Source organism: Gloeocapsopsis crepidinum LEGE 06123 (assembly GCF_015207655.1).
Classification (GTDB): Bacteria; Cyanobacteriota; Cyanobacteriia; order Cyanobacteriales; family Chroococcidiopsidaceae; genus Gloeocapsopsis; species Gloeocapsopsis crepidinum.
Genome location: NZ_JADEWN010000055.1, coordinates 1 through 42,357 on the forward strand (window position 1 = coordinate 1; position 42,357 = coordinate 42,357).

Consider the following 42,357-nt stretch of genomic DNA (forward strand, 5'->3'; position numbering starts at 1 on the left):
CCTATGCCACTGAGGTTCAAAATATGTGCAAAAATCATCGACCTCACAAAACAATGCTTCTAAACTAGACATAGGACGGGGCGCTGAATGGTTTAACTTAATTTCAGCTTACTTGCCCCCTCCTTTTCTTATCCCGAACTGACGTTAACTGAGAACTCAACACTCAACGTTCATAACTTTCTTAAACTCATAACTTCTCTGCACTTTTGCTTTGAGCTAATCAGCAATAATTTGAAGTAAATAATCAATTGGTACTGACGCAGTTGAGACAATAACAAATTCATAATAACCAGTTTCTGGTAGTTTACCTGACCAAGTGCGATCGCTTGTATCTTGCAGTAGAACTGTGCTACCTGTGGGAGAGTATGCAGAAATTAGTACTTGGGGATTTGCTTCAAGATGAAGTTGCATGAGTTGATCTTTTGTCAAGCGAGCAATGTAAGCTTTTCCCTCACCTGGTTGTAAATTTCCCCGAACTTGTTGAAGTGTATTTCCTTGCACAAATGCAACTTTTTCATAACCACTACCTGCAACAAGGCGCTGTAATTTATCTGCTGCTACACCGTGCCATACTTGCCCAATCGGCTGATTAATAAAATTTTTGCCTTTATATTGTGGAAATAATTGAAAAAAGGTAGCATCTGCAAGATCGTATAAGGCACGACTACTAAGATTAAGCTTGTTAATAGCGACTTTCCACTGTTCGCGATCTGCAGTACGATATTTTCCAAGTTGCTGCCTTGCTTCTGGACTTAATGCTTGCAGTTTGTTAAGAGTTTCTGCGGCTAGACTATCCCACTCACTACGCAATTGTTCATCAGCAGAACCAGGACTAAGTGTTTTACCTTGTTGTTCGGGATGTTTTTCCCAAAACAACTGATTAACTAAAGCATTATAAAAACTGTCATTAACTCCGAGTTGCTGACGGCGATCGCGTAATTGATTTTTGCGATTTTGTTCCGCTGCAGAGTACTGTGGTATTGGCGTCGCTACTGGAATATCAGGTGTTGATGGTATCGTTATGTGATCGCGAGACTGTAACCAAATTGCTCCCCACCAACTTAATCCAGTTGCTGCAAATAACAGAAATCCTACCATGACAATTCCTAAACCGAAGGCATGACTACGAGCGTAGCTGACATTTGCAGGCTGTAATTGCCATTCTGGTGTAATGTTCGTTGTCGGAGGCTTTGTGACTATTGTTGTTGGTATTTGCGGTGCGGGTTGCTTGTAAGTGTAACGATTTAGTACCTGCAAAACTTGGCGTGCAGATTGGTAGCGATCGCTTGCTCTGGGCATGAGCATTTTATCTAATATTTTGCCTAAATTAGGACTTAAATTAATTTCCTGCCGCCAATTCCACTGCCGAGTTTGAGGATCGATTAAATCTTGTGATTCCTTACCTGTGAGTAATATCAGTGCGGTTGCTGCTAAAGCATATAAATCGATTTGAGGAGAACCACCCAAGATTTGTTCTTGGGGCACATACCCTATTTTGCCTAAATGGGTTGCTGGCAACAGCGTTGCATCAGGATCAGTAGGGCTAAACTGGGAAACAATCGTTGCTGCTACCTGCTTGACACTACCAAAGTCTATGAGTACAGGTAGATTATCTACATCACGCAAAATAATATTGTCTGGCGAAATATCGCGATGAATGACTCCTAAGGAGTGAATATATTCTAAAACTGGCAATATTTGCAGTAATAACTGGGTCACTTCAGCTTCACTGAAGTCTAAACCTTGTTGTTTGCGAGTATTCAATAATTTGCGATAGCTAGGACCTTCTACATAGTCTTGTACTAGCAATAAATGTTGCTTACCATCTAAGTGTGCTTGAAAGAGTTCTCGAAATTTAGGAATCTGCGGATGTTTTAATTTGTAAAGGACTCCAGCTTCGCGTTGAAATAGTTGTTGTCCTTTTTGTAAAGCATATGTACCTTGCACTTGAGGTGCAAATTCTTTTAAAACACACAGTTCGTTGAAGCGATTGATATCTTCTGCTAAATAAGTCCGCCCAAAGCTACCCTGTCCCAATTTGCGGATAATACGATAGCGATCGCCTAAAATTATTCCTGGCTGAGTGTTGTTTGCTCCCGCTAGCATTTCGCCACATTGAAGACAATAGCAACTCCGATCTGGATTTTCGTGTCCTTGAGAGCAATACATGAATAACTACACACTGCAAAAGTTAAACCACACCATTGAGTTTTCTTGGGCTTGCGGAGGCGAGACGCCTACACTACTTTGAATCTAGTTTTTATCTAGCCTTTTTAAGTCGATTAACTCGATCAGCGGCGATCGCATACCATATTTGACCTGTTGTATTGAGTTTAAGTTGCTTTCCACGCTCTTCAGGAAAGAGTCGATAAAACTTTTGGTTAGTTTCTTTTGTTAATCTATCAGATGTATAGTTACCTAGTTGCCTTTGATCTGCCTGCTGCTGCCAAGCTACAAAATTTTGTTGAGTGTAACTGCCTAAGCGACGCCGAACATCGAGACTAAGTTCTGCTTGCTCTAATTTATCTAACATCTGCTCAGCAATCGCAAACCAATTACTACGTAATGCTGCATCTTTAGGATCGGATTTCAAGCTACGACCGTTTAATTCAGGGTGTTGGCGATGAAAAGAATCATCTACTAAGCCAACAAAGAAAGCTTCTCTAATTTGTAAAGCTTGGCGACGACTGACGATTTCTTGCAGCCTGGTTGCTAAATCAGCAGTGTTTGTTGGTGATTCTTGTGCTGTGGGAGTTAACAATGGCGTACGCATAACAGAATTGGCAAGAACCCACGCACTTGTTCCTGCTACTGCAACTAATCCCACCGTAGTTGCTTTGACGAGTAAAGAACGCAGCCAACCAAAATGCCAATTAGTAATAGGATTGTTTGCTGGTGGAGTAATAACTTGAGTTTGCTGGTGTTGTAATTGGCTATTATGTGTTTTGTCAGGTTTGCGTCCTAAGACATTGATCGTTCGTAGCTGGGAAATGTTCAGGGCTGGTGTTTTCTGTGGCATTGATGCTTGTAGGGCTTGCAAGACTTCTTGGGCTTGGGAGAAGCGATCGCCTGGCTTGTAAGCCAACATTTTTTGTAATACTGCTTCTAGCTGTGAACTGACTTTTATTTCTTTACGCCACTGCCACGTACCGTTGTAGCTATCATATAACTCCTGTGGTTCTTTAGCTGTTAACAACACTAATGCTGTTACTGCAAGTGCATACAAATCGCTACTAGGGTAAACTTTTCCTTGTCGCATTTGTTCTTCTGGGGCATAACCTTGTTTGCCTAACAAAGTTGGCATTCCCAACCCAGTAAATTTTGAAACCACGGTTGCTGCTACTTGCTTGACTCCGCCAAAGTCAATTAACACAGGCATTTGATCGACATTCCGCAGAATAATGTTATCTGGGGCAATGTCACGATGGATCACTCCTTGCGTATGAACGTAAGATAAAACAGGTAACAACTTACACAAAAATTCTCGTACTTCACTTTCTGAAAATGAACCGCGCGATCGCAGTAAGTCGTAGTAAGTTTCCCCTTCAATATAGTCTTGTGCCAAAAACAAACAATTGACACCGTCTTTTGTCTCTGCCTGAAAAAACTCTAAAAAACGCGGTAGTTGCGGATGAGTTAAGTTATACAGTGCCCCAGCCTCGCGCTCAAATAATTCTTTTGCTTTTTCAAGTTCGCGATCGCCGCGTACCTGTGGGGCAAATTCTTTAAGTACACAGCATTCATTAAATCGATGCAGATTTTCTGCTAAGTATGTACGACCAAAGCCACCAGATGCTAACTGACGCACGAGGCGATAGCGCTTTTCTAAAACTTCTCCCGCCGATAGCCACAGCATCTCGCCACATTCGGTACAAAAGCGGCTGCCGTTTCGGTTTTTGTGTCCTTGATTGCAGTATAGAGACATCATAATTAGAGCATAAATTAACTCTATTTGGCAGTAATAGCAATACCTAGCAACAGGATATTAGTTATTTTTAATACAATTAATCTTGAGGTTTCATCAGTAAAAGATATCTTTGTTGCTTTTCTTATGCTGAGAAAAGCTTACTCTTAGCAAGATTTAGCATCATATGTGCAGCAATGAATTTCCTCAGCGTTAAGTTAGAATCAACTAGTATAAGATGTTTTTATCAAATAATGGCAGAAGTATAGGCAAAAGTCAGCAAGCTTTACAAGCATTTCAAGAGTTTCTGACAACACCACTAGAAACACGACTCAAACGGCATCAGAATACATCTCCAGAGGCAATTGCCACAGCACTATTTCAAGAAGTTGCGGCAAATGTACCAGCCTACAAAGCATTTTTAAGCACGCACAAAATTAATCCGGCATCAATTCAAACTTTGGCAGATTACCAAACACTACCACTACAGACCAAAGAAAACTATCTGCGACAGCATTCCTTAGCAGATTTGTGCCGGAATGGACAACTTGAAACGTGTGACATGATTGCCGTCTCCTCTGGTTCAACTGGTAAACCAACATTTTGGGCGCGGTTTATGGCGGATGAGTTGCAGATTGCTACTCGTTTTGAACAAATCTTCTACGATGGCTTTTTTGCAGACACTCGCCGTACTCTAGCCGTCGTTTGTTTTACATTGGGAACTTGGGTAGGTGGAATGTATACTACAAATTGTTGCCGTTATGTAGCACAAAAAGGTTATCAAATTACTGTTGTGACTCCAGGGAACAACAAAGAAGAAATTTTCCGCGTTGTTCAAGAGTTGGGTGAGGCTTTTGACCAAGTTGTTTTATTAGGATATCCGCCTTTTATTAAAGATGTTATCGATACAGGAATTAGCCGTAGTATAGACTGGCAGCAATATCAGACAAAGCTAGTATTTGCAGGTGAGGTGTTTAGTGAAGAATGGCGTAGTTTAGTTGGAGAACGTATCAAAGTAAAAAACCTTTGCTATGACACCGCAGCACTTTATGGCACAGCAGATGCAGGCGTTTTAGGAAACGAAACACCACTTAGTATTTGTATTCGCCGTTTTTTAGCAGATCATCCGGCGATCGCCCGCGAGTTATTTGGTGAATCGCGTCTGCCGACACTTGTACAATACGATCCGTGCGATCGCTTTTTTGAAGTTCAAGATGGCACGCTATTGTTTTCTGGCAATAATGGTATTCCCCTGATCCGCTATCATATTGCCGATACTGGTGGGTTAATTCCATACAACACGATGCTAGATTTTTTAGCTGCTGCGGGTTTTGATCCAGTGGAGGCTTTACAACAATATGGAGTCAGAGGAAACTGTTCGCTACCGTTTGTCTATGTTTTTGGACGTTCTGACTTTACAGTATCTTACTTTGGTGCAAACATTTACCCTGAGAATGTCACAGTAGGACTGGAACAACCCGAAATTCGAGAATGGATAACAGGTAAGTTTGTGTTGCAGGTGAAAGAAGATGCAGATCGCAATCGCTACTTATCGGTTGTTGTGGAGTTAGCACCAGAGATCGACGATAGTGAAGACAGAAGACAAGCGATCGCAGCCTCAATTCGCGTGCAACTACTTCGTCTCAATAGCGAGTTTGCCAACTATGTTCCAACAGAATACCAAACGCCACAAATCATGTTAGCTGCGATGGGCGATCCTGAATACTTCCCTAGTGGAGTGAAGCATCGCTATACTCGCAAAAATTAGGCTTGTGCCTGCAAATGAAAAATGTGTTGTGCATTACCTTACAGAGCAACGAAAATAGAATTTGGAGAGCGTTTTCGAGGTACAAAGTGTTAGCGTTACTCTGGATCATTGCTTTAGGTTTTATTCCGCCCCTGCTTTCAGTATTGATCGTCCGTCGTACTCAAAAAAGAATGCAAGCCGAGTTGAGACGGGCAATGACAATGCCAACAAGGGTGAGGGCTAGGCGATCGCCCATTTCCTTACCTCCAGATAGCTATTACCTAGAAGGAGTAGGATATCTTATTGGTGATATTAGTTGTAGATTTAATGCGAGATCTCGCTATATTCGCTGCGCAGTCAATCCTGAAGGTCCTTGTCAGGGATGTCGCCACTATGAAGAAAAAGCATGAATCACAGACGCCCTCCGACTTCAGTCGGGGCTACCGAAACAAAGTGTGCGGAAGCACACTAAGATATAAGTTTATCAGTAAGTCCACGCAGCATCTGGACTTCGTTTGTTGAGCACTCGCATTCTATGCAAGTTGTCTAATGCTGTCTTTAGGGAAAGTCAATGCCGACAAGAAAAGGTGTCTGGTTTGTATTAGACCGAGACATAGTTACTTGAAAGTAGTACAGTCTATTCGCACCGAACTGATGATTGCAGGGAACAACCCTAGATGTGAATAATGTTGCGTTAGAAGCGTTGGAACTCGATGCTGGACACACTGTGACCACGTTTCCATTAGTAGTAATATAGCGGAGTTCTGTCCTAATTTCGGCAGCAGTCCCTGTGCCATCGGGGTCTTGATAGTACACTCTGTATGAGCTGATGTTGTTATTGTTTAAGTTATTAAATACGGTTCTGTTGTTGATCGGTAAATGGCAGTTTAAGTTTGCTACTCCGGTACTAGAAGATCTAAAGGCATAGGCAGGACCTGACACGCGCAGCCTATTTTCTGCTGTTGCTATCGGTCCTAGAGGGGTTTCAGCACAGTTAATAGCAAGGATCGTCGTAGCGCGAACGTCGGGAGTGTTAGCTATAGCAGTGCTAGGTAAAACAAGTAGTCCGAATGTTGTTAGAGCAATTAAATGTTTTAAGTTCAACATAAGATATCTCCGTTTATTAAATCAATCGAGTATGTTTGCATGAAAATACTCTGGCGGTAATGGAACACAACAGGCGACCTCAAAAAACCAACTCTTGATTACCTAACTACTCATTACCAAATTGAGAAAATATGTGTTTTAGTTGCAAACACCTACTTTAGGTAAGAGATTCATTAATGTCATAACAAAGTAAAAAATAGAATCCAATAAGGAAATTCCCGTACTAAACTATTAAGAAACTGATACATAAATTCGGAAATATCCCTTTACTCGGTGAAGCTATTCTTTAGCCACTTAGGAGGGAAAAATGGCATTAACACAGCAAGATCTGCAAGGTATTCTTAAGTGTCTTCAAGAAGTTTACTGTGCTTGCAATCTTGAAGCATTTCCAACACGTGCGCTTTCAGCCTTGTCTTGGGTAGTTTCCTCTGATTTTCTCAATTGGTGTCCAACAAATTTTCATCAACACAGAGTTTTAACTACGTTAAGCGCAATGTCGCATCGCCCTGCGATTACTTCTCAAGAAGCAGATCAGATTGCCCACAGCCGTTTTCTTGAACATCCATTTGCGCGTTATTACCTAGCAACTAACGATGGTAAAGCGCACAAAATTTCAGACTTTATCAACGCACAGCAACTGCATCGTTTAGAAGGGTTGTATCAAGGAATGATGCATCAAATTGGTATGGAAGACCAAATGAGTTTAGTTCTTCCAGTTTCATCTGAAGTTAATAATACTCTGCTTAAAAAAAATACAGATGATATTGTAATTGCCCTATCGCGTCCTGAACGCAGTTTTTCTGAACGCGATCGCTTTGTTCTCAACTTATTGCGCCCCCACCTTTTTCAGGCATATCTCAATGCTCAAACACTTACTAAAATTCAGCAAGAGTCAATCCGATTGAACCGCACGATGGAACAATTGGGTGTAATTATTCTAGCGGGTGACGGAAAAATTCAATTGAAGACACAACGTGCTTGGGAGTTGCTAACACAATACTTTCAACTTACGCACCAGAAGAATTCTTTACCAGAAACGTTGCAGCGGTGGGTAAACTACCAATTATCTTTGATAGCTGGTAATGAAGGTCTTACTTTGCCTTGCCTGCCATTACAGATCGAACAAGAAAATAACCGCTTAATTATCCGCCTAATGTGCGATCGCCAACATCAACAATACATCCTATTGCTAGAAGAACAACGACTTCGTTCTTTTTCTCCACAGTTATTGACTGCAATCGGACTAACGAAGCGCGAAGCAGAAGTTTTGTTCTGGGCAACAAAAGATAAAAGTACAAAAGAAATTGCTTCAATTCTCAGTTGCAGTGATAAAACTATTGAAAAACACTTTGAGCATATTTATGAAAAGCTAGAAGTTCGGACACGTACTGCTGCTGTTGTCAAAGCTTTAGAATTATTGGGAATGCTGAGTTAAGCAGGTTAAACACATTCAAGATGAGTAGGATATGTATTGTACTTGATCGCAAGCGAGTTAACTGCAATCCTATTACCAATCGTAAGAGGTTTGCTGTATTATTACTCCTGAATACTTTCATCCAACAATTCTACTAATATGCATTCAGTTAACAGCTATCAGCAATAGTGAGAAAAATATCTCAATAAACCTAAAGAATCAAAATTTTTGGATTGAAATCACCTCAATAGTTGAATTTTGATGCAACCTTATCCAAGATTACACGTATTAACTCTATTAATATGGATAGCCATTGGTAGTGTTTTGCGCTTTGCTAACCTAGCAGCAAAACCTCCTTGGAATGATGAATTTGCTACTGTAGTTTTTAGTCTGGGAAATAGTTTTCGCACAGTACCAACTGACAAAATCATCAGCTTAGAAACTCTGTTACAACCACTACAACCTAATCCTGATGCTGGCATTAGTGATGTAATTCAGCATTTGATGGCAGAGAGTACTCACCCACCGATATATTTCGTCCTGACACATCTGTGGATGAAATTATTTCCTACTGTAGATGGTTTAGCTTCATTTTGGGCAGCGCGATCGCTCAGTGCGCTTTTTGGAGTTGCAGCGATTGTAGCAATATTTGGCTTAGCTTATGTAGCCTTTCGTTCGCTACCAGTAGCACAGATTGTAGCTGCTATGATGGCAGTTTCACCTTACGGTATTTATCAAGCACAAGAAGCTCGACACTACACCTTAGCGATCTTACTTGTTATTGCATCTTTGTGTTGTTTAGTTATAGCTATTCGTAACATTCAAAACTACAAATATTTATCTATTGGTCTAGCATTCTTTTGGATTTTTATTAATGCTTTGGGAATTGCTATTCACTATTTTTTCATTTTCAATATACTTGCTGTAGTACTTGTTCTTATTAGTTTTTGGCTTACAGATATTTATAAATGGCTACAACTCAAAACTGAAAATAAATACTCTCGATTGCCATTGAGAAACCAGTTAGTATATTGGTATCGCATTTATGCTGTAGTGATAAGTGCTTTTATAAGCAGTGTGGTTTGGCTCCCAATATGGCGGAGTGTGCCTGAGAACAAAGTGACACAATGGATTTTTGATGATAATTCTTTAAACTTACTCAAAAGCCTTTCACAATTTATAGCCTGGCTTATTACTATGTTCGTTTTATTACCTATTGAAGGTGTTAATGTACAATTGATGCTGTTATCCGGTAGTATACTAATTGGATTTACTGTTTGGTTAATACCTATTATTATAAAAGGAATAAAACTTCAGAACAAAAATCCCAAAATACAATTGGAATTTCAAGTTTTACTCAGATATCTTTGGGTAGCGATCGCACTTTTATTTACTATTACTTTTAGCTTTAATGCTGACTTAACAATTGCAGCTCGTTATCAATTTTTTTACTTTCCTACAGTACTACTCTTAATGGCAGCAGCACTGGCTACTACTTGGAATACCTATGAATATTTAGATTTTCAGGAATCAGTCGAGAGAACTCATCAAAGGAAATTAGTGTATCCTTTAAATCTTAAAGGTAAAACACCTGTTATTTTACTTTTATTGTTAGGTTTGTTAGGTAGTCTTACTGTTATATCTAACTTTGCTTATCAAAAGCCCGATCGCCCTGATTTGTTAGCACCAATTATCAATGAAATATCGCAGCCTTCTACTCTGATTGCAACAACCTACTTTACCCATGAGCAAATTGGTGAAATGATGGGATTAGCACTAGAGCTTAAACATCGTTACCATCTGACTCACAAATCTTCTGAAAATTTTCCTTCCTTTCTTTTAGCACACTTAGACTCTAATTCTCAACCTATCAACACTTTAAAAGAAACCCTAGCACAGCTACCAAAACCTCTTACTTTATGGGTTATTAATTTTTTCCCCACAGCAGAACCTAAAATAGAAGGCTGTCACATTGATCCTAAAACGAGAGATAAAATGAATGGCTACAAGTATCGGATTTACTACTGTTTGTAGCTGTACAATATCTACGAGCTTATGAAGCTGCTTTTTAACTGCTTTTATGTTCTTGTTTTTTACATTTGATATACTTCAAAATGCCTGGCTAATGGTATTTTGGCAAGAGTAAATTGCAGGTTACTATTAGAGTTATATAGACTTGTCATTGGTCAATAGCAAATACTGCATATTTATTCTAGCTTTTAACTTTGGGTAGTTCTTAATGATACAATATTTGTCTTGCTCTATTCGCGAACAAGATTGATGTAAAAAAATAATCATTGCTTAACAAGTAATGAATTCTTCTTATATTAGAGTCTATTTTATAAAGTAAATAGAAGTAGATATGATGAGTTTGGCAGAGGGTGCATTCTATCAGGTTTCTCATTTGAGTAATACAGACGAGTAATAAAAGTAAAACAGCTTCAGTAATTATACTTAGATTAATAAGGACAATCAAAGGCAACTTGCTAGGTGGTGTTAATGTACTCAAGCAATTACGCCACCTTTATTTACTACACGCAACTACTTACTTCACATAAACCAATGAATGTTCTTAAAAAATTTATATCTACCCACCCCTATTTAAATAGCTAAGTTATAAAATATACTTTGGTATCTTTATCTAAATATCTGTAACTTTTTAGCGATGCTTGAATAGGTTACTTAGCAATACAATCTTCATGATCCTAATAAATTCATTGTTACACTGAATTCTATTAACAAGATGAGTATACATACAACTCAAGTACATATAAAGCAAAAGCAACAAAATGAGGAAAAATTCGATCTATTAATAACAATGTAAAATTTATTTCAAAAATTAGAGACAGCTCTATATGTATGAGAAACTAGATTAATATACACAAAAGTACATAGTTTATGCTATTTTCTACATTTTACTAAGGGTAATAACTTAACCTTACACAGAAAATATCGAGACACTGTTTAATACAAGCAAAACATGGATTCTACATCATTTTTAATAGTTGACGAACAACCAATTAATCTTTCACAAGCACTTAAATACCTGCAAACATCTGGAAAACTTCAACCTTTCATTCTAGAAATTCTTAGACAAAGAATTTTAGAAACAGAATTACAAACACGAAAAGACCTTGAAATTAATCCTGGAGTTATCGAGCAAGCAATAATTGATTTTCGTTTACAGCAACAACTAACAGACCCAAACAATTTTCAAGAGTGGTTAATCAACAATGGTTTAGATTATCCAACATTCCACCAACAAGTTGTGTTTAACTTCAAGTTAGAAAAACTGAGAAATAATATTACCGAACCAAAAATTCAAGAGTATTTTATTGAGCAAAAGATTTTTTTGGATCGTGTAGTGCTTTCTCGAATTGTGGTGAAGGAGCAAGAGTTAGCCGAAGAGTTAAAAAGCCAAATTCTAGAAGGGGCTAGGTTTGAGCAGCTTGCTCAAGAATACTCAGTCACTGACGATCGCATTGTCAATGGTATGATGGGACCGATTAGTCGGGGTCAATTACCTGATGCACTGCGGGCTTTAATTGAATTAGTTAATCCTGGCGAAGTTGTCGGTCCAATAGAAATCGATGACTGGTATTGTCTATTCCGAGTAGAGCAATTCATCCCTGCTACTTTAGAAGGAGCAGTTAAGCAAGAACTAGAAAACCAGCTTTTTGAGCAATGGCTAGGCGAAAAAATGCAAAAGCTCAATATTAAGCTGCAAGTGAATTCATAATGAGAATATAGCATATGTATTTTGTAGTGCTTTTAATAGCGAGAAACAATTTGTAAGTTCAGTTAAAAATTATGAATACTTGATTTGCCATCAGAGTTGCAATTCATTTAAAAGTTAGCAAAGACTTGTGATTCAGTAGCTCCATTATCTGTTCAATATAGTCTGCCAAAGTTAATTGTATCAAGGTGTCCTTTCTCGACTGAGATCGGAGGGTTCGCAAGCTCTCGTGAGGTTTCTATGATTACGACAGATGAGATTAAAAACTTGATGTGGGATAAAGCTCCCTTGTCGTGTTTAAGCTCTGAAGAACAGGTTCAGTTTCAACACCAAGCCGAAACGCGTAGTTACATTCTTGGTGAGATTATATGGTCTACTGATGGTGAAAACAACATTAGAGGCTCCGGAAGTCAAATTCTAATTCTTTCTGGCAAGGTGCGCCTAGTTCCCGAACATGGAGAGTCGGTGATTCTGCAACGAGGAGACTGGGTAGGTGATTTATTAGAACTTTCAGGAGTATGGAAAGCGAGAGCATCAAGTCGAGATGTTGTTGTATTACACTGGAAGGCAGATTTCTGGACAACAGTTTCATCTCCACAGGTTCAGCAATTTTGGGCAGCAGTGCGATCGCGCTATCAACCTCAGCAAGAACCTCAGCCACAACCAGTATTAGGCTATCCTTTCATTTCAAGTTTAAATACAGCTGCTGCTTGTCTGACAATGGTGACACAACAGATGCAAAACCCAGCGCAGTTGGAATGGGTACAACGACAAGTACGAGGACAAAGCCCTAAATATGTTGCTGAAGCAGCAGAAAAAGTAGGACTGCAATTACAAAAAATTCAAGTCAGTTGGAGTGACTTACGCAAATTATCTTTTCCCACACTTTTGCATTGGCAACAAGAGTCATGGGTTGTAGTTTATGGCATTAAAGGCGATCGCCTCATTATTGCTAATCCACTTAATCCTAATCAAACGTGTGAAAGCATTCCGCGAGAAATAGTAGAAACCTCATGGAATGGACAACTCTGGCAAATTGAACTGATTCAAAAACGCGATAAGTTCAACCTGAGTTGGTTTTTGCCTGCAGTGTGGCGCTATCGCAAGTTATTAGGAGAAGTCCTTTTAGCTTCATTTACACTACAACTATTTGGCTTAGCCACCCCAGTCATCACTCAGGTGATTATTGATAAAGTTTTAGTGCAAGAAAGTTTATCTACCTTAGATGTTATGGCGATTGCCCTGTTAGCGATCGCACTATTTGAGGCAATTCTAGGTATTTTGCGGATCTTTATTTTTACTCACACCGCACGCAGACTAGATTTAAGTTTATCAGCTCAAGTGTTTCGTCATTTGATGCGCTTACCACTAGCGTATTTTGAGTCGCGACGCGTGGGAGATACCGCAGCACGAGTGCAAGAATTACAAAATATTCGCGAGTTTCTCACTGGTACAACTTTAACAGTGATTCTCGATAGCTTATTTGTAGTCATGTACTTGGCACTGATGTTTTACTACAGCGTTCCCCTCACCTGGGTAGCACTGGCAGTAATTCCACTTTTTGCTTTATTGATCTTACTATCTACTCCACTTTTACGGAAATGGCTTGATGAAGCTTTCAACCAAAGTGCTGATAGCCAATCTTTTTTAGTCGAAACGATTACAGGAATTCATTCAGTAAAAGCACATGGCGCAGAACGAACTTCTCGCGAACGTTGGGAAGGACTTTTTGCCCGTTATATTCGGACTAACTTCAAAGCCTCAACTGCTTCCAAAATCACCAGTAATATTGGAACTTTCCTCACAAGTTTTTCTTACCTCCTCATTCTGTGGTTTGGGGCAAAATTAGCTATAAATCAGCAACTTACTGTCGGTCAATTAGTCGCATTTCAGATGCTATCTGCCAGAGTCACAGGTCCATTATTACGCTTGGTACAACTGTGGCAAAATTTACAGCAAGTCTTGCTTTCAGTGGATCGTCTGGGAGATGTCCTGAATGTTGCCCCAGAAGCTGAAACAGGTTCTGGCTTAGTTTTACCAGCGCTGCAAGGGCAAGTCACTTTTGACCAAGTATTTTTCCGTTACCGCCCTAATCAAGAACCAATTTTGCGCGGGATTTCATTTAATGTCCAGCCAGGAATGTTTGTTGGTATTGTCGGGCGCAGCGGTTCAGGCAAAAGTACTCTTTCTAAATTGTTACAGCGACTTTATCTTCCTGAATCTGGTCGCATTCTCATTGATGGCTTTGATATTAAAAGTGCCGATATTGCTTCTTTACGTCAACAAATTAGTGTAGTTCTCCAAGAAGACTTTTTGTTTAACGGAACGATTTTGGAGAATATTACTTTAGGGAATCCTGAGATTAGTGCGGAAGAAGTCGTCAAAGCAGCACGGATGGCAGTCGCACACGATTTTGTCAGTGAATTATCGCAAGGATACGAAACTTCAATTGGCGAACGCGGTACAGGACTTTCTGGAGGACAAAGACAACGAATTGCTTTAGCACGGTTATTTTTATCGCAAGCCCCGCTCATGATTTTAGATGAAGCGACTACTGCGCTAGATAGTGAAACTGAACAGCAGGTTTTACACAATATTCAAAGTCTGGCAAAAAACCGTACGATCTTTATGATTGCTCACCGCTTTGAACCACTCAAAAAAGCTGATTTGATCTTGGTATTGGAAAAAGGCGTCTTAATGGAACAAGGAACACATACTGAATTGATGCAGAAAAAAGGATTGTACTGGTCTTTATACCAACGTCAACAAAATCACTAAACTTCTTGCATAAACCTAAGATACCCTTCGACTGAAGTCGTACCTTCTCAAAAATCCAGCAGTTGAACAAAGCCGCTGCCTATACTTTAATGCGATCGCATTCCAGTTCAACAATTACATAAAAAATCCCCCTCCAGGTTTTCTAGAGGGGAATTTGCATTAGTTCTAATTCAACAAGGATCTGAAGCAAGCATTTTACTTTAATTTCCTGATGCAATTAAGCTGAGCGAAAAACTTCGATTGCAGAAATAGCACCAAAGTCAGATTTTGCTTTGAGTTGAATATTTAACTGTCCGTCGTTAACTTGTATTCCTTCAATAGGTACTCTTACAGCAGTTAAAGCACCACCAGATGCTGGTGTAATATCAAAGTTATGCAATACAGTCTGATTCTCGACAATGACATCAAACACGCGCTTACCGACACCACCAGGACCGCGATTTGGTGCGCCCCAATAATTTTCAGAGAAGTGCAATCGCAGATCGACTTGACCTGGTTGAACAGGTAGTGCAAAAGATAGCACGCGAGACGATAGTGGAATAGAACCATTACCAATTTTGGCTCGGTAGGAGCGATACACTGGGTCAATTTGTGTATTTTTGATGTCAGGCGTGCCTAGTGTACTTTCAGGTACGGCATTTGATGGACTGAACAAGTTTGTATCTGGATTCCACACAAACCCATTAGGACTGGTATACGAGGAACTACTTCCTACATTGATTCGATGTAAAACTTGCCGTTGTGCTGTTGTTTCGTTTGATGAAATCAAGAAGTTATCAAAAGTTGCCGTAAATGGTACTGATCCTTTATTAGTAGTAATCAGTCCAGCTTTGCTTTGAGCAGCAAAATAGCTACCAATTTGACCACCTTTGAGCGATATGACACCAGGCAAGAGAACGATATTATTGTTGTTGCCAACACTATAGCCAGCGCGAACCGTTCCAGCTTGAGGATCGGTAAACAACTTTAGCTCTAAAGACTGCAAACTTCCACGATTGGGAATTACTGCTGTACCTATTGTTTGTCCTACTCCATTATTTTCTTGGTAAAACTGAATACCTAGTTGATTATTGTTACTGGCGATCGCAACTACCTTAATATAGTTGTCTTGATCGGGACCTAACATAATGCCTGCTTGTTGAAATCCTGCTTGAATGTTGTTAAATGGTCCCAGTAGTTTAGAACTGATTACTGATTTGCTAGCTCTACCATCAAAGACAGTTCGCAAACCGTTCATCAGTGTATTATCTTGACCGCCATTACTACCGCTGGTTGTCGTAACTTTTAGCGTACCTGAACCACTTGTATTAAGGTTAATCAGGTTTGGATTGTAGGAAGCAATCGACGTAAAAGTGTCATTTCTATTTAGTTGCGTACTTGTAAAGCCAATATTCTTGCCATTTTTGTCTTTTAAACCGTTCGGAAAGACATTCTCATAAGTTTTACCAAAGTAAAACTGCAAGTCTGGCGAACCAGGAAATCTACGACCGACTGATGGATCTAGCGCTGGGTTTTCGGGTCTAGCGTTTACCATCAAATAAACATCATCATTGTAGTCAAAGTTTTTCCCTGTACCAGTCAGGCTATTGCCAGGATCAGAAGCAGCTAACCAAGTATGCGGAATAAGCGTACCTTGAGCATCACGCACTGGATAGATCCGCCAGTTATGTGTCTGATCGGGAAGGTTTTGCGTGTAATCTGTCCAAGCACCTTGAGTACTTCCTGCATTCAAGCTGCGATTCAGAGCAAAGGGGCTATTTGGAGTAAAGCTAACATTATTAATGCTAGGAGTTGTGTTGACCCCGCCAGCTAAAACACTGGGGAGTAACTTCTGATTTTCGCCACCGCTAAGATCGTTACTTCCGAGTACGTTGTCATCTTGCAAGCGACCTGCGTGTTGATAAATCAAACCACTTCTACCGCCGCTACCAGGTTTTGCCTCAAATCGAATGGGATCGTGAGGACCATCTGTAGGACCACTGTAAATAGCTATAGGCCACAATTGAACAGGTTTAGTATTGTCAGCACGTACCCAGTAAGGAGAGAAAACTTCATCCCCAACTAGACTTTTTTGGCCACCTAAGATATTGCTTTCAGTACCTATGTTTGTTGTCCAGCCGAAGATCCGAGTGATTTCTGCAAGTGAAGGTTCTCTATTACCTTCGTAGTTAGCTGTGTTGAGTCCTGCAAGATTAACTGTTTTTACTGGTTGACCACTGGTATTAATTGTCAGTGATGCATAGTTCTCCCCATTAAAAGTATGAGTAATTGGGGTAGTACTCAGCCGCGCCATCCGCTGCGGAGCAAACTGCACCTGAATATTACGGGTTTCGTTCGCTCCAAGTGTAAATGGTTGTCCTGTGGGAGCATCAAGAATTTGAAAATCACCAGCCCGTTGATGATCTGGCAGTCTAACAGCGTTACTTTTTTCTTGTGAATCACCAAGGTTGAGCGTAATTGTTAGTGGATTACTGCCTGTATTACTCAGTGTTAGTGTTTTTGGCGATCGCACTTCCCCACCAACAGTACCAAATACCATTCGATTAGAGACAATATTGGCATCTGGGGTAAGAACTTGCAGGCTACTACTACTAACAGCGCTTTGATTTAAGCTGTTAAAGCCGTACGGATCTGCTGTACTTGCTTGCAAACTGGTGTAACCATTATTTTGACTGGTATTTAAGTTAGTGGTTGATTCAGTAGAAGGATTAAGAAGATCATTCGCCATTACATACTCAACTATAGAGATATCAACAAAAAGAAAGCTCTAACTTAGGTTGCTGCAAGAACCTCAATAGCGGAAATTGAGGCAAAGTCTTGTTCAGCTTTAAATTGCAAATTCAGCGTTCCATCATTCACTTGAATGCCATTAATCGGCACCACAACTGCTTTGAGTGCGTCACCACTCGCCGCAAAAATGTCAAAATTATTCAGTATTGTTTGACCCTCCGCAATCACATCAAAAACTCGTTTGCCTGCACCCCCCGCTGCTCGTCCTGGTGCACCATAGTACAATTCAGCAAAATGCAACTTAATATCCACACTTTGGGGTGTACCAATAGGTAAATCTAACGACAACACCCGCGATGACATGGCAATGGTGTTATCTCCCACTTTGCCGCGAAAACTTTGATAAAGTGTGCCATCGAGTGTATTAGCAATTGCCGGAGTAGGATTAACCGGACCACCATTGAGTGCGATCGCGCCCTGAGGATTGAATAGTCCCGTATCGCCTAACCAGACATTGCCTTGACTATCTATGTATGGTGTGCTGCTCCCTATATTTATTCGATACAGTGCTTGTGCATCATTCTGGACAACCTGGTTTTTAACTGGTACTCCTTTAAATGTAGTTGCCGAGAAGCCTGGCGAAGCACCAGTAGCAAAATATATGTTGTTGCCAATTCGCCCAGCAACTCCTGAAGATCTCGGTCCAGGAATAGGCGATAACACAGACCAAGAATCAGCCAGTGGGTCGTAAGCTTTTACTTCGCTGATATCAGTACCATCAGCAAGCATTCCTCCTGCGATAATAATTTTGCCATCCATTACAAACGTGGAAGCAGAAACATGCGATAGGGCTTGAGGTAAGCTTTTTGCTGACTTCCAAGTATTAGTGGCTGGATGATAGACATTCACGGCAGCTTGAGCACCCTCATGTTCTGAACCAACTTGACCGCCAATAGCGTACAGCTTTCCTCCAACAACGGCATCTGCCATGTGGCTACGAGGATTAGGTAAGGGCGCTAAGTTAGTCCATTGACCACCATTGAGTGGTAAGACCCAGTGAGTGCCTTGATCAATTCTGTTGGCATTCACACCGCCAAAGAAGTGCAGTCTGCCATTGAGAACCGATAACTCACCAGATCCTCTAGCTGCAGGTAAAGATGGCATTGCAAACCATTTGTTTTGGACAGTGTTATACCGCCATACTTCATTTGTGGCAAAAGTCTGTCCTCGTGGTTCTTTTCCTGGATAGCCACCAGCTAGATAAATATTGTTTCCTGTGACTGCAATTCCAGCATGACTAATCGCAGTTGGCAAATCTGCTATCCTTTGCCATGTATTTATTACAGGATCATAAGCGTGTGATTGCTTAGTTGGAGTATAAGTGTTATCAATATATCCACCAAATAGATATAACTTATTATTAGCTACAATACCTGAAGACTCAGTACGACCAAGTGGTGATAGTTTAACATTACTCCAATTAATTTGATTAAAGTCAGGGTTAGCACTACCAAGAGAATTGACTCCAAAATAATCAAACGTCACATCCACTTTTTTCGATTGACCCGTGAACGCTAAGATTCCGGCACGGGACGTTGCACTGTTGGCAAAAAATGACGCTGCCCCCGCACCAATTTGTACTTGTTGCAGTGCAGTTGGTAATGCTGTGTTCGAGTTCACTCGATAGGCAGCGTTGATTGTTTTGGACTGCGGGTCGCCTGTCAGATATAAGTCTAGAGTATCGATGCCTGCCCAATTCAAGCCTGTGATTTCACCAATACTTGCTCCAATGCCATTTTGTTCTTTGTAGAACTGCAACTTCAATTGTTTACCATTGTTGACGACAACTAGCTTGGCATAGTTATCTTGGTCTGAACCCACAAAGATGCCACCTTGCTTGTATGCCGCGTTAAGGTTGGTGACTGGTCCTTTGAGCCGCGTACTGATGCGAAATGGTTGGGTGATCGTATCTACTGCTACTTGCAGCGCATTTTTCAGGTTATTTGCTGCGGCGTTGCTGCCTTGAGTTGCGGTTAGTACTAAGCTGCTGCTGGCTGTATCGACATTGATCAAACTCAGGTCATAGGCATCGCCTGTGCTGTTTGCTTGGACTGAGCTGAATCCTGTTCCTAATCCGTTTTTATCTGCTACTGTTCCTGGTGTTGTTGTTGAAAAATCTAAGCTTAAATATGTCGGCACGAAAAAACTCCTCCGGTCACTTATGCCGCCTGATAACTTCATAAAAAGTCAATTCACAGGTGGCATAAATTGTATCACTCGTCACTTTACTCACTAGATGCACTCAAAACCTCAATAGCGGAAATTGAGGCAAAGCTCTTGTTTAGTTCTAAATTGCAAATTCAGCATCCGTTTTTATCTGCTACTGTTCCTGGGGTTGCTGCTGAAAAGTCTAAGCTTAAATCAGCAGGCATGAAGATTCTCCTTTAGCGATCGCTTGTTGTGTCAACTTACTTTCAACAGTGAAATCTGACCTGCAGCACCGCCCTGAATGAGTTCTGCAACGTACAAGTTGCCAGCATTTGTTCTTGTGTCTTCCACTAAATCCAAAGGATCGTTTAACCCAGAAACAATGCGGGTGACATTTCCTCTAGGAACGTTGCCGTTAGCACCTGGTTCTAGTGCCAATATGTCATTGCCGCCGCTGTACTGTGTAACGAGTAGCTTGTTTTTCAAAGCACCTCCAAAAGTATTGCTCTTGTATTCAATGGCACCATTGGGTGATTTATTGCGTCCAAAATCGTAAGCAAAGCCTGGGAAGTTAGGTTCTGGCTGGACACCGACAGGATAACCTGCATATACAGCATTGGTAACAGGATCGACGATTCTCACTACTTCAGCTGGATCGACGCCATTTGTCGGATTACCGCCATTGAGAATGTACTCTCCACGTTTGGGATTCGGATGACCGTAGTAACCGCCTTCTACTACTCTATATAAGTAGTCATTTTGAGCAGCAACTTTTTGTAATGCTTCATTTACCGAAGTTCTCGGGTCATTTGGAGTATTACCATTAGCACCGCTACCGTTTGTCGGTATGTATAAGCTACCGTTGCTATGCCAAACTAAGTCGTACGCATTTCGGATACCAGTAGCATAAATTTTGACTGGGGCATTAATGGCAAAAGGATTATAGTTTCCTTGTTTACCGCCGTAGTTTTCGGTTTGGACATTAAAGCCACCAGTCGGGGCATTTCTGTAAGGATCAATTTGCAAAACCGCAGCAGTTAACAATCTTTCAGGTCGATTTGCCCAAGCTGTATCTGGCGCACCCAACGCACTATTGCTACCTTGGGTCATGTAAAGTTTACTGTCTGAACCAAACGCGAGGCTATTGCTGAGGTGATCTTTGGCTGAGCGTGGTAAACCAACAACATAGTCTTGGATATTGGCATTAAAAGAGTTTGTATTGGAATTAAGAACCAGCTTGGAGATGGCACCTGTAAAGTCTTTTGCTGGTTGAGGAAAAAGTGGATCGTTATGCGAAATCCAAAGATTGTTGGGGTTGTTGGGGTCGAAGGCAATACCAATAATTGCGCGACCATCTAGCTTTGCTGGTGCAAAAGTCTGCAAATTTGATAATTGACCCGAACCTGTATCGATGTTCCAACGGCGGATTTTGCCATCGAGTCCAGCAGCATATAATTTGCCATCAGGACCAACAGTTAAACTTGCTAGTGGAGCACCTTGGTATACAGATTGTTTTGTAAAGTTAACTCGAAAGTCAATTGGGTTGGTAGTCGTGTTTCCTGTATTAAACGTGAAACTACTCGTGTTGAAGCTTGTACCCGATTCGTCTTTGACGTTGTTTGTAACAATGAAGGTGTAGTTAGTGTTAGGGGCTAAATTCTGACTAGGTTGGTAGACAATAACATCATTGCCGCCACTTGTTCCCACAAGTCCAGGAACTTGTTGACCATCTTTTGTTCGATACAGTTTTACAGTTGATGCATTTAAGCTATTAGCTTCAACACCTATGCCTGCACGCGCCAGCGCTACATCTACATTAATCGATGTATTGAGATATGCTCTACCCTGTGTATCGCGATCAACTGCAAATCCTGTAATGTTAGGGTGTTTTCCTGGGGTGATGTTAAAGATTTCGATGAAGTTGATTTTGGTGTTAGTTCCACCAATCGCATCAATTGTCAACCTACCATCGTTGACATTCACTTTAACGGTTTCTAGCTTGTATTCTTGCAGCGCATTGCTCTGAAATTTGTCAATTGCAGTCACGCCTTCAACGCGAATCGTATGCTTGCTGTCATAAACTCCATTGGGGTTTGGTTCATCACCAACGCTGACACTCACGCTGTACAGTCCATTCGGAACTGCCATTTCCCAAGCTGCCGCAGGGCTATTGGGATACTGCATATGCAGTAAGGTATCAATACGTTGTTCTACACCAAGGCGATTGCGATCGCGGGCAAATTGCCCAATGTTTAAAGGTGTACTTGTTCCATTTCTAACCCAACCATAGCCACGAACGTTATTGAATCCTGCGCCATTGTCTTTGACATAGCCTGATGGTAGATTCGCGTTGTTGGGTTGAAAGTTAATTTTGATCTCTTGAGCAATACTAAACTGATCGAATGCAACTGCGACATTGGGTGCATTTGTTGTAGAAGCTAAGATACCAGCCCTCGTGTTACCAGAATTAGCGATAAAGAAGGGTGTATTTGCCTTGATTGTGGCAGACTGATTGACGACAGTAGCTGGTGCTGTATTTGAATTAACGCGGTAAGCTGCCTTAAATGTTCTTGTATCAGGATCTCCTGTAAGAGATAGATCCAGCGTATTAATATTGCTCCAATTGAGATTAGAAATTTCTCCAATACTTGAGCCTACTCCGTTTTCTTCTTTGAAAAACTGAAGTCTCAAGCCATTCGCACCACCAGTATTGATGACAACAAGCTTGACATAATTATCTTGATCCGAGCCAAAAAAAACGCCGCCTTGCTGAAAGGCAGTTGCAAATTTAGTGGGCGATCCTTGTAACCGCGTGCTAATCGTAAATGGTTTAGTGTCATCAATTCCGCGCTGTAGTGCGTTTTTTAGTGAGTTGTTTGTCCAGGCACTACTACCCTTTGTTGCAGTTAGAGTTAGTTTTTTAGCGGTCGTGTCGAGATCAATTTGACTCGGTTGATATTGATCCCCACTGCTGTTAGGCTCTACAGATGTGAATCCGGTGCCTTGACCATCTTTATCTACAACTGTGTTAGGAATCGCGAAAGAAAAATCAAGGTTTAACATTAGAAATCCTTAATTATTTGACATAGCTAGTACTGCCAGACGCTAATAACGTAGCAATGTTGAATTGGGGCAGTACACAGAAGTAAGTAAGCCATACTTACACTTTTAAGAAAAGTAAGAATATTTCAGGTGTTAAGAGCTAATGTCTCATCGTGAATTAATTTGTGAATCTGCAACGCCTAATAGTGATTTCATGCAACTTTCAGCTGAACTAGCTCGGCTGAATTTCACATAACCCGATAGGACATACGTAGTATTTTTACGCGGATACTCCCCAGCACAGAAGTGTCTTACTTACTATCACAGAAATCTTTACCAAATCTTCATAGAATATGTGGAAATGCCTTGTCGTTCACATAAATCTTTATTAAATCTTTATACTTTTGGAGGTCAACGCCTAGTACCATCATATTTTATTTATACTATCCTAGTAAAATTACTTAATTTACTTTAATTAGATGTAATAAATATATCTTAAAAATGAAGTAGCTTAATAAAATATTTATATTTCTCAGGAGCTATTTAGGGGAATTTAAGGTTCATTGTTAAAAGTCATTAAGACTAATGGCTTGGAGCATCTCCCCTGTCTCAAGCACATCGAACATTACCATATCAGTCTCCGAAATAGCTGCAACAGATCATAATTTTCCCGTACTCTCTTTGTTCTACACGTGGCAACTCTGAAGAGAACAGAATTGAATCACAGAGAAAGGCAGCATTAAAATTGACTAGCAATTGGTTGAGTGTAAGCAGAAAAGCTTGCAGTTTTAAGCATTTCTACCGTTGCTTGACCATTTTGCACCCAAAACTGACGCCCGAAGCGGACTAATTGATTGCGATCGCCTGATTTTACTAGCGCCAAAACAGGAATCTTTGCCTTATCTTTCTCACCTAACTGTTCTTGTAAAATAGTTTTCAAGCGGTGTTGATAATCAAGAGTTGCCGCTTGCTGAGGATCGAGTTCCACCATAACTAGCTGCACAGTTTCAATTGATTCAGCATCTTCTACAATCAACTGAAGTTGGTCATCACGGCGATCTACTTTACCCCAGACGACCATTCTGGCATCAGCAACGAGTGATGTGCCGATACGTTCGTAAGCTTTTGGAAATACAACGGCTTCAGTTTGTCCAGTTAAATCTTCTATTTGTAAAATTGCCATGCGATCGCCTTTTTTAGTGACTACTGGTTTAATATTAGTCACCATGACCACGGCACACACCAAAGTACTATCTTTTTGATCGCCCAATTGCGATAGATTTATCGGCGATAAAATTTGTGCCCGAGAACGAAGAGACTTCAACGGATGATCGGAAACGTAAAAACCAAGTAATTCTTTTTCCCATCGCAGTTTTTCCATAGGTGGGTAGTCTGCAACAGAAGGGGCTTTGGGTGCTAATTCATAACTAGTATTATCGTCATTATTAGTTGTCCCACTCCAATCAAACAAATTAACTTGACCACTCGCACGATCTTTCGCACGCGATTGCGCCCAATCGATTGCTAACTCAAGGTCTTGCATCAGTTGGTTGCGATTAGCTTCGAGTTTATCAAAAGCACCGCAATGAATTAAAGCTTCTAAGGTACGGCGATTCACAGCACGCAGATCGACGCGATCGCACAAATCGGCAAGAGATTGAAATTCACCGCCCTCGTTACGGGCTTCTAAAATCCATGCGATCGCTCCTTGTCCAACATTTCTGACAGCTGATAAGCCAAACAAAATTTTACCGGCTACAGGTGTAAAATCCACCCCAGAACGGTTAATATCTGGTGGTTCAATCTGAATATTCATATTCAGACACGTAGAAAGATATTTTTGGAGCTTATCCGTATCACCGCTGTTCGCTGTCAGCAGTGCTGCCATGTATTCTACAGGGTAATTTGCTTTTAAATATGCAGTTTGATAAGTGACATAACCGTAAGCAGTCGAATGGGATTTGTTAAAACAGTATTCAGCGAACTTGACCATTTGGTCAAACAACTCTTCAGCGACTTGTTTTCTTACACCATTTTTAGCTGCACCATCCACAAAAGCTTCTCGATGTTTTTGCATCTCGGAAACTTTCTTTTTACCCATAGCCCGCCGTAAAAGATCTGCTTGTCCTAAAGAATATCCTGCTAAATCTTGAGCCATTTTCATGATTTGCTCTTGATAGACTAAGACTGCATAAGTTTCATTTAATATTGGCTCTAATAGTGGATGAATGTAGTCTAATTCTTCGCGACCATGCTTGCGGTTAATAAACTTAGGAATAAGCCCAGCATCGAGGGGTCCAGGACGATATAATGCCAAAATTGAAGAAATGTCTTCAATACACGAAGGCTTTAAATCGCGAACAATTTGCCGCATTCCTGAAGATTCAAGTTGAAAAATTCCTTCTAGTTCTCCTTCTTCAAGAACTTTATAGGTTTTTTGAACTTCTTGCGGCATTTTTTTGACTTCGCCCTTAGCTAAGATTTTTTGAACCTTTCTTTCTTCCAAGGGTAGATAGTCGGGATCAATCTCGATATTTTGGTTTTGTTTGATTAACTCGATTGTTTTCTGAATAAGAGTTAAATTCTTCAATCCCAAAAAGTCCATCTTCAGCAATCCCAGTGATTCCAAATCTTCCATAAAATACTGGGTGATAACTGAACCATCATTATTTTTTTGCAATGGAACAATCTCATCTAAAGGTTCCGAAGAAATAACAACTCCTGCAGCATGAACGCCAAAGGTTTTGTTAGTTCCTTCAATCCGAATTGCCATATCAACCCAGTGACGGACTTTAGGATCATTTTGATATTTTTCTTTAAACTCTGGTGCTGGAGTTGCATCAGAAATCATCACAGCAAGCTTAGTTGGCTTACCACGCACTACAGGAATTAGCTTTGCCATCCGGTCAGCCTCACCATAGGGAATATCTAATACCCGTGCCACGTCTTTTAAAACAGCTTTAGAAGTAAGACGGTTAAAAGTAATAATTTGGGCGACTCGATCTGTTCCATATTTTCGTGTTACATATTCAATAACTTCATCGCGTCTTTCGATACAGAAATCTGTATCAATATCAGGCATTGATTTGCGTTCAGGATTCAAAAAGCGCTCAAACAGTAATCCGTGATGAACAGGGTCAATATTTGTAATTCTTAAAGCATAAGCGACTAAAGAACCGGCTGCAGAACCCCGTCCAGGACCTACAGGAATCTGATGATCTCTAGCATACTTAATATAGTCCCAAACAACTAAAAAGTACGTAGAAAAACCCATTTGTTGGATCATCTTTAGTTCATAATCCAACCTTTCTTTATATGTTGGATCAATTTCACTGCGCGATCGCTTTCTGAAGCGTTCTAACATTCCCTCCCAGACGACTTCTTCTAGAAAAGTATCGGCGGTATGTCCTGCGGGAACTGGATAATTAGGAATTCGCGGTTCGCCCATGATATGGTAAGGTTCAACCTTATCAGCAATTTCCAACGTGGTGGCGATCGCTTCTTGAATCACATCATCAGGTAAATGATCGCGAAACAGCTGACTCATCTCTTCTGCAGATTTGAGATACTCTGTCCCGCTGTATCGCATCCGTTTATCTTCTGCAATGAGTTTTCCAGTTTGAATGCACAACAAAGCGTCGTGTGCTTCTACGTCGAAGCAAGAAATATAATGCGAATCGTTTGTAGCAATAAACTTAATATTTAATTCTCGGGCAATTTTAATAATTTCAATATTAACAATTCGGTCTTCTTGGGAGCCGTGGTCTTGAATTTCTAAATAATAATCATCACCAAATATATCCTTATATTCCTGTGCTACTTTCCGTGCAATATCTAATCTGCCTCGCAGAATTGCTTGCGGTACTTCTCCACCTAAACAAGCACTAGTAACAATTAGTCCTTCATGATATTCTTTTAATAGCTCTTTATTCACACAAGGGCGCGAGAAAATTCCTTTACCTTGAATACCTTTAAGGTGAGAAATTGTTGTTAATTTAACAAGATTTTTGTAACCCTTTGTGTTTTTTGCTAAAACAACTTGGTGATAACGAGGGCGACGTTTTTTCTCCTCAATATCTCCATTGATAACATACATTTCATTGCCAATAATGGGCTTAACGTTTTTGTTTCGGCAAATTTTAATAAGTTCGATTGCACCATACATGACACCGTGATCGGTCAGCGCGATCGCTTTCATGCCTAACTCATTGGCTCGTTCAATGAGTGCAGGTATTTGACTTGCACCATCGAGTAAACTGTAATCACTATGAATGTGTAAACCAACAAAAGACATAAACTTTATAATAAGAGAATTAAATAACTAAGATTTAAGCCACTTGAAACGACTTTCCTACAGTTAAAGGTTCTGGCAAAATTTCACCATCTTCTACTACTGATTCTACTAAAAGTTCTAAAACTTCTTGAGCATTTTTCAGAGCTTCTTTATAGGTGTCCCCGTGAGTGACTGGCTGCATCATATCTTTAAATTCAGGTAGGATGACAACAAAACATTGATCCTCGTCCGACCACTGAATAATAATAGTGTATTTCATTCTTCTATCTCCTTTTCACTTATTTGTTTTAATTAATTAATAGCTTGAGCAACTTGTCTTTCTAAATATCTTTTTTGCATCATTGCTATCTTTACCCGCTATAATTATTGCTTGAGATAATTGTGGATGTCTCTACTTAGTATGGCTACCTTTTGCAGGTTTGTATGTAAACCCTACTTTTAACAATATTGTTTTTATTTCTCTAATTTTCTTGGGCAGATCATGTAGCCTTCTGATTTTTGGCTAATCCAGCACCCAAGTCTACTGTTTCTAAAGGAGTTTCTTGAATTCCATCTTCCATCCTTTGCAATCGATAAGCTTTTGCATAGGGACGAGAACTAACAATCTGCTCTAGTCTATTTTCAATAAAATGCAGCGCCACGCCATCATCTGCAGCATATCCATCACTAATTTTTCCTGCTGATAGTAAACGATGGTAAGCAGGTCTTCTTTCTAATTCTCCATCATAATGCGGGCAATTGCTGCCCTGAAGCAAGCCAAGACAAGGTAACACGATTAATTCTCCAGGAAGCGAATCAGTAACTCCTTGCTCAAACCAGCAAATCGAACCCGCACTTAAACCAGCAAGGATAATACTACTTTTCCATGCTTCTTTGAGAATTTTGTCTAGTTCCCACTCTTTCCAAAGCGCCAGCAAGTTCTTAGTGCTTCCACCTCCTACATAAATAATGTCTTGCTCTAGAACTAAAGTCCTTAAGTCAACGTGTGGTGGTTTAAATAGTGACAGATGTGAGGGTGTGGATGGTAAAGTTTGATAGGAGGCGTAAAACCTTGCGATGTAATCTTCTGCATCGCCACTAGCAGTGGGAACAAAGCAGACTTTTGGTTTTTCTTTGTTAACTAAACTTAGGATGTATTGATCTAATAGCAGGTTCTCTGGTTCCATCGAGAAACCACCGCCACCCATGGCAATAATTTGTTGGCGTGACATGATGCGCGATCGCCTCTCCAAAATTACAAATGTTGTACCCAAGTGCGAAAAGCCTTGATTGCTGCGTTTCTTCCCTGCACCTTACTGTGGGCAATGTATTGGGGGATAAATTCTACAATTGGTAAGTTAGGGAAAATCTGACTTTGCTGTGTAGCAACATACTGCTGTTGCAGTACATATATTTGTAGCGATCGCCCATCATAAATCCATAACTCAGGAACACCCAAAGCTTCATAGCTACTTTTTTTAATTTCGGAAGCACTTGTAATATCAATTTCAATCGCTAAATCAGGTGGCGGGTCAACATTAGCATCAATTTTACTTTTACCTCTAATCGCTGCCTCATGCTGGATATAAAAGCAAGCATCAGGTTCTACACCACTTGCCATATCTCTACGTTTAAAAGTAGTAGAACCGAGATTTCTAAATTCAATATCAAGTTCTTCTAGTAAAATTTCGACTAGGTTACTGATCAGAATCTTGCCATCTTCGTCTTCTGCCAGCGGTATCATAATCTCCAGCATTCCTTTGTAGTAGGCAAGGCGAGAAGCACGAGAACCTAACTCATCTACAATCTGTTCAAACTCGTTCCAGCTGATGTTTCGTAGTAGTACTCTTTGCCCTGGCTTAACATCTAGTTGATTTAGTTGTAGTTGCATCCTTTAACTCCATGGGTTTTAGTGTTCCGCCACTTTCTGAGTTGAAACTTGTCGAACAAAGTTTTGTACCACTTGAAAATATTTAGAACCGGCAACTTCTGCAACATTATTATGTCCCGCACCAGGAATCAAAACCAACTGCTTTGGTTCAGGCGCAGCAGCGTAGAGTTGTTCGCTCATTTGCGCAGGGACTTGCCAATCTGCAGTACCATGAAGAAATAAAACAGGAGTTTGTAAAGCGGGTACTTTACTAATTGAGTCGAAGCGCTGACGCAAAATTAAATCAATAGGAAATATACGGTAGGCACGCTGAAAGTCAATCATGGCACGGATTGAAGTAAACGAGCTTTCGACAATTAATCCTGCCGCATTAGGTTGTTGTAGTGCTAGGTGAATGGCGATCGCACCACCCAAAGAATGCCCATAAATAAAAATCTGACTCGGATCGATTTGTTGCTGGGTTACAAGATAATCCCACGCCACTGCAGCGTCTTGATAAACACTCGCTTCAGAAGGAAAAGCCCCCTCACTGCGCCCGTAGCCACGATAATCAATTAGTAAGACTGAAAAACCCATCTGGTGAAACCGATGGGCGTGAGCAACATTTGCACCAATATTGATACCGTTGCCGTGTAAATATAGCAGGACTTTTCCGTTGGATTGAGTCGCAGGAATCCACCAGCCATGAATGCGTTCTACTTGTCTTGTGGTTGTGGTGACAGGTAGCCATACTTCTTGATAGCGGAGGTTAAAAAATTCTGGTGTCGTTTGAATGATGGGTGAAGGAAAAAAAATGAAGCGGGTTTGCTGAAAAAAGAGATATACGCTCAACCCGATATAAAAGAGTGCAGCAATTAACCCAGCACTCAGCAGCCACCTCAAAGATAATTTGTTGAGCATGGATACCCTTCCACTTGCGTATGGATGCACAACTTTATAATAAAAACTCACTGCTGTGCATCACTATACAGTAACTGTGGCGATCGCTATATCAACAATTTGGGAGTGTGTTTGTGCCATTCTGTAGCCTGCTCATAGGCATACGCAACTTGAAATAGCAGATCTTCACGCAACACATTGCCGATTAACTGTAATCCTATTGGTAAGCCTTTGTCATCAAAACCACAGGGAATACTTATTCCTGGTAAACCCGCGAGATTGACGGTAATTGTCATCAAATCAGTCAGGTACATACTTAGGGGATCGTCCGTCTTTTCTCCTGCCTTAAATGCTGTTGTAGGTACAGTTGGAGACACTAAAATATCAACATTGGCAAACGCCTTTTCAAAGTCTTGCTTAATGAGAGTGCGGACTTTTTGTGCCTTTAAATAATACGCATCGTAATAGCCTGCTGACAGGGTGTAAGTTCCCACCATAATCCGCCGTTTGACTTCTGTACCAAACCCAGCAGCACGAGTACGGTTGTACATTGAGAGGAGATTTTCGGCATCTGTCGTGCGGAAGCCGTATTTGACTCCATCATAACGTGCTAAGTTCGCCGAAGCCTCCGAAGGCGCAATGATGTAATAGGTAGGTAATCCATAGCGAAAGCGCGGACAGGAAATTTCTTGAATTTCTGCTCCTAAATCGCGAAGTTGCTCAATCGCTTTTGTAATAGCTTGTTCTACCGCAGGATCTAATCCTTCACCAAAGGTTTCTTTGATAATGCCAATGCGAAGATTCTTAACATCAGGTTTTAAAGCTTGCGTATAGTCTGGAACTTCGGCTTTGAGACTGGTTGAATCTTTGGGATCGTATCCAGCGATCGCACCGAGTAAAATTGCTGCATCTTCTACAGTGCGTCCAAAGGGTCCTATTTGATCCAATGATGAAGCAAACGCCACTAAACCATAACGCGACACTAGCCCATAAGTAGGTTTCATTCCAACAACGCCACAAAACGACGCTGGTTGACGAATTGAACCGCCAGTATCAGAACCTAGAGCAACAACACACTCTTGCGCTGCTACTGCCGCCGCTGAACCACCAGAAGAACCACCAGGGACTCGTTCTAAATCCCAAGGATTCGCAGTGACTTGAAATGCGGAGTTTTCTGTAGAACTGCCCATCGCGAATTCATCTAAATTCGTTTTGCCCACCATGACAGTACCTGCATCGGCTAGCTTTTGCGTCACGGTTGATTCGTACGGCGGTACAAAGTTCTCCAAAATTTTAGAAGCACACGTTGTCCGAATTCCCTTGGTACACATATTGTCTTTGATGCCAATCGGAATTCCTGCGAGTACCCCTATTTCTTCTCCCGCAGCGATTTTGGCATCCACTGCTTGCGCCTGTGCTAGCGCTGTATCTGCTGTCACCGATAAGAAGCTGTGTAACTTCGGCTCTAATGCTGCGATGTGCTGCAAAGCTTCTTGAGTAATTTCAACCGCAGAGCGTTCTTTGCTCACCAGTTGTTGGTGCAACTCGCGGATGGATGCCATTGTTTGCTCCTTTGACTTGTAATCCAGATTATTTAGTTTAATTCAGGACTTACGTAAAAAGTGACTCGTTCAAAGGTATCGGAGGTCAGGGATCGGAGGCTAGAGAACGATCAGTAAATCTTGTAATTCCTCTTTCTGCTATCTGTGCAAGGCATTCGAGGAATCCTCATCGATATAATAGCCTCTAGTGATATTTATTTTAAGTTCTATATTTTCTTGTCTCCCTGAACCCTGACCTCTATAGATCTTATAGTAAATATATTGCGGCTTATTTTTATCTAGTGTCTTTATCTCAAACTGCTCAACCAGTGAACCTCAACGTTCACATTCAAGGAAACGGTTTCCCCATTCTCTGCTTGCATGGTCATCCAGGTTCAGGGCGTAGTTTATCTGTTTTTACCAACCATTTGTCTCAGCGTTTCCGTACGGTTGCCCCAGATTTACGCGGATACGGCAGCAGTCGTACGCAACAAAATTTTTCAATGACCGATCACTTACTTGACTTGGAAGCACTGATAGACCGCTTGAAGATTCAGCGCTGTTTAGTTCTAGGATGGTCTTTGGGCGGAATTCTAGCTATGGAACTCGCACTCAAATTGCCCGAACAGGTTAGCGGGCTAATTCTCGTCGCAACTGCAGCGCGTCCTAGAGGAAATCATCCACCGATTAGCTGGCAAGATAATGTGTATACTGGTGTCGCATCTGTTATAAACTGGTTACAACCAAGTTGGCAGTGGAATATTGAGACTTTTGGTAAGCGATCGCTCTACCGCTACCTTATTCAACAACATTCTTCTACTGCCTACCGCTATCTAGCTACTGATGCGATCGCTGCATACCTCCAAACTTCTGCTGCTGCGCAACGAGCATTAAATACTGCTTTACGATCTGGTTACGATCGCTTATCAGACTTGCACAAGATTACTTGTCCCAGCTTGATGTTAGCCGGAGCAAGTGATTTTCATATCACTGCTGAATCGAGTCTTGAAACTGCACAATACCTGAAACATTGCCAATGGCACTGTTACCCAAACACAGCTCATCTTTTCCCGTGGGAAATTCCTCAACAGGTGCTGAGTGATGTTGACCAATGGATTATTCAACACCCAGAAGCGATCAAGAAGTAATTAGTGAATAGTTTTGAATTTTAAGTTTTGTTAGCGTAGCGGTGCGTTAGCACGTTTTGAATTGAAGACAATAACTCATAACTCTCTTAAGCTCAACACTTCACGACTTCCTACTTCTCCAACTCTCTTCTATATCTGACCGCTAAAAATTGGTGTGGCTTTAGGCTGAATCATATCTCCTAAGTCATCAGCAACTGTCAAATTCTTAGGTTTGCAGCGCTTGACTGCTACAGCGATCCCTTGTGCGCCTTCTTGTTCTAAATCCTCTAGATACCCAGCTTTGGCAGCATTTGCTTCCTTAACACTCAAGAAAGGACCAAAGTAATACGTGCAGCGCGGATTTTGTGTAACAATTTCTACCCACCAAGCCCAGCCTAAGCTATGAAAGAGATTAGTTAAAACTTCTTTAAAACTATTCCAAAATGTCTTCATGGTTTTTGCTGTTTTGTCAATTGGTTATAGATGTGACGCGGTCTGCTACTGCTTCTAAATACTTCACACTTTGTTATACTCTGTTACGCTTCTTTTTTCAAATTATCTTATTTTAATTTTTCTAAATGAAGCATATTTAACCATCGTTGGCGGTAAATTTCATATAGAGCCATTCCAGCTGCCACTGAGGCATTCAAGCTTGGGGTATTACCCAAAAGTGGAATCGACACCAGTACATCACAGCAGCGTTGTGTCAACAAACTCAAACCTTCTCCTTCAGCACCAATAACTAAAACAACAGACCCTGAAAATTGCACTGTATGGAGTGGTTGGCTTGCTGTTGCGGCTGTACCATAAATCCAAAATCCAGCCTCTTTAAGTTCTTCTAAAGCCCGACTGAAATTAACGACTCTAGCAACAGGAAAATTTTCTAAAGCACCAGCGGCTGCTTTCATAACGCTAGAGGTAATTCCTGCTGCTCGTCTTTGAGGTATGACGAGTCCCTGCGCCCCGATCGCCTCAGCCGTCCGAATAATCGCTCCTAAATTGTGGGGATCAGTAATACCTTCTACTGCTACGACCACAGGTGCCTCAGTTTTAGCTTTAGCTTTATCGATTAGTTCGCTTAAATCGCTATAAGCATAAGGCGCTATTTGAGCGGCAACTCCTTGGTGATTTGCATAATGAGTAATTTGATCCAAGCGTCTAGATTCAACTTCATCAATAACAGTACCGTTTTCTTTTGCTTGCGCAACTAACGAATGAAAACGGGAATCATAGCGCAGGCGTGAGGTAATCCAAATGCGGTTAAGCTGTCTTTGATTTTCTAGGGCAGCTAAAACAGGATGTCGTCCATAGATTAAGTCGTTGTCTTCTCTTGAAGTTGACTCTTCTGTATCAACGTTACGAATAGCAGATCTTGTAGGTGTAACGTCAACCTGCTTTGGAGATTTGAGCAAAGGTTTTGAAGTTGCATTATCCCTGATTTTTACTGGCTTACTTCGCTTTGCTCCGCCCGTAGATCTAAATTTCTGTGGTTTATTAGCCATTTATGTAATAGTTAAAATGTTAAATTTTGTTGGGCATCTCTATTATCTGAATCTAACCGACAATCTTAATCAATTTCGGTATAGAGAGATAAATTCCATTACTCATTGCTATGCTGCTCAAAGTCCAGTTTGTGTAGTAACTGAGTGAGACGCTGACAGTCAGTGAGATACAGGTAGCCAACTAAAGTTTCTAAACTAGATGCCTGTTGATAAATTTCCGGATTCACTCGCTTGGGAGGTTTGGTTGCAGCATTTCGACCGCGACGGACTATATCTAGTTCAGTGCTAGTAAGGTAAGGAGTCAGCGATCGCAAATGTAATGCCTGTGCTTCTGCTCTTACTTGTGCCACTACTAAACGATGATAAGCCTGGGAGCGCTTGGGTGGCAGTAGGTAATGACTCCTAATATAAAGCTCATAAACTGCATCTCCTAAATACGCCAAAGCATGGGGAGAAATTGCTTGTAACTGCGATAAGTCGTCAGCCAAGGCTGGTAGCAGTTGACCTAACTTAGCATTTAATTTACTTTCTATTATAGATGAGCCATCAAGTAGCTCTTCCTCCTTTGGGTTCACAATTGAGATTATCCTTGATACCTGAATCAGCAATCAAACCAAACTAAATCCTAGGCAGTCCCGCAATACAGCCAAGTTCATGCTAAATAATTGTTTATTATCCTCGATCCCCATTCCTTTACAAGGCTCAGGCGAGCAATTATTACTAGCGATCGTCTTTAATAATAATTATTAAGAGCTTTCACAGTCGTTAAGCTACATACTGCTTATTTACTTTTAAAATTTAGTCAACTAGCCTTGTAGTTATTAGCTGTCTATCAAAAAATTAAGCTACCCAGATAATACAACCGGATAGCTATGTGTTAGCTCTTCTGTTGCCAGGTCATGACTATTTAATATTTTCTAGAGCTACTTCCACTGAAGGTCGCAGGGAGAGAAATTGCTCTAGACGAACCAGCTTAACTGTTTGAGTCACGCGGGCATTGGTAACGATCTGTGAAGTGCCCTCAGCGTTTTGTGCCTGTTTTGCCAGTTGCACTAGAGCGCCTAGACCTGAACTATCGACGAAGTCAATCTGCGAGAGATCCAAAATGATGTTTTTTGGTCCTTCATCGATACACTTACCAATGACTTTACGAAAGGTGGGCTCAGAAAAAGCATCTAATAGACCCGTGAACCGGAATAATTGATAGTTATCCCGCACTTCGCGAGTTCCTCTCAAACTAACTGTAATATTTAGTGGCTCAGCAATAATACCCTCCTATCTAAACCTTAATTAAAATGTTTAAAGTCGAGGCTCAAGTATAAAATCTTTTTTGAGATCTTGTCTACTACCATGAGGGAGAAATTGGGAAACTGGGGAGACGGGGCAGTTGGGGATTTCTGAGATTTCAGTGTTGAGCTTAGAGAGTTAAGAAAGTTTTAATGCCTCTGGCACCTTTGTTCGCAAACAATTCAAGATTCATAGCTGCTAGTCACCCGTTCTTGTTTCGCCTCGCGCATCAATTTGACAAACTGCTCAAATAGATAGTCAGCATCGTGAGGACCTGGACTTGCTTCTGGGTGATACTGCACTGAAAATAAAGGCAGTGACTTGTGTCGTAATCCAGCGACGGTAGAATCATTTAAGTTGAGATGAGTGACTTCGATATCCGCATCAGGTAATGAATTAGCGTCAATCGCAAAACTATGGTTTTGACTGGTAATTTCTACACGTTGCTTAAGACCAGCAGGTTGATTAAGACCGCGATGCCCAAACTTAAGTTTAAATGTTTCTGCACCGAGAGCTTGACCTAAAATTTGATGTCCCATACAAATACCGAACATCGGTTTTTGGCTTGCTAACAGTGCTTTTGTTGTTTCAATTCCTTCTATAACTGCTGCGGGATCGCCAGGACCATTGGATAGAAAAATCCCATCAGGGTTGTATTTCAAAATTTCTTCAGATGGAGTATTTACAGGAACGACAACAATTCGACAGCCGTAACTTGCCAAGCGGCGCAGGATATTTCGCTTGACACCAAAATCAATCGCTACTACTGTCAAAGGTTCTGTGGCATTTTCTTGAGTAACAGGCTTAAATTCCCAAATTGATGTAGTGGGATCAGACCATTCGTAAACATTAGCAGTTGTAACTTCCCGTACAAGATTTAACCCTTTCATACTGGGGGCCGCTGTAACTTGCTCAAGTAGCTCAGATTCATCCAGAATCTCAGTAGAAATGCCCCCGTTCATAGCACCAAAAGATCTAATTTTACGAGTAAGAGCGCGAGTGTCGATACCATATATGCCTGGGATATTATGCTGCTTAAGATAATCTGGCAAGCTGTCAGTTGAGCGCCAATTACTGGGCTTATCACAGATATTACGAGCTATAGCACCTCGAATCTGTGGTCGATGGGATTCTTCATCTTCTGGATTGACACCAGTGTTACCGAGTTCCGGATAAGTAAAGATGACAATTTGACCGCAGTAACTTGGATCTGTTAAGACTTCTTGATAGCCTGTCATCCCTGTATTAAAAACAACTTCTCCTATTGTGGTTCCAGGAGCACCGAAAGAAAAACCACGATAAGCAGTTCCATCTGCAAGGACAAGCAGCGCTGGTTTAGCGTCAAATGGGGACATAAGCAATGAATATTCAAGGCTGACTGGCTATTGCTGGTAATTATGCCATGAGTCAACTACGACTGAGCATCGCTATGTAATAATGCGATCGCATTTCCTCAATTTAAGCGCCTAAATGACTACTTTACACCGTAGTAAAAGGCAATTTCTTTGTCTTTAAGCGGAGCAAAATCGGCATCAATCAGCATTTGATTAAGTTCTACCTGAGAAATATGCTTCGCACCAATTCGCACGATTCGCGATCGCATTGTATTAGAAACGCCACTACGCTGCCTACCTGCTTCTAGTGCCATAACTTGGCGATAGAGTTCTAGTTTTGCAGAAGGAATAGGAGTTCCATCAAAGTCAGTTCCTGAGGCGATGGCTACATCAACTGCATCTGCACCTGTCGTTTGATTCATCGAATTTTGAGAAGTCATGGTGATTGCTGTCATACTCTACGATTGCATTTTATCAGGAGCGATCGTTGCCATGAACTACTGCTGCGATCGGCAAACCCTAATTTGTTACCTGCAAGTACAGTAGTAATCAAATTTTAATGTGAATTTTTCACAAAATTGAGTAAACAAACACTTGCCACCATCAAAGCTTTTGATCTAACCTCTAGCCAAATGCATACTTTCACCCTCGTTTTTCCATGACTGATTTTTACGTTCCTGATCCACAAGACCGCTCTCTACAAAAAGCAATGACTAACAGACTAGTAGATGAGTATTTCGATTATTCCGAAAGTTGGTTAAGAGCTATTTTAAGAATGTGTATTTTTTCTCTAACTCAACTTGGTGGAAAAACTGCATTGCTGATAGAATGTCCCAATCAAGCAGTTGCCAAACGTCTGAGCCGCAAAACTTTTCCTTTAGAACAGTTTATGGAATACTTTTCTTCAAGTTACCCTGCGAGTAGGCGTGTTCTGATCTGCTATCAAGATAGTTCCCCTGCTACTTGGCAATGTTTTGATACAGAAAGTAATACTTGGAAAACATGGGAAAAATTACAAATTTCTACAGCATCTACAGACGGGTAAATTGATTTATATTATGATTGGGATGCTATATCTTAAAAATAAGAATACTCAATGTACAGTCGAGTGAATTGGAAATCTTTTTACTCGACTTAATTTGAAAGTTAGCTTTAACTAGTTAATTTGTAGTTTGAGAAGAAGTTTGCTAATAATTTAATTGTCTGTTGTGGGCAAAAGCGCTAATTTCTGCCAATAACTGACTTAATTGCTCTTGGGTCAACTGCTGTTCTAGTAGTTGCTTGTGTTCTGTAGTCGCAAACAATTGTTCTAATTCTTCTGCTGATAGCGTAACACTCTCAGTTTCAGAATCAGTACGATCGCACGTAGCTATTCTTAGGATAACTAGGATTAAAAATCGCTTCAATGCTGCCTTCTGAGTAGCATTTAATTCTATTTCATTAGCAAATAACTCTAATTCGGTCAACTCATCTTTATCATTTTTAATAGTTAGCTGCTTGTCACTGATTTTGGCAGTTCCTAAGAAACCAAGGATTCCACCTAAAAGTGTTCCTATGTACAATCCTGTAGTGCCACCTTGCCAAACAGCCCCTGGTGCTGCCCAAGCATAACATACGTTTTCCAAACCCCAAGGTTGAGATTGGCACCTTTGACGCTGGACTCTCAAGCTAATCCGACTACCAACATAAGCACTAACAGTTCCAACTGCCACGGCTACACAGGCACAAAACACAATTCGTTTTACTTGCCACAATCCTTTCATCAACCAGTGTTACGCATGCCAGCAGCAATGCCATTAATTGTAAGCAACGCTCCACGTAGCAACTCACCTTTACTGTAACGCGAGTGAATCACCCCTGATGTCGTGTTAGTGCATTGACGCAGTCGCTTGAGCAAAGAAACTTGCAAAAAGCCTAAAGGCACAATTGTTCCATTGCGTAATTGAACAGACTTTTGCAAAATTGGATCGCCATCCAAAAGACGTTTGTGACCAGTGATTGTTGAAACTAAGTCTCTTGTGAGGTAAAACTCGTTGGCAATTTGCTCAAACAGTCTTTCAAAGCGGGCTAAGTCCTCAGGTTGTGAGAGTTCCTGGACATAGTGCTTTGCCATTTGAATATCTACTTTTGCTAAAGTCATTTCAACTTTAGAAATCGCCATTTTAAAGAAAGGCCATTTGAGGTAGAAATAGCGTAGCAGCTTGAGGTGTTCTTCTGGTTCTTCGTTGACAAACTCTTGTAAGGCAGTACCTACACCGTACCATGCTGGTAGAAGAAAACGGCTTTGTGTCCAGCTAAATACCCAAGGAATTGCACGTAAAGAACTGAGATCTTTCTTTCCACCTTGGCGTCGAGCCGGTCGAGAACTAATCTGGAGTTGGCTAATTTCATCTATGGGCGTAACTTGATGGAAAAAGTCAATAAAGTCTGGTTGCTCATAAATTAAAGCGCGATAGTGACTACGCGATCGCGCTGCGAGTTCTTCGATAATTTCATTCCAAGGTTGAATATTATCAAATCCAGTCCGTAGCAAGCTTGCTTGGACAACGGCAGTTGTAATGGTTTCTAGATTATAAACAGCTAGTTCTGGCAAAGAATATTTTGACGCCAAAACTTCTCCTTGCTCAGTAATCTTAATTCTGCCGTTGATACTATGTCCAGGCTGTGCCAAAATTGCTTCATAAGCTGGTCCACCTCCACGACCAACCGATCCACCGCGTCCGTGGAAAATCCGCAACTGCAAACCAAACTCTTCTGCAATTTGCTGCAATGCTTTTTGGGCTTTATGAATTTCCCAATTACTGCTTAAAAATCCAGAATCTTTATTACTGTCAGAATACCCCAACATCACTTCTTGAAGATTGAGTGTCAGTGTTGAAGGAGGGGGCGGCGGTGCTGTTGTGTTATCTTCTGTTTGTGACTGTTGATATCCACCGGCAAGTAATGCGCGGTATAAAGGCAATTCAAACAATTGTTGCATTACCTTTGGTGCTCTGAGTAGATCTTCAACAGTTTCAAACAAAGGCACAACTTGCAGCGTACTTGTACCTGTTGCGGGATCGTACAACCCTGCTTCTTTAGCGAGAAGTAACACTTCTAGCAGGTCACTCACTTCATGACTCATGCTGATAATGTATGTTTGGCAGATGCCCGAACCAAACTCTTGCTGAAGCGATCGCACAACACGAAATGTTTCAATGACCTCAGTCGTCTGAGGAGTAAAAGGTAACTCCGCTGGAATTAAAGGACGACGAGTTTGTAATTCTGAAACCAACCAATCAACACGTTCTGCTTCTGATAGATCTTTGTATGAGCGAGGTGTGATTTGTAGATACTGTAGAATTTCATGCAACACATCAGCATGGCGCGATGATTCTTGCCGAATGTCGAGATGTGCCAAGTTGAAATCATAAATTTCTACTTGACAAATCAAATTTTCTAATTCGCGACAGCTTAAGCCAGTTGCTTCTAAATTTCGTTGAATGAGACGTAATTCTGCCAAGAATTCAGCGCTATAGCGGTAGATGCCTCGCGAATCGCTTTCTGGTTCAACAATTTCGCGTTGGCGTAAATCTCTGCTATACAAGCGACTGTTGCGATCGCGTGTATTTTCTAAACGCTTGAGCAGATAAGATAGCTTGAGACGATACGGCTCTTGTCGGTAACGCAGCGCTAGCGCCTCATAAACTTCACTCATTTGCGATTGATCTTGTTCCAGTGATTCGAGTAATTCTGGTAACACATCACTCCAGTGAAGCGATAAACTTAGTAAGTCAATCAAATGCTTCACTGACTGAATGTATTTTTCCAGCACCATTTGACGCTGGTAGCATGCTGTTTGCCATGTCACTTGAGAAGTTACAGAAGGATTGCCATCGCGATCTGCTCCTACCCAAGAGCCAAACTTACAGAAATTATGGTTTGGTGCCTCGAGTCGGGGAAAAGAACTTGACAATGCATGTTTAAAGCGCTGATGAAGTTGCGGAATCTCATTAAACAAGACTTCCTTAAAGTAGTGCAATGCATACTCTACTTCGTCTAACACTGTGGGTTTAAATTGATGTAATTCATCTGTTCGCCACCATAGACGAATTTCCTCAGTTAATTGTTCGCGTAGCTGGGTAGCCTCCCACGATGTTGCTTTATTCAGAAATCCTTGCTTTTCCTCTAATTGGTCTAATCTTTGTAACAACTTTGCCATGCGCCGCTGTTTTTCGCGAATTGTTGGACGCACGATTTCGGTTGGGTGGGCAGTAAAGACCATTCTGACATCTAGTTGATTAATCAGACGCTGGATTTGCTGGGGTGGAACATTTTGCTCTTTTAAATGAGGAAACAAAGTATGGAAGGTACTATGTTTTTGCTCTTCTGGCTGAATTGCTTGCCAGCTTTTTTCGAGCATTTCTGCTCCAGGTTGTCCGTTGATTGTGTTTTCCAGTCCTAGCGACTGCTCATCTACTGAATTGAGGGTTTGTTTGCTGATACTACTATTGTGCTGCGATGAACGAGCAAGTTGTAGTCGCTGCTCGTAGTGCTGCTCGACAATATTAATCAGTTGAAAATACAAGGCAAAAGCGCGTGCCGCTCTAATTGCTTCGTTTAGATCAAGCTGTGCAATTAACTTAGTGACTTCCGCCGCTTGGTCGTTTGTCGCTTGTCCTTCCGGCGAACATAGGTCGCGTAATTGGTTTAAAAGATTGACCAAGTCTTGACCACAATCTTGCCGCAGAACAGACTCCCACAAGTCCTCCACCAATTGGAGGCGTTGCCGGAGAAATAAATCTAAAGCCGAAGGCACAGTCAATGCCTCATCAGAAAAGAGGTGGATGAGCGAACTCATAGTGTCTGTTCAATTTTAAAGCCAGGAATATAAATAATTTTATGGGTTAAATTCCCCTCAAGTAGTTGCACAAACAACAAACTTTGGAATTAACTTATGCGCTCATTCAATCTGGGGTGTTTTTTGAGGTTCTGGAAAAGGTAGTAGTGGCAGGCGATCGCCGCGCAAAATTTCCTCTGCAGATTGTCCAACAGACTCTATTAATTCTGAATAGGCTCTCAGACCTAACATTGCTAATAAGACTGGTCCAGTGCCAATTTGTAACAAAACTTGAGGACTAAGACTAAAAAAGAATAAGTCTATATCCTGCTGTTGTTTCTTACCCTGATTCTCAAATGTCATTTTTGCTTGTATCCAGTTGAACTTAAATTTAAAGTGTTATTCGCAGTTTTGCTGAGGTTTTGGGTTGTACTCAACTTGATTGTGGAACAGTTGCCTTAGTTCTCGATCGCAAGTAGGCGTCCCAGCAACATATAAGTTGAAGTTTTACCTAATATTTAACAAATTAACTCTTTGGATATAGATTAATCTAGGTAAAGTAATGTAAATTATGAATACAGGCAAAGTTAATCTGTCTGATTATTCTTCGGATAACTCTTGTAGTTACAAAAAGCAATCATAGTATGACAACAACTCTACAAAGACGCGAAAGCGCTTCGTTGTGGGAGAGGTTTTGCAACTGGGTAACATCAACCGACAATCGCCTATACGTAGGCTGGTTCGGAGTACTGATGATCCCAACTCTCCTGGCAGCAACAACCTGCTTCATCATCGCCTTCATCGCCGCCCCCCCAGTAGACATCGACGGTATCCGTGAACCAGTAGCAGGTTCATTAATCTACGGCAACAACATCATTAGTGGTGCAGTAGTCCCCTCATCAAACGCGATCGGACTACACTTCTACCCAATTTGGGAAGCAGCATCATTAGATGAGTGGCTCTACAACGGTGGACCATACCAATTGGTAATCTTCCACTTCTTGATTGGAGTATTCTGCTACATGGGACGCGAGTGGG

At 41.0% G+C, this 42,357-nt stretch carries 29 protein-coding genes and 1 pseudogene; 9 read left to right on the forward strand and 21 right to left on the reverse strand.

The features are described from left to right. Positions 1–216 precede the first annotated feature (216 nt). Together IQ230_RS19195 and IQ230_RS19200 are read right to left on the reverse strand one after the other, a co-directional pair. Entirely contained in the window at positions 217–2,169 is a 1,953-nt protein-coding gene (locus IQ230_RS19195; RefSeq protein ID WP_193933862.1) for a serine/threonine-protein kinase, read from the reverse strand. Between the two features lie 91 nt (positions 2,170–2,260). Then, a complete protein-coding gene (locus IQ230_RS19200) occupies positions 2,261–3,928 on the reverse strand; it encodes a serine/threonine-protein kinase (protein ID WP_228055144.1) in 1,668 nt (555 codons plus the stop codon). A 214-nt stretch (positions 3,929–4,142) separates the two neighbouring features. Between IQ230_RS19200 and IQ230_RS19205 the strand changes: the two genes are divergently transcribed. Then, positions 4,143–5,672 (forward strand): phenylacetate--CoA ligase family protein, encoded by a 1,530-nt coding sequence (locus IQ230_RS19205; RefSeq protein ID WP_193933863.1) that lies wholly within the window; start codon positions 4,143–4,145, stop codon positions 5,670–5,672. A gap of 86 nt (positions 5,673–5,758) precedes the next feature. Beyond that, positions 5,759–6,061 (forward strand): DUF6464 family protein, encoded by a 303-nt coding sequence (locus IQ230_RS19210; protein WP_193933864.1) that lies wholly within the window; start codon positions 5,759–5,761, stop codon positions 6,059–6,061. Positions 6,062–6,209: 148 nt separating this feature from the next. Here the strand turns inward: IQ230_RS19210 and IQ230_RS19215 are convergent, their stop codons facing one another. Further along, positions 6,210–6,758 carry a hypothetical protein gene (locus IQ230_RS19215; RefSeq protein ID WP_193933865.1) on the reverse strand — a complete coding sequence of 183 codons (549 nt, stop codon included), beginning with the start codon at positions 6,756–6,758 and terminating at the stop codon, positions 6,210–6,212. A gap of 307 nt (positions 6,759–7,065) precedes the next feature. On the opposite strand from IQ230_RS19215, the gene IQ230_RS19220 reads away from it, so the two are divergent. The 4 genes from IQ230_RS19220 (at position 7,066) to IQ230_RS19235 (ending at position 14,686) form a co-directional block, all read left to right on the forward strand. After that, entirely contained in the window at positions 7,066–8,193 is a 1,128-nt protein-coding gene (locus IQ230_RS19220; RefSeq protein ID WP_193933866.1) for a response regulator transcription factor, read from the forward strand. 240 nt (positions 8,194–8,433) lie between these two features. Further along, complete coding sequence (locus tag IQ230_RS19225) at positions 8,434–10,206, forward strand: glycosyltransferase family 39 protein (RefSeq protein ID WP_193933867.1); 1,773 nt, start codon at positions 8,434–8,436, stop codon at positions 10,204–10,206. A gap of 946 nt (positions 10,207–11,152) precedes the next feature. Beyond that, positions 11,153–11,911, forward strand: a complete 759-nt coding sequence (locus tag IQ230_RS19230) for a foldase protein PrsA (protein WP_193933868.1) — start codon at positions 11,153–11,155, stop codon at positions 11,909–11,911. Between the two features lie 237 nt (positions 11,912–12,148). Further along, a complete protein-coding gene (locus IQ230_RS19235; protein ID WP_193933869.1) occupies positions 12,149–14,686 on the forward strand; it encodes a type I secretion system permease/ATPase in 2,538 nt (845 codons plus the stop codon). Between the two features lie 217 nt (positions 14,687–14,903). Here the strand turns inward: IQ230_RS19235 and IQ230_RS26875 are convergent, their stop codons facing one another. From IQ230_RS26875 to gatA, 9 genes are all read right to left on the reverse strand, one after another. Next, positions 14,904–17,414 (reverse strand): malectin domain-containing carbohydrate-binding protein, encoded by a 2,511-nt coding sequence (locus IQ230_RS26875; RefSeq protein WP_228055145.1) that lies wholly within the window; start codon positions 17,412–17,414, stop codon positions 14,904–14,906. Between the two features lie 44 nt (positions 17,415–17,458). Then, positions 17,459–19,615 (reverse strand): Kelch repeat-containing protein, encoded by a 2,157-nt coding sequence (locus tag IQ230_RS19245; protein ID WP_193933870.1) that lies wholly within the window; start codon positions 19,613–19,615, stop codon positions 17,459–17,461. Between the two features lie 264 nt (positions 19,616–19,879). Next, positions 19,880–22,687 (reverse strand): Ig-like domain-containing protein, encoded by a 2,808-nt coding sequence (locus IQ230_RS19250; protein WP_193933871.1) that lies wholly within the window; start codon positions 22,685–22,687, stop codon positions 19,880–19,882. 718 nt (positions 22,688–23,405) lie between these two features. Beyond that, on the reverse strand, positions 23,406–26,960 hold the full coding sequence (locus IQ230_RS19255; protein WP_193933872.1) for a DNA polymerase III subunit alpha: 3,555 nt from the start codon (positions 26,958–26,960) through the stop codon (positions 23,406–23,408). Between the two features lie 34 nt (positions 26,961–26,994). Beyond that, positions 26,995–27,219: a type II toxin-antitoxin system HicB family antitoxin gene (locus IQ230_RS19260; protein ID WP_193933873.1), complete on the reverse strand. Its 225-nt coding sequence runs from the start codon at positions 27,217–27,219 to the stop codon at positions 26,995–26,997. A gap of 220 nt (positions 27,220–27,439) precedes the next feature. Further along, a complete protein-coding gene (locus tag IQ230_RS19265) occupies positions 27,440–28,213 on the reverse strand; it encodes a Type 1 glutamine amidotransferase-like domain-containing protein (protein ID WP_228055147.1) in 774 nt (257 codons plus the stop codon). Next, positions 28,195–28,830, reverse strand: coding sequence for a Uma2 family endonuclease (locus IQ230_RS19270; protein ID WP_193933874.1), 636 nt, complete (start codon positions 28,828–28,830; stop codon positions 28,195–28,197). The genes IQ230_RS19265 and IQ230_RS19270 overlap by 19 nt, the downstream gene beginning before the upstream one ends. Before the next feature lie 18 nt (positions 28,831–28,848). Further along, positions 28,849–29,730 carry an alpha/beta hydrolase gene (locus tag IQ230_RS19275; RefSeq protein WP_193933875.1) on the reverse strand — a complete coding sequence of 294 codons (882 nt, stop codon included), beginning with the start codon at positions 29,728–29,730 and terminating at the stop codon, positions 28,849–28,851. A gap of 86 nt (positions 29,731–29,816) precedes the next feature. Beyond that, on the reverse strand, positions 29,817–31,271 hold the full coding sequence (gene gatA / locus IQ230_RS19280) for an Asp-tRNA(Asn)/Glu-tRNA(Gln) amidotransferase subunit GatA (RefSeq protein ID WP_193933876.1): 1,455 nt from the start codon (positions 31,269–31,271) through the stop codon (positions 29,817–29,819). Positions 31,272–31,552: 281 nt separating this feature from the next. Between gatA and IQ230_RS19285 the strand changes: the two genes are divergently transcribed. Then, complete coding sequence (locus IQ230_RS19285) at positions 31,553–32,398, forward strand: alpha/beta fold hydrolase (RefSeq protein ID WP_193933877.1); 846 nt, start codon at positions 31,553–31,555, stop codon at positions 32,396–32,398. Positions 32,399–32,527: 129 nt separating this feature from the next. Here IQ230_RS19285 and IQ230_RS19290 read toward each other — a convergent pair whose 3' ends face one another. From IQ230_RS19290 to IQ230_RS19315, 6 genes are all read right to left on the reverse strand, one after another. Continuing rightward, entirely contained in the window at positions 32,528–32,830 is a 303-nt protein-coding gene (locus tag IQ230_RS19290) for a DUF1816 domain-containing protein (protein ID WP_193933878.1), read from the reverse strand. A gap of 107 nt (positions 32,831–32,937) precedes the next feature. Further along, positions 32,938–33,879 (reverse strand): 23S rRNA (guanosine(2251)-2'-O)-methyltransferase RlmB, encoded by a 942-nt coding sequence (gene rlmB, locus IQ230_RS19295; RefSeq protein WP_193933879.1) that lies wholly within the window; start codon positions 33,877–33,879, stop codon positions 32,938–32,940. Between the two features lie 98 nt (positions 33,880–33,977). Continuing rightward, positions 33,978–34,412: a Mini-ribonuclease 3 gene (locus tag IQ230_RS19300; RefSeq protein ID WP_407646686.1), complete on the reverse strand. Its 435-nt coding sequence runs from the start codon at positions 34,410–34,412 to the stop codon at positions 33,978–33,980. Positions 34,413–34,782: 370 nt separating this feature from the next. Continuing rightward, entirely contained in the window at positions 34,783–35,127 is a 345-nt protein-coding gene (locus tag IQ230_RS19305) for an STAS domain-containing protein (protein WP_322742487.1), read from the reverse strand. Between the two features lie 221 nt (positions 35,128–35,348). Beyond that, entirely contained in the window at positions 35,349–36,521 is a 1,173-nt protein-coding gene (gene carA / locus IQ230_RS19310; protein WP_193933881.1) for a glutamine-hydrolyzing carbamoyl-phosphate synthase small subunit, read from the reverse strand. Positions 36,522–36,640: 119 nt separating this feature from the next. Beyond that, positions 36,641–36,940, reverse strand: coding sequence for a small RNA NsiR4-regulated ssr1528 family protein (locus IQ230_RS19315; protein ID WP_193933882.1), 300 nt, complete (start codon positions 36,938–36,940; stop codon positions 36,641–36,643). 218 nt (positions 36,941–37,158) lie between these two features. Here IQ230_RS19315 and IQ230_RS19320 point away from each other — a divergent pair, with 218 nt between their 5' ends. Further along, positions 37,159–37,545 carry a hypothetical protein gene (locus IQ230_RS19320; protein WP_193933883.1) on the forward strand — a complete coding sequence of 129 codons (387 nt, stop codon included), beginning with the start codon at positions 37,159–37,161 and terminating at the stop codon, positions 37,543–37,545. 142 nt (positions 37,546–37,687) lie between these two features. Here IQ230_RS19320 and IQ230_RS26880 read toward each other — a convergent pair whose 3' ends face one another. The 3 genes from IQ230_RS26880 to IQ230_RS19335 form a co-directional block, all read right to left on the reverse strand. Then, on the reverse strand, positions 37,688–38,263 hold the full coding sequence (locus IQ230_RS26880; protein WP_228055149.1) for a hypothetical protein: 576 nt from the start codon (positions 38,261–38,263) through the stop codon (positions 37,688–37,690). Next, complete coding sequence (ppc, locus tag IQ230_RS19330) at positions 38,263–41,340, reverse strand: phosphoenolpyruvate carboxylase (RefSeq protein WP_193933884.1); 3,078 nt, start codon at positions 41,338–41,340, stop codon at positions 38,263–38,265. Before ppc ends, IQ230_RS26880 begins: the two co-directional genes overlap by 1 nt. A 102-nt stretch (positions 41,341–41,442) precedes the next feature. After that, the gene (locus IQ230_RS19335) at positions 41,443–41,682 is read right to left on the reverse strand and encodes a hypothetical protein (RefSeq protein ID WP_193933885.1); all 240 of its coding nucleotides are present in this window, start codon (positions 41,680–41,682) and stop codon (positions 41,443–41,445) included. Between the two features lie 281 nt (positions 41,683–41,963). Here IQ230_RS19335 and IQ230_RS19340 point away from each other — a divergent pair. Next, positions 41,964–42,357 (forward strand): annotated as a pseudogene (locus IQ230_RS19340) (photosystem II q(b) protein); the annotation flags it as partial.

Bases quoted from the DNA above. Each gene is read 5' to 3' on its own strand.
- IQ230_RS19195 (WP_193933862.1), bottom strand. From the start codon at position 2,169: ATGTATTGCTCTCAAGGACACGAAAATCCAGATCGGAGTTGCTATTGT.
- IQ230_RS19200 (WP_228055144.1), bottom strand. From the start codon at position 3,928: ATGATGTCTCTATACTGCAATCAAGGACACAAAAACCGAAACGGCAGC.
- IQ230_RS19205 (WP_193933863.1), top strand. From the start codon at position 4,143: ATGTTTTTATCAAATAATGGCAGAAGTATAGGCAAAAGTCAGCAAGCT.
- IQ230_RS19215 (WP_193933865.1), bottom strand. From the start codon at position 6,758: ATGTTGAACTTAAAACATTTAATTGCTCTAACAACATTCGGACTACTT.
- IQ230_RS19220 (WP_193933866.1), top strand. From the start codon at position 7,066: ATGGCATTAACACAGCAAGATCTGCAAGGTATTCTTAAGTGTCTTCAA.
- IQ230_RS19225 (WP_193933867.1), top strand. From the start codon at position 8,434: ATGCAACCTTATCCAAGATTACACGTATTAACTCTATTAATATGGATA.
- IQ230_RS19230 (WP_193933868.1), top strand. From the start codon at position 11,153: ATGGATTCTACATCATTTTTAATAGTTGACGAACAACCAATTAATCTT.
- IQ230_RS19235 (WP_193933869.1), top strand. From the start codon at position 12,149: ATGATTACGACAGATGAGATTAAAAACTTGATGTGGGATAAAGCTCCC.
- IQ230_RS26875 (WP_228055145.1), bottom strand. From the start codon at position 17,414: ATGGCGAATGATCTTCTTAATCCTTCTACTGAATCAACCACTAACTTA.
- IQ230_RS19250 (WP_193933871.1), bottom strand. From the start codon at position 22,687: ATGTTAAACCTTGATTTTTCTTTCGCGATTCCTAACACAGTTGTAGAT.
- IQ230_RS19255 (WP_193933872.1), bottom strand. From the start codon at position 26,960: ATGTCTTTTGTTGGTTTACACATTCATAGTGATTACAGTTTACTCGAT.
- IQ230_RS19260 (WP_193933873.1), bottom strand. From the start codon at position 27,219: ATGAAATACACTATTATTATTCAGTGGTCGGACGAGGATCAATGTTTT.
- IQ230_RS19270 (WP_193933874.1), bottom strand. From the start codon at position 28,830: ATGCAACTACAACTAAATCAACTAGATGTTAAGCCAGGGCAAAGAGTA.
- IQ230_RS19275 (WP_193933875.1), bottom strand. From the start codon at position 29,730: ATGCTCAACAAATTATCTTTGAGGTGGCTGCTGAGTGCTGGGTTAATT.
- gatA (WP_193933876.1), bottom strand. From the start codon at position 31,271: ATGGCATCCATCCGCGAGTTGCACCAACAACTGGTGAGCAAAGAACGC.
- IQ230_RS19290 (WP_193933878.1), bottom strand. From the start codon at position 32,830: ATGAAGACATTTTGGAATAGTTTTAAAGAAGTTTTAACTAATCTCTTT.
- rlmB (WP_193933879.1), bottom strand. From the start codon at position 33,879: ATGGCTAATAAACCACAGAAATTTAGATCTACGGGCGGAGCAAAGCGA.
- carA (WP_193933881.1), bottom strand. From the start codon at position 36,521: ATGTCCCCATTTGACGCTAAACCAGCGCTGCTTGTCCTTGCAGATGGA.
- IQ230_RS19315 (WP_193933882.1), bottom strand. From the start codon at position 36,940: ATGACTTCTCAAAATTCGATGAATCAAACGACAGGTGCAGATGCAGTT.
- IQ230_RS19320 (WP_193933883.1), top strand. From the start codon at position 37,159: ATGACTGATTTTTACGTTCCTGATCCACAAGACCGCTCTCTACAAAAA.
- IQ230_RS26880 (WP_228055149.1), bottom strand. From the start codon at position 38,263: ATGAAAGGATTGTGGCAAGTAAAACGAATTGTGTTTTGTGCCTGTGTA.
- ppc (WP_193933884.1), bottom strand. From the start codon at position 41,340: ATGAGTTCGCTCATCCACCTCTTTTCTGATGAGGCATTGACTGTGCCT.
- IQ230_RS19335 (WP_193933885.1), bottom strand. From the start codon at position 41,682: ATGACATTTGAGAATCAGGGTAAGAAACAACAGCAGGATATAGACTTA.